Here is a 57,671-nt window from a genome sequence, read left to right on the forward strand (position 1 = left end):
TTGATGAAGCTGGCTGGAATTAAACCTCCCAGACATTTTTACTGGCGACTCGCTACCAATTGCATCCTGGCATTAATCTTATTGCCACTTGTTTTGGTAGCGAGTCGCTCCTTTATGTTGGATACATCCAACTTAAAGCATATTACGACCAATCTATTGCCGCTATATGTATGGAATACCTCCATACTTGTAATTGGCACTTCAGCAATTACATTGGTGCTTGGTGTGGCTACAGCCTGGTTTGTAACGGTTTATGACTTTCCATTTAGAAAACATTTTGAATGGGTTTTAATTCTTCCGCTGGCTATTCCTACATTCATTAATGCTATTGCTTATGTAGGTCTTACAGATTTCGCAGGTCCTATTCGTATTTTTTTTAGATGGTTAGGCACAGACATTTACTTAGATATCATGAATCATACAGGAGCTATTCTGATCATGAGCCTCGTGCTTTATCCGTATGTTTATGTTACCTCAAGATCCGCTTTTCTACTTCAATCTTCATCACTGATGGAAGTATCCAGATCACTCGGTCAGTCTATGCGCAGAACGTTTTTTAAAGTGGTACTTCCTCTTGCCTGGCCAGCCATCTTTGCCGGACTTATTCTGGTTATCATGGAAGTACTAAATGATTATGGAGTAGTTTCCTATTTTGGCATTCCAACCTTTACTGTGGGTATATTTAGATCCTGGCTTGCACTGGGTGACCTATCCACAGCGGTTTTCCTGTCCGTAATAGTCCTCACATTTGTTGTTATTCTACTTATAATAGAATTCAGGGCCAACCGTAAAAAGAGATTAACACCAGACAAAGCTGAGCCTTTCTTTTCAAGATTAAAGACAAAGAGAAAATGGTTACTTTTCTCTATCTGCCTTCTGCCGGTATTAGCTGGGTTTATTATCCCTGTCGGGCAGCTACTATGGTGGTTCTTTCTTGCATACACGCATGATGTTTGGACCAGCCTATTTACCCTAGTTGGAAATACTGCCATATTAGGAATCTCAACTACACTAATCGTTGCAATACTTTCAATTATACTGGTTTACACTTTTAGGCTGGTGAAGAAAAAAGGTGTAAAAAAAACAATTGCAAAGCTCCCTATGCTTGGATATGCAATGCCTGGAGCTGTCATTGCCGTAGGGATTGTTGCATTTATTCTTATCATAAATCCAGACCTTATTTACTCGAGTATTCTCGCGCTAATATTTGGCTATACCGTCCGGTTTTTTGCGGTAGGATACGGATCTATTGAGTCTGGCATGGAGAAAATTCCAAGCCAAATTGACGATGCGGCACAATCACTGGGTAGCAACACATTTAGAAATCTAATCCGTGTGCACCTTCCGGTCTTAAAGCCGGTTCTTCTAGGTGCCTTAATTATGGTTTTCGTGGATGTTGCAAAAGAATTGCCAATTACTTTAATCCTACGACCATTTAACTATGAGACACTGGCAACTAATGCATTTCAGTACGCAAAAGATGAAATGGCTCCACGATCTGCATCATCAAGCTTGCTGATTATTTTTGTGAGCGCAATACCGGTCTATTACTTAAACAGGATTTTGCATAGAAGGTGAAGCTAAGCGTAGAACATATCAGCAAAAGTTTTGAAAAGACTCAGGTCTTGAAAGACATTTCCCTTGAAGTAAAAAAAGGAGAGATTCTTTCGCTTACAGGTGAGAGTGGCTGTGGGAAAAGTACATTATTAAGAATCATTTCCGGATTAGAAGCACCTGACGATGGTTCTATCCTTTTAAACGGCCAGAATATTACTAGTTGGAAGCCGGAAAAACGAAAATTTGGATTCGTCTTTCAAAACCTATCGTTGTTTCCACACCTTTCGGTAAAGGGTAATATTTTTTACGCTATTAAAAAGAAAGATCAGACCGCAGAAAAGCTGAATCATCTAGTAGAGATGACCGGTCTTAAAGGCTTGGAAAACCGATATCCGCATGAGCTTTCCGGTGGTCAACAGCAACGTGTCGCCTTGGCAAGAGCATTAGCTATTAATCCAGAGCTACTTATTCTGGATGAGCCATTTAGCAGCTTAGATGAGCTTTTAAAAGCAAAGCTGCGGGAGGAGATTTTTGACTTACTACGATCATTGCATATCACAACCATCTTGGTAAGCCACCAGGCTTCAGATGCATTTTTGATCGCCGATAAATTGGTCGTGATGAAGGATGGAGCAATTCAGCAATCAGGCACTCCTTCAGAGGTGTACCAAAAGCCTATCTCACCGTACGTTTCGGACTTTTTTGGAGCGAGTGTTATTATAAATGCCAAAAACAAGGATGAGAATATTGTTGAAACATCGTTTGGATCATTAAAAATTGCGAATAACAGGGCGGATGATTTTCAACTTTTTGTCAGGCCTGAAAACATTCAGATTACCACCTCCCGCGATTTTAATTTATCGGGAAAAGTCCTAAAAAAAGAATTTAAGGGGCCGCATGATGTCCTCAAAATAGGAAACAATAGCACATCTGAATTTATAAGCTTAGAGACCGAGAGATGTCCACATGAAGTAGGTGAAACCATTTATTTGAAAGTGCCCGAGAAAGAAGTTCAGATTTTCAAATAGTGTTCGCTCCGCCAAAATGACTGTTCAATATAGTACAATTAAAATTTTGTCCTAATTTATAAAACACTCTAATCCAACAACTTACAATGTTTGGCATATCGTTTGATTAATAAATAGTCATAATGGCCAACCGAACCAACATACGCCTAAACAGAACACTACTTATACTCTTGGGTATATTGTTAGCATGTTTGCTCACACTCAATACTAAGTCCCTGTACTCAGCCGATTTATTGAGTGATCCGACCAATGAGCGTATACCGGTAATTGACAACCCAGCACCAAAAACCTTTTTTGACAAAATTGGAATGATCAGTTTTAAAAATTTCCTGAAAAAATCACATCTTTAAACAAACAAAAGAATGGAAATGACGAAACGACTTTTTAGATCAAATGACAGAATGCTCGGTGGTGTTTGTGCAGGTATTGCAGAATACCTTGGCTGGGATCCTACGCTGGTTAGAGTTGCCTATCTTATCTTATCAATTGTTAGCGCCGCTTTTCCCGGACTTTTGGTCTACATCATCTTGTGGATCATCATGCCGCCCAGATATTAAACTTTGTTATAAAAGTTCATCCACCTGTCCGGTATCTCCCCTTTCATTGCTAGCTCATAATCACTGTGATTGCAAGCGATCATCCGATTTCGGTTGAATAATCCTTCAGATTCAGGGTTGGGCACTTCCATCCACCAACGTTCTGATAGTTTACTTTTATAGAACCTGATGGTATCTGGTTCGCCTCCAAGATGTACCTCGTACATGAGATAGTCATTGGATTTAAAATTTTTATCTCCTTTACGGTGGTAATATCCTTCGATAAAATACCAGATCATCGTACTCAAAACAAAGGCAGTTTTTTGATCCTCTGAATCTTTGGAAGCATCATAATTGTATAAACCTACCGAACTCATTTTTTCATTTTGACCTGCATACCAACATAGCTGGCAGGCTTCCTCTCCCGTCAGTCCATATACTTTAGAGTTTATAGCACCAGGAGCATAAAAAGCTTGCAAAGCACATAAATCAAATGAAAGCATATCGGCATCCCGTACTATCGGCTCAATATCTTTTATATTTTCTTTAACAATACCCAATCGCACAGATTCAAATGAAAGCTTCTCTAATAATTCAATAGATTTTTGATGAGTCAGATAACTCTGATAGGCAAGGTGATAATAGCTAAAAAGGTAATTGGGGCTATGCTTAAATATGCTACCTATGTGGTTAAATGAAGCGTTTGTTTCGTCATCAAAATCCATTTGATTATCAATGTTAAGAACAGATACAAGCTTCTCTGAATTTTCGTAGGCATAATACTGCCCAAGATCCAAATCATGACTTCCACCAAAAAGAACGGGGATAATATTCGTTTCCATCAGATAGGCACAAACTTCTTTAAGTCTAAGGTAAGTGTCTTCTAATGTGGGTCCATTCCTGAAGTTGCCTAAATCAACTATTCCATAGTCACCATAGCCCTTTTTAAGTTTGTATAACTGATTCCTTACCTTATTCGCAGACTCTTGATCAGCCTTTTCATCTAGCCCCCTATATTCATTAAGCCCAATTAGGGCAATGTCCATACCCTCATGATCAGGCATTTTGTCCCGATTGATATAAATCGAAGACTGAAATGAAGCAGGTGATTTATCTACGTCGATTTCGACGGGATTGAAGAAAAGCTTTAGATCCATTCAGCTAAGATAGGTATTGACTAAAAAACCTATTCACAAAAGGGTGAACTAAGGTGAAGTTTGATTGAAAACTTTTTTAGCCTTTATTATTTCCATTGCGATGGGCACAAAAAAAGCCTTGCATTACTGCAAGGCTTGATCTCTTTGTAGGGTTGAATCACTTTATCGTAAACCCGAACGTTTCTTCATAATTCTTTCCCTGAACCAAAATGGTGTAAGTTCCTTCTGACAAGTTAATCAATGAAGATAGCTCAATCTGAGTTGATGAAACTGAAACATCTACATCGTCATTGATTGATATTCTAACTTCTTCAGAGTCAGGCTTATTTAATGTAGCAACCGTTTCTTTGGTAAAAACCGGCTGTCCACTTTCAAATTCAATAGCGGGATTTGAAAACTCAATACTTGGTATTGATGAAGTTGCGTCTTTCTTTTCATTTTTGACTGGACTGCCAATCAAAATAAAAGCGAGTAATAGTGTAAGCTTAAGCATGATGTGTGGCGTTTTATACTATACAAAATTCACATTTATTTGATAATTATAAATCCGTAGAATACTGAATTTACACTAAGTATAATGCTTATAAGGCAACAAAAAAGGCCTTACATTACTGTAAGGCCTTTTTTTGACATTTCTGTTCGTGTTACCCACCAAAATCATCAAATCGGATGTTTTCATCAGGAATTCCGAAATCTTCTCCCATTTTTTGCACCGCCTGGTTCATCAATGGAGGTCCACAGAAGTACAATTCAATTTCTTCCGGTTGATCGTGCTTGCTCAAGTAGTGATCAATCACTGCCTGGTGTACGAAACCTGTAAACCCATCTCCTTCATCTTCCATACTTTCTTTTGCATTCCAGTTGTCTTCTTCAAGTGGTTCAGAAAGCACAATGTGAAACTGGAAGTTCGGGAATTTCTTTTCCAGATCATAGAAGTGATCCAAATAGAAAAGCTCTCTTTTCGAACGTCCGCCATACCAATATGTCACCTTTCTTCCGGTCTGCAATGTCTTAAACAAGTGGTATAGGTGCGACCTCATTGGCGCCATACCAGCACCCCCTCCTACATAAAGCATCTCTGCTTCTGAAGGGTTGATGAAAAACTCTCCATAAGGGCCTGAAATTGTTACTTTATCTCCCTTTTTAAGACCAAAGATGTAAGAAGAAGCAATACCCGGATTCACATTCATCCAGCCATTCTTCGCTCGATCCCATGGTGGTGTAGCAATACGCACGTTGAGCATGATCTCTCGACCTTCTGCAGGGTAAGAAGCCATAGAGTAGGCTCTTTCTACAGTCTCATCATTCTTCATCTTCAAGTCCCATAGACCAAACTTATCCCACTCAAGCTGAAATTTATCAGGCTCTCCGGGATGCTCGTCAGGGTGAGCCGTAATGTCCATGTCTTTGAACTCTACCTCACATTTTGGCACTTCAATCTGGATATAACCTCCAGCTTCGTAATCCATTTCCTCTGGTATCTCCACCACAAATTCTTTAATGAAAGAGGCAACATTGTAGTTTCTCACCACAGTTGCTTCCCATTTCTTAATTCCGAAAATTTCCTCCGGAATTTCGATCTCCATGTCGTTCTTCACTTTTACCTGACATGCAAGCCTTACATTTTCTTTCTGCTCAGTTCTGGTTAGGTGACCTACCTCAGTCGGAAGTACATCGCCACCTCCTTCTACCACCTTACACTTACACATGGCACATGTACCACCGCCACCGCAAGCCGAAGGAAGGAAAACGCTCTTTTGAGAAAGCGTTGAAAGTAAGGTTGAACCGGCCTGAGTTACCATAGGGTTCTCAGTGTCACCATTTACAGTGATGTTTACTGGCCCTGACTGAACTAATTTTGATTGAGCCAATAGCAGGATTAAAACCAATAGAAGAATTAATACTGTGAAGGCAATGATTGAAGTTATGACAATTGAAGACATGTGTCTAAAACCTTTTTATTTAAAAAATCACGGCAAATATAGTTGATCTCTTCCTCCATATTAACCGATAAACTGAACCTTTTTTATTCCAATGTAGAAACACCACTCAATGGCTAATTGTTGGATCAATCCAACATCTTCAGCAACATAGTCAGTCGCGACTTTAATTGTCTGCGATCTACAATGAAATCAAGGAAACCATGCTCTAAAACAAACTCAGCACTTTGGAATCCTTTGGGTAAATCTTTCCCTATCGTTTCTCGTATCACTCTTGGTCCAGCAAAGCCTATAAGCGCCCCCGGCTCTGCAATATTGAAATCGCCAAGCATGGCATAAGATGCTGTGACCCCACCAGTGGTTGGATCTGTTAATAGCGAGATGTAGGGGATTTTAGCCTCGGAGAGCAATGCAAGCTTAGCAGACGTTTTAGCCATCTGCATTAATGAAAAACCAGCCTCCATCATTCTAGCACCTCCGGACTTAGAGATCATTAGAAAAGGAATCTTATTCTTTAAAGAATAATCTATTGCTCTGGCAATTTTTTCACCTACTACAGAGCCCATAGACCCACCAATAAATGAAAAATCCATACAAGCGACTACCAGGTCAATTCCATTCATTTTTCCAGTAGCGCTTCGCACCGCATCTTTCAACCCACTCTTTTTTTGAGTAGCATTGATCCTGTCCGGGTATTTTTTAGTGTCAGCAAATTTTAACGGATCGCCTGAAGATAAATCAGGGTCCAGCTCTGTGAACTTATTATTGTCAAATAGTATTTCGAAATACTCTTTCGAACCAATTCTTACATGATAATCATCATCCGGACATACGTATGAGTTGTTTTTCAACTCTCGCATGTGGATAATGCTGCCGCTTGGGGTCTTATACCAAAGTCCGTCCGGGACTTCTTTCTTATCTTCTGTCTTGGTGAGTATTCCTTTGTCTTGTCGCTTAAACCACGCCATTCGAATTCTTTCTCAGTGAATTAGCAAAGCTAAATGATAATTGGTAAAGGCGTCAATAAAACAATCTGTCATTTTTGCTAAATTGAATTACTGAAAATCAGAAAGAGATAACTCAACAAGAGGAAGTCAACCACCATGAAGTTTACTGTCAGCCTTAGTTTTTTCGTCTTATTAAAGATTGCAGTTTTTGCACAAAATAAAGTAGATAGCCTAAAACAAGTAATAGCAGCTTCAGATGATCCCAATACAAAAATTGAGACACTGACTGCCCTCGCAGATCAATTTCAAAACCCAAATGATAAGATTGTCTATGCCAGACAATCGTATCGCTTATCTGAAACTGCAACAAACAAGAGTAAAATAATGGCCGCAAATCAGATGGGTGTCTGCCATGGGATGCTGGGGCAAATAGATTCTTCAAAATACTATTTTAATAAATCGTTGGAAGCCAGTTTGGCAAGCGGAGATAGCGCCTATATCTCGAGTGCATATAACGGACTTGGAAATCTTTCGAGGATAACAGCAAACCTGGAACAGTCTTTGGAGAATTTTTTAAGTGCATTAGATTATGCTGATGCGGTTCCCAATAGGAAATGGTATGCAGATATTCTTACAAATATTTCCGGAGTTTACTTTGAACTTAAGAATTATGAAGCTGCACTTGTGAAAGTTTTGGAAGCCAGAGCCATCTATGAAGAACTAGACGATAACCAAAACATCTCATATTCTGCCAATCTTCTGGCAATAGTCTATCGGGCACTAGGTGAATTTGATAAAGCATATCAGTATAATCAGGAGGCATTAGAAATGCTGCTAATAAGTAATGACACCACTCAGATCATCTACAATTATGTTAATACAACTGAAATTTTAATAGAAAATGGGGAACTCAATAAAGCAGCAGAAAACGCTTTAAAGGCTATAGAATTGGCTGAAAAATTTGGTGACAGAGATCCACAAATTTCCAGTCTGATTACTTTATCAAGTATCTATTTTAGGCAAGGAAAAATCAATTTGGCGAAAAAATATGTAGATCGGGGGATTGAGGTTTCCATGAAATATAACTTCAAATCACAGTTGCCGAATGCATACATGATGCAATCCTTAATCGAGTCAGCGAAAGGAAATCACGGTAAGTCTTATGACTGGATAGAACTTCGGGAGGCTGTAAATGATTCCATCAGAAGCAAAGAAGTAAGCGATCGGATTTCGGAACTGAGCGTACAATATGAGACTGAAAAAAAAGAAAATGAGATCGAACGATTAAGTGCAGACCAGGAAATCAGAGAGCTCGAACTTGAACAAGCTCAGACTCGAAATTTACTTCTTGGAATTATTGCAGTTTTGTTTATTCTGATTGGATCAATCACCTATTACTTATATCGTCAGCGAATTCGGATAAATAATCAGCTAAGGGCTGTCAATAAAACCAAAGACAAACTCTTTTCCATGATTGCGCATGACATTAAAAATCCATTGAGCGCATTTAAAGCCATTGCTCATGCCCTCGAGGAAAATTACAAATCAATGCCGGAAGATGAGGTTGATCTTTTTATTTCTCAACTGGATACCACTTCTAATAAACTACTGGACCTACTCCAAAATCTACTTGAATGGTCTATTACTGAATCAGGAAATCTTCGATTTAACCCCGAGAAAATCAAGCTAAAGTCCATTGTTGATGAAACAACTGAGCTATTTCAGGGAGCAATCGATGCTAAAATGTTGAATGTTAAAAATGAGGTTCCCGCTGATGTCGAAGTGTACGCTGATTATAAAATGTTATTTTCTGTTATCAGAAATCTCATTTCTAACGCAATAAAGTTTACCAAGCCTAAAGGGAACATTTCAATTAAGACAAAACTCGTTGATCAACTTTTGGAGGTCTCAGTAATTGACAATGGAAAGGGGATGACAGGCAGCCAATTGGAAAACATATTTAAGAAAGACTCAATCACCGACAAAGACGGTACCGGACTTGGTCTGATTATTTGTAAAGAATTCGTAGAGAAAAACGGAGGAAGAATGTCAGTTGAGAGTAAAGATGGGAGCGGCACAACTTTTAAGTTTACTTTAAAACCTCCACAAGGTTAATCACTTCACCTCCTCGTAATCCACATACTCTCCCCCGTGATACCCTTTGTCATTTTTAGATCGGGTTTGCGGATTGGTGTCAATGTTCAGATTACTCCCTGGTGCTTTTCGCGAGTAACTTCTGTTGGTGGTATGCTCGCTTCCACCAAATTGCTGGTGCCTGGTAAAGCCACTGAACAAACCATTAAAAAGGAATGAGGTGACCTTGTAAAACACATACCCAATCAGGATCAGTATGATTATAATCTTCAACATATTTATATAAACCTATCGACTTAGATACAAGTTTCGTTCTGCATAGATTTCCATGAAATAATCATCCATCAGGTCGTCGATAAAGTAAATCGCCTCCCCTGTTGACTTCATTTCGGGACCTAGCTCCTTGTTTACATTCGGGAATTTATGGAACGAGAAGACCGGCTCTTTAATTGCATATCCTTTTTTATAAGGTTTAAAATCAAAGTCAGTCACTTTCTTTTCTCGAAGCATAACTTTCGTCGCATAGTTTACATACGGTTCTCGGTATGCTTTGCAAATGAACGGTACCGTACGAGACGCTCTTGGGTTCGCTTCAATGATATACACTTTATCATCTTTTATTGCAAACTGAATGTTTATCAACCCAACCGTCTCCAACGCAATCGCAATTTTCTTGGTGTAATCTTCAATCTGACGAATGACCAAATCCCCAAGGTTATATGGTGGTAATACCGCATATGAATCACCCGAGTGTATTCCTGCAGGCTCTATATGCTGCATGATGCCAATGATGTAGACATTTTCTCCGTCGCAAATGGCATCTGCCTCTGCTTCAATGGCACCTTCCAAAAAGTGATCCAATAAGATTTCACCATCAGGTTTGTCCTTAAGAATTTCTACCACATGTTGCTCAAGCTCCGTTTCATTGATTACAATTTTCATGCTCTGCCCCCCTAGTACATAACTTGGTCGTACGAGTAATGGAAAGCCTAATTTTTTAGAAAGCTCAACAGCCTCCTCTGCATTTTCAATAGTCCCATAGAGTGGATACGGAATGTCATTTTCCTTAAGCAAGTCCGAAAACCTTCCTCTTGCCTCCGCCAAATCAAGCGCTTCGAAGCTGGTACCTAAAATCTTGATTCCATATCGCTCCAGCTTTTCTGCTAGCTTCAAAGCTGTCTGGCCTCCTAGCTGCACGATTACTCCTTCAGGTTTTTCATGGAGTATAATGTCATATATGTGCTCCCAGAATACCGGCTCAAAATAAAGCTTATCTGCAACATCAAAATCGGTAGAAACGGTTTCCGGATTACAGTTGATCATGATGGTTTCATAGCCACATTCTTTCGCGGCAAGCACACCATGCACACAGGAGTAGTCAAATTCTATTCCCTGACCAATTCGATTGGGTCCAGACCCAAGGACAATGATCTTTTTCTTATCAGAAACAATCGACTCATTCTCCTCTTCAAAAGTTGAATAATAATAAGGAGTCTGTGCCTCAAACTCTGCTGCACACGTGTCTACCAACTTGTACACTCGTTTAATGCCCAGATCATTTCGCTTTTTATATACTTCACTTTCCAGACAACCAAGCAAATGAGCTACTTGCCTATCGGCATATCCTTTTTGCTTGGCTTCCATTACCAGCGGCTTGGGAATATCTTCAACAGAGTATTTTCCTATTTCCTTTTCCAGTGTGATCAGTTCTTCAATCTGATTTAAAAACCACGGATCAATTTTCGTGAGCTTGTGAATGGTTTTGAATGGTATACCGAGCTTAAATGCATCGTAAATGTGGAATAACCGATTCCAGCTTGGATTCTCAAGGCTATGAAGAATGGCCTCCTGATCTTTTAGCTCTCGTCCATCAGCACCCAATCCGTTTCGCTTGATCTCTAACGATTGACAGGCCTTTTGGAGAGCTTCCTGGAAGTTTCTGCCGATTCCCATCGCCTCTCCTACGGACTTCATTTGAAGGCCTAGCTTACGGTCTGACCCTTTGAACTTGTCAAAGTTCCATCTTGGCACTTTTACAATGGTGTAATCAATTGCAGGCTCAAAGAATGCTGAAGTTGTCTTCGTGATTTGATTTTTAAGCTCATCCAGGTTGTAACCGATGGCTAGCTTAGCCGCAATCTTCGCTATTGGGTAACCTGTTGCTTTTGATGCTAAGGCTGACGATCTGGAAACACGAGGATTGATCTCGATTCCGATTATGTCTTCAGAGTCAGGGTTAACAGAAAACTGAACATTGCACCCTCCGGCAAAATGCCCGATTCCATTCATCATTCTCTTAGCCAGATCACGCATTTTCTGATATACGGTATCCGAAAGTGTCATCGCTGGCGCTACCGTAATGGAGTCGCCCGTGTGCACACCCATTGGATCAAAGTTCTCAATCGAACAGATGATAATGATGTTGCCCTTGTTATCTCTTAATAACTCTAATTCATATTCTTTCCAACCCAAAATACTTTGCTCCACAAGTACCTCATGAATTGGTGAAGCTTGTAGTCCTGCATTCAATGCATAATCAAACTCTTCAGCAGTGTTTACAAAACCTCCACCATAACCACCCAAGGTATAGGAAGGCCTGATTACCAAGGGGAAGCCTATCTCTTGTGCTATTTCTTTTCCTTTCAGAAATGATGTGGCAGTTTCACCCCTACAAACACCAACACCCAATTCGATCATCTTATGGCGAAATTTCTCCCGGTCTTCGGTGGTTTCAATTGCATCGATATTTACACCGATCATTTCCACATTATACTTTTCCCAAATACCCGCTTTATCACAATCAATTGCCAAATTCAGAGCTGTCTGCCCTCCCATGGTCGGAAGAACAGCATCTATTTGCGGATGTGCTTCTAAAATCTCTCTTATTGACTGCTTGGTCAATGGCTTCAAATACACATTATCGGCTGTGACCGGGTCTGTCATAATAGTAGCCGGATTTGAATTGATCAACGTTACCTCAATTCCTTCTTCCCTTAGGGATTTAGACGCTTGAGATCCAGAGTAATCAAATTCACAGGCCTGACCTATGATGATGGGACCGCTTCCGATAATTAAGACTGACTTGATGTTTGGGTTTTTAGGCATGGATGAATGTATTTCCTGTGAGTTAATCAGGTTAAAACAAATTCCGGCAAAATTAAAGTATCAAAGATGGGTGGCAAAGGAATTTCTTAATTAGTAATCAGGTTAATTGGTAGGTAAGCCAGAAGGCTGAATATTTGCGAAACGAACATAACCCACAAGCAATGAAGGAAGCATACATTATAGACGGCATACGTACGCCGATTGGAAATTTTGGCGGAACACTGGGCGCTATACGCACGGATGATTTAGGAGCTCTGGTTCTAAAAGAATTAATGAACAGAAACTCAAATCTAGACCCTGCCACTATTGATGAGGTGATCATGGGGTGTGCCAATCAGGCGGGTGAAGACAATCGAAATGTTGCTCGTATGTCACTTTTGCTTGCGGGTTTGCCATTTTCAGTACCAGGCGAAACAGTGAATAGGTTATGCGCTTCCGGGATGTCTGCTATCATCCATGCCAACAGAGCCATAAAAACCGGAGATGGTGATTTGTTTATTTCAGGAGGCGTTGAAAATATGACAAGAGGGCCCTGGGTAATCTCCAAATCAGCTAAACCTTTTGGGACAGATGCCAAGATGTATGATTCAAGCTTTGGGTGGAGATTCATAAATCCTAAAATGGAAGAGCTCTATGGCACTGACGGGATGGGTAATACTGCTGAAAACCTTGTTGAGATTCACAAAATCAGTCGGGAAGATCAGGATGCGTTTGCTTACCGCTCGCAAATGAAAGCGACCGAAGCACAGAAAAACGGAAGACTTGGAGAAGAAATTGTTGCAGTCGAAATTCCACGGCGAAAAGCTGACCCAATCATTTTTGATAAAGATGAATTCGTTAAGCCAGCAACCTCGATGGAAATCTTAGGGAAGCTAAGAGCTGCTTTCAAAAAAGATGGATCAGTTACGGCCGGAAATTCTTCCGGACTTAATGACGGGGCTGCAGCAGTATTGGTTGCTTCTGAAGATGGGGTTAAGAATCATAATCTAAAGCCTCTTGCACGAATCGTATCTTCAGGTGTTGTTGGTGTAGAGCCAAGAATCATGGGGATAGGCCCTGTTGAAGCTTCCAAAAAAGCTTTAGCAAAGGCAGGACTTTCGCTTGATCAAATGGATATCATTGAATTGAATGAAGCCTTTGCTGCTCAGTCACTTGCTTGCACACGTTCTTTAGGTTTGGCTGATGATGATGAGCGAATCAATCCAAATGGTGGGGCAATTGCCATCGGTCACCCACTTGGAATGACAGGGGCACGAATTACTCATTCAGCAGCATTTCAGCTTCAAAAATCAGGAAAGAAATATGCGCTTTGCACCATGTGTATTGGAGTAGGCCAGGGGTATGCTGTAATTTTAGAAAGAGCATAATTAAAACTGGAGCTTAAGATATAAAAACATAGCACCTCCGTAGGGTCTATATACCGAAACTTCCATTCCTAAATTGACAACCCAGGCATAAATGCCGCAATTAAATGCGGCACCTATGGTTCCAAATGAAGGTGGGTCTGTGTCATCTATATCGTAGATTCGGTAGTATCCGAACCTTCCACCGATATAAGAAGCAAATGGTCGCTCTTTACTTCTTACTTGAAACGAGGGTGAAAATGAATTCACCTTATGCGGTTCATTTGAGTCTCCTAACTGGAAGTTTTTATGATTGAATTCAAAGCCAATGGAAATGTTGTTTGCAAATGTATACTGAGGTTCGATAGAATATGCACCTCCAAAACGCCCATCAGAAATAACACCTCCTACACCTCCTTCCAAATGAAATGCCTGTCGTGGGTGTGGCTGAAACCCACGTACATTTAATTGACCATATAATGAACAACTTAAAAAAAGAGAAAATAATAGCGTGAACGTGATGTTTTTCATAGTGGTGACTTTTGAGGTAAGTCTTTTTGAAACTTATTCACCCTCAATAATCTCCACTAAAAAAGCCTTTATAGAGATCTACAAAGGCTTTACGATTAAATATTTCATTCGCTCTTAATCAATAATCTTGACCCCCAAAATGAATTGTAGAAATGTAATATCACCAGCTGAGTGATAAGCTACACCCAAGTTGGTTCTTCCTATATTAACTCCAAAACTGGGGGCAATCCCAAATTCAGAAATATTCTCCTCGCTTCGCTCACTACCTCCTAGTGCTGATTCTGAAAATGTTGCCACTTTCGCAAAGTACATACCAGTTCCAAATCCTAGATAAGGGCTCACCCTGCTATCAAGAAAAGAATAGGTTCCTTTTGCTAAAACGGGAACAACAACTGTAGCATCTACTTTACCCGAAGTAGATCCTATATCACTGCCGGCAAAGCCATTGGCCCCTATCTGCAACCCAAGGTTCAGGTTATCATTGAGTGCATACCCGGGCTCGAGGTACGCCCCCGCTCCTATCTCATAAACATCTGAAAAACCTGATGTAGGGGAGTTAAAGCTAAAACCGAGCTCCAGATTAAACTGCGCAGATAATTGCGACACAAAAAAAATGATTGAACAAAAACTTAGTAGTATTCTTTTCATAATCGATGTTGGTTATTGACTTTTGTATATGCTTTCCAAAATGGAACAAAGAACTTACTTATTTGTTCCGAAAAGTAATAATTCAAAATCATGATTTACGAATTCAATTCCCTAAAACCGGTCATTCATCCAACTGCTTTTATACATCCCTTAGCAGCCGTAACCGGCGATGTGATCATAGGGAAGGATGTTTATGTGGGGCCAGGTGCAGCTATACGAGGTGACTGGGGCCGAATTGTGATCGAAGACGGCTGCAATGTGCAGGAAAACTGCACCATCCACATGTTTCCGGGAATCACCATCACATTAAAAGAAAGTGCCCATATTGGTCATGGGGCGATTGTGCATGGAGCGAACATTGGTAAAAATGTACTTGTGGGAATGAATGCAGTAATTATGGACAATTCCGAGATTGGTGATGAATCTATCGTCGGAGCTTTATCCTTCATAAAAGCTGATTCAGTTTTTGAGAAAAGGAGCCTGATTGTGGGCAACCCGGCTAAGAAAATAAAAGAGGTCAGTGATGAGATGATTGCCTGGAAAACGGAAGGAACCAAACTTTATCAACAATTACCCCAAGAGTGTTTTGAAACATTAAAAGAATGCGAACCTTTGCGGTCTGTCGAACCTAATAGGCCAATCGCATCTGCAGCCTACAAAACCTGGAACGAATCCAAAAAATAACCGACCAATTCTGTTCGAATGACTGATAAAAACATGCACATCGCCGTTTCGGGAAACATCGGCGCAGGAAAGACTACACTCACAGAAATGCTGGCCAAACACTATGGATGGCAGGCTGAATTTGAATCGGTAGAAGACAATCCGTACCTCGAAGATTTTTATGGCGATATGCACAAATGGGCATTCCACCTGCAAGTCTATTTCTTGAATAGTCGGTTCGAGCAGATCAACAAACTGCGAGGCGGGGATAAAACAATCATTCAGGATCGCACGATTTATGAGGATGCTTACATTTTTGCAGAAAGTCTGTATAAGCAAGGATTTTTCAAGGAGCGAGATTATAATAACTACCGTGCACTTTTCGATTCCATGATCGAGTTTGTGAAACCACCCGATTTGCTCATTTACCTTAAATCTGACATAAGCAAGCTGGTAAAAAATATTGAGACACGCGGCAGGGATTATGAAAATCTGATTCGGATTGAGTACCTGAAAGGACTAAATGAACACTATGAAAACTGGATCGCTAATTATGATGCAGGCAAACTGCTGATTATCAATGTCACTGACCTTGATTTTGTGAAAAACCCGGAAGATTTTTCGGATATCGTTTTCAAAATAGATACCGAACTACACGGACTATTTAGTTAAATACCTTTATTACAATTTTATATGGTCGTCTTGCGCACTCACGCTCATGCGCAAACGATCTCTTTTCCTCGTTATAGGTTCCATTATTTGATCATAGCGTGGATCTGCTCTCACTTCTTCCAGAATGACATCTGCCTTCATTAGTTCGTGGGTCCAAAGACTACCCGAATCTGCCATTTTCTGAACCCATCCTAAGGCTTCATCTTTATCTTCCCTTAATGCTGCTATTTGCGCATACGGTATCAGCACATCACCATCTTCATGATCCAGTCCCCATTTAGTTGAAAACACCTCATAAAAACGATCTAAAACTCGATTCATGGAATCTAATTTATTCTCTTTTTTCAGGGCATAAGCCAGTGCCATTGTCCCTCGATAATTGTCCAGGTAACTATATTTTGGATGATCAACCAATTTATTAAGGACCATCTTGACTTTCCCTAATGGTAATTTGGCATTTAAAGAAAATTCACATGCCATATCAAGTGCCTTGAGACTTCCTTCTGTCAACAATTGATCTATATACTTTTCCGTTTGATCGTACTGATTTGTCACTAGCGAAATATGAGCCAGCCGGTCAATGTTAATGAGGTCATTAGGTGATAATTCTATTGTCGAATTAAAGTAGGTATTTGCCATGTCATACATACCTAATAGTTCATAACAGGTCCCAAGATTATAATTGAACACTTGCAAGCGCAATGGGTTTAGCTCTTTCACTTTTTTAAACAAAGGAATGGCCTGATCAATTTTTCCCTGATTTCTGAGCAACAGTCCTAAAGTATTAATGGATTTGGAATCATTGGGATTTAGTCGAATGGCTTTTTCGCTTAGATCAATCGCTTTTTTATAATCTCCTTTAATCAGGTAGTTATACGATAAAACACTTAAAGCTTCCGGTGATTCGGGATCATCATTCACCAGTCGTTCTGCAGCCAATAGCAATGAATCATATAGGGTGTATGATCTCAGGCCATACTGTGAAATCGACTTTGAATAGGCGCCTAAAAGGTACACCCTGGCGCTCGTGAAACCCGGATCTATTGCCAATGCTTGTTTGAATAGTTTGATTGCTAATTCATTTTCTTCCGGCTTTTCCTGCTGAAAGCGACTTAGTCCTCTCAAATAAAGATTGTATGCCTCGAGACTTTCTGTTGGCTTCCTGCTCAATTGCTTTTCCTCTTCTTTCGTGAGCTGTGCTCTCAGGTATTTTGCGACCTCAGTGGCTACTTCGTTTTGAATGGCAAAGACATCTTCCATTCGCTTGTCAAAGTTCTCCGCCCAGGTCTGCTCCTCCGGATTTACCTGAACGAGCTGGCAGGAGATACGCAGGTTCTCTCCAGCTTTTCGGATACTACCCGTAAGTAAATAGCCCACGCCCAGTTCCTTTCCAATCTCTTCTACAGATTTTCCTTTTGTGTCATAGTCCTTAAGTGTAAACCTTGAAAGCACTCGCAAATCGCCAATTTTGGAAATATGTGTCAGGATATCTTCCGTGACACCTGATGCAAAGTAGGCATCTTCATCTCCACTCATGTTTTCAAATGGCAGAACCGCTATAGACTTATCCGGGTCAGGAATGTCTGAAATACCGGTAAAGTTGAAAATACGATCTGAGATGAGTAGCAAAACCACTACTACCAACCCCCCGATGATCATTCCGTTTAATCGCTTTCCCGTTTGTTTATGAACCGAAACTTCAGGCGCCACCTCTTTGGTTTTCTTAAAACCCGTTGGTGTCCACTCATAGAGGTAAGCGAAAATGACCCATACAGGGAATCCAATAGCCAGGGCAATGAAAAAATAGCGCATTACACCTGTGCCAATATTAAACATGGGGAACACAATCGAAATCACCTGCAAGATTAGCCATGCTACTACCAGATAGGTGATGGCCGCCTTAATGACATTCCGGCGATTGAGTTCTTTGAAAAGTTTCATACCAGGTGAAGTGGTGATTGGTATTGGAAATATACTGAGAAATGAGCAATGAAGCCATTTTAACATTTGCTTATGTGAAGGGCCGCAAGGCGAAATTCAGAACAAGTAGTGCGTATATTTTGAATATTAAAGAAAAGTTTCAGGCGAATAACTGTTAGTTGATAGATTTGCCTAAGGCGTAAAAGAGAAAAACAGATCATGGCAATACCTAAAATAAAACACTATATCGCAGGGCAATGGATGGAAGGAGCTGGCGATGGTGAAGTCCTTCATCATGCAATCACCGGTGATCCCGTGGCATCACATACCATCGAGGGCATTGATTTCAAGGATGCCTACGATCATGCGAGAAATGTAGGGAATCCGGCATTGCGAAAAATGACCTTTCAGGAGCGTGGATTGATGCTCAAGGCATTGGCCTTCCACCTGATGGATGAAAAAGAAAAGTTTTATGAGGTTAGTAAAGCAACAGGCGCTACTCGCCTGGATAGCTGGATTGATATCGAAGGTGGGATTGGCAATGTGTTTTCTAACGCCAGTCTGAGAAGGCAATTCCCAGACCTTCCGTATCACGTGGATGGACAGACAGTTCCACTTTCGAAGGAGGGAAGTTTTGTAGGCCATCACATCATGGTACCAAAAGAAGGTGTTGCCGTCCATATCAATGCATTCAACTTCCCAATCTGGGGAATGTTGGAAAAGGCTGCCGTCAACTGGCTGGCAGGGATGCCATGCATCATCAAACCTGCTGAACAAACCTGCTACCTGACTGAAGTGATGGTAAAGAACATCATTGACTCAGGCATTTTACCTGAAGGTGCATTACAGTTGGTTGCAGGATATGGAAATGGAATCCTGGATCATGTGGACATGAACGATGTGGTGACATTCACCGGATCTTTTGAGACAGGCAAGAAACTTAAAACCCTTCCTCAAATTGTAGAAAACTCCGTTCCTTTCAATTTGGAAGCAGACTCACTGAACTGTGCTGTACTTGGAGAAGATGCAGTTCCGGGCACTCCTGAATTCGACTTATTTATCAAGGAAGTTAGAAAAGAGATCACGGTAAAATGTGGACAGAAATGTACGGCAGTAAGAAGGATCATTGTTCCTGAAAAACTGGTAGAAGATGTGCAGATTGCTTTGGGTAAAGCATTTGAAAAAACAACCATTGGCGACCCAAGTGTGGAAGGTGTGCGAATGGGGGCGCTTGCAGGAAGGGAGCAATTAGATGAAGTAACGAAGCGAGTAGCCGAACTTGCCAAAACGTCTGATCTGGTTTATGGCTCACTAGACAATAAAGGAGAGGCTATGGGTGCCGACTGGAACAAAGGAGCCTTCATTTCACCGATGCTTTTTGTGAATCAGAACCCATTGAATACTGAAGAAGTCCACAACATTGAAGCTTTCGGTCCGATCAGTACGATTCTTCCATATAAAAACATGGATGAGGCGATAGCCATTTCGAAGAAAGGAAAAGGATCGCTTTGTTCGTCCATTACAACAGCAAATGATAAAATCGCCCGAGAATATGTAGTTGGAGCAGCTACACATCATGGCCGAATTTTAGTATTGAATGAAGCGTGCGCCAAAGAGTCTACCGGTCATGGATCACCCATGCCACAACTGGTACATGGAGGACCCGGAAGAGCCGGAGGAGGTGAAGAGATGGGCGGCAAGCGAGGGGTGATGCACTACCTGCAACGCACAGCTATCCAGGGATCACCTACTACCTTAACTGAAATCACACAACAGTATCAGTACGGTGGTGAATACAAAGACACAGAAAAGCATCCATTCTCCAAGCACTTCGAAGATCTCGAGATTGGTGATACGGTCATTACTGCTAAGCGCACCATTACCGAGGGTGACATTGTCACATTTGCCAATGTAAGCTGGGATCACTTCTATGCTCATACAGATGTGACTTCACTGGAGGGAACAACTTTCGAAGGACGTGTGGCACATGGATATTTTATCTTATCCGCTGCAGCAGGTCTTTTCGTTCAGGCCAAGAAAGGTCCGGTTCTTTTGAATTACGGATTGGAAGAATGTCGGTTCACTAAACCGGTTTATCCGGGCATGACCATTGGCGTGCGCTGTACTGTTAAGGAGAAAGTAGATCAGGAAAAGAAAGACGATATCGCAAAAGGCATTGTGAAGTTTTTGGTTGACGTGTATGACGAGACCGGAGAGACTGTGGCGATTGCAACTATTTTAACGATGATTAAGAAGCGGGATCAGGGGTAATTGGTTGATTTGAAGATTTTGTCGCTTTGAAAGATTCACTCTGCTAGAACGTCATGCCGGACTTGATCCGGCATCTTCGTTTTTAAGATTATCTGGACTCGCATCATTTTTTTTGATGAAAAACTAAAAGTACCTCTCCACATCCCTTGAATGGTGAAGAATACGAAGTATGAATACGTACCCATCTCTAATTCTATAGAAAATTGCGTGTTTTTCTGAAATTGTTTGACGAAGGCCCTTTCTTATGTCATCCCTGGTAATCCCAGAATTTGGATACTTACCCAATCTCTTAAAAGTAGAGATCAATTTTTCCTGATAGTCAACTGCTGGCTTATCACCATACTGTAGGGAATAGAAGAATATATCATCAAGATCATTTTCTGCAGGTTCGGATAAAATATATCCCTCATTTAATCCCATACTTTGCCTTGTTGTCAGCTAAGATTTGCTCAGCAGATCTGCTACTAGGAGGTGCGTCCCACGCTTTGTTGATCTCTTTTCTCAGGTCATCAAGCATCTTTTCACGTAAGGTTTCATGAAGCCTTAGTGCGTCCCTCACCACTTCGCTGGCATTCTGAAAGTGTCCGGATGCAATTTGCTCCCTGATGTATTTTTCCTGTCTTTCTGTAAAGCTTACATTCATAATTAATAACTATATCCATATATGTCAAATATAGCCATCAAATTCGATATCTCTGGGCTGATAATTAACTTAGAAGTAAACCATGCCTGATGATCCATCCAGTTTATTTCATTTTCTTATTTCTTCTTTTCGCCTGTGGACAGGATGATTCCGGAAAATCAGGTCTTTCAAACTTTGAAAGCACTGCCAGCTTTCACCTTGTTGGCGATGGATATGATGAAGTCACCAGCTTCAACTCAAATGACAATCTGATTTTCAGTCAGCTTTTTGAGAATAATGAAATGTGGATTCGACTGGCTGCTAGTCAAAATGCGAATGGCGAACATGGATCACATATCGACATTGATATTTGTGACTATTCCGGCTCAGCCAAGTATGCCCCAATTGATCCTCAAAAAAGACCTTGCTCCAAAAGTGGTTGGGATATCTGGTGGCATGATGATTCTAAGGTCTATTTCAATCAAGAAACTTCAAATCCATGCATATTGATTTTAACACAAAATGGTGATATGCTTTCAGGAGTTTTTGAATGTGATGATGTGATTAAAATGGGAGGTACATCAACGATACAAATTAAAGATGGCTCCTTTAAAACCATGATTGAACGAAAGTAGATTTAGCCAACCTCAATCAGGTTGTTTTTCAACGCATACAATACCAAACCAGCTACATTTCTGGAATGTGTTTTTTGTAAAAGGTTGTTACGATGACCATCTACTGTCTTCATACTTATAAAGAGTTTTTCCGCAATCTCACCTGTTGTCATTTGCTGACATACCAACTGAAGCACCTCCACTTCTCTTTTTGTTAAAGGAATCTCACCCCCCTTATGAAAGGAAGGCTTTTTCCCTCGATGATTCATACGCTTCTGAATGGCTAGCAAGGCTCTTTGATTTATATAAGAACCTTTTGAATAAACGGACAAAATGGCCTCACGCACCTCATCCGGATCAGAATCCTTGACTAAGTAGCCATGCGCTCCTCTTTCAATAAGTTCCGCTATGAATCCATCATCATTATGCACTGAAAGGATCAATATTTTGATGTCCGGATAGATCTCTAGTACAGCATCAGTAACGGCTATTCCATCAAAGTCTTCCCCATCTTTTTGAGGTAACGATAAGTCAAGCAATAAAACATCCGGTTTTGGCGAACTCTTATCTAGTTTATCCATCACGGAAAAACCATCCTCAGATTCCATGACCACTTCAAAATCTTCCCATGAAGAAAGTAAAGATTTAAGTCCTTCCCTGAAAAGATGCTGATCTTCAACCAGCCCAATATGTATTTTTTTTTGCATTAGTTTTCTTCTTCAAGTGGAATAGAAATAAACGCATTAAATCCCTTTCCTTTAGGAAAAGTTAATGTTCCTCCAACAGCATTTATACGAGCCTCTACACTTTTCAAACCCAGCCCGGGAGTTATGTCATTATTCAGTCCTACCCCATTATCTGTATATGATAATGTGATCTGATTCCGATCCGACTGCTTCAAATGTATATCGGCATTTTTTGCATTTGCATGTTTAATTGTATTATGAAGCAATTCCATACACACCCGATAAAGACCAACTTCTATATCCGCTGGCATTCTTGTAATTTCTTCTGAAATGTTTAGCCTTACTTCTACTTGTCCTGCATCGCTGGTTCGACTTGCCAACTCTTCAAGTGCCTTTGAAAGACCAAAGGATTCCAGTTGCGGAGGCATTAACCGATGGCTTATTTCTCTCACGGAGGTCAGTGCCGACTCTGTGATGGATCGAATATTTTTAATCGATGACATCAATTCCTGTATTCCTTTGTCATCTGTTTTTTCTAACCGAACCAAATTCATCCTGGCAATAGCGAGCGTTCCCCCAAGCTCATCATGCAGGTTTCTGGCAATGCGCCTGCGTTCAGTTTCCTGTACATCAATGCTTGACTTCAGCAACTCTTTCTGGTGTTGATTTTTCAACTCCTCCTGTTGAAGTCGTTGACGGATAAGATTTCTTTGAAAATGTTGATTTAATAAGAAAACACTGATAGTAATGATGAAAACCACTAAAACCAGTGGCCATAGAATATTTAAGAAGTCAATTTCCTGGGTCGTTTCCATAGGCCGATAAAGAAGCAGATATACATAACGGTTGAAAATAAAGTGTGAAAAGCCCAAGTATATTGATTAATCGTTGCAGAGAAATTCTTTGTAAGAAAATCTCCAAAATAAAAAATCAAAAGACTAGACGTATAGTAGATAAACAGTCCGGAATTAATCCAGTTTAAACTCGAAATCAATTCCAAGCGCTGCTTTCTTACAATATCATTCAACAGCAAAATATAAGTAGATAAAGATAGGATGATTACCAAAACTGCTTGTACGACCAAAGCATGTGAATTGAAAGAATAGACTGTTTGAATAAACACAGAGTTTATAATAGAATAAATCGTAAAAGAGACTCCAATGCTGATAAATACCTTACGACTTATAAATCCTCGTAGAATGGCCTTATAGAAAAGTAAAAGAATTAAAAATCCCGCCAATACATATAAATGTAGTAGCGGGAAATTATTGATCTTAGCATACCAAAGTAGCGTCGAACTCAATTCGATAGCTCCTGATAATAGAATAAACCAAGCAATTATTCTTAGCTCTTTACTTAACCTTTTATATACCCATCCTGCATATATCGCACATCCAAGCACTGGGATCGAGGCAAATTCAAGAATAAGATTAACCACTTTCTCCATCCTCAGTCCTATTCTTCAGGGCAAGTAGTTGGACAAGGCTTAGTGAAATCCATCATATACTGGCCGTCACTTTCTGAAACTTCCCCATTACTATTTGGAATGCCTTCATACGGTCCGTCCAGGATAACATCTTTCCCTGCAATACCAGCACTAAGCTTGGCACCTTTCACCGGGGTTAAGTACATCTTAAATTGGTTCGTTGCGCTATCTAATCCAAGATAGATTCTGACGTGCTTGTATTTAGTCTTTGCATCATCACTAATCGGTAGACCTATTGCTTCGATTAAGTCAACAGAACGAACGGTAAAAGCCTTGATTGGATCTGTTTTAAGGTATTTTCTAGTTATACTATCATAATAATTGATATTGTTTTCAGCGACCTGATAGGAGACTGCATACATCGAAGGTTGTGTGTCCTGAATTTCGTAACTACTTTCTTCAGGCTGATCAGAGGTTTGCTGCTGGCATGAAAACATTAGTACCGCAAGCATTGTAATTGAGAAATTTTTCATAATAGTTAGGTTTTTAAACAAGTCTAATACGATCCGACCATATATCATATACACTTACTTGTGAAATAGATATTTGTATCCGGGAAAAAAATTAAAAACGGGTATTTCTACCTGTTTTCGAAAACAGAAAATAATCCTCTGGTAGCATTGGAATGAAATAAACAATTTTACATCATCGATTCAGGTTTTAATCGATGGCGGTATCCGAAAAGCCTCATGAGTAGGAAACAGAAAACGATAAGGTTATGTCAGAAATTAAGGTTGAATTTGCTGTATACGGCGCTTTAAAGCATGGTATATCTAATAGCGGAAAAGCAATGGATGTAAAAACTACGCTCCAGAATCTGATAATTCAGAATAAAGGAGTCGTCACCATTACAAACACTTACATGGGTGGCGATCCATGTCTTGGAAATACCAAGCAGTTTGGAGCGCAAATACAAAGGGACGGAGCAACTTACTATTTCGCTTGTCTTGAAGGGCAAACGATCGACTTTGAGCATGGGGGAAACCTGATTTAGGCAATTCTTTTTATACTCTTTCATAATGGTTTAATTATGGTAATCTCGACTCTTCGGATATCCGAAGTGATGCTGGTTGGGAAAAGCTCTCCATTCTTGGGGGGCTTTCTTTTTTATACCCCATTGATTTCTAAATCTTAAAATCAGGTAGAAATACCCATTCTTTTCAAACCAATACTTTACCTCTTTTTTACTTATAACGCTTTTATAAATTTTACATCACTGATATCAGAGTGGTGTTGCCGGTGATCACCTAAATAACACGGGGGCGGATTCCGAAAAGCCTCAAGAGTAGGAGAAAAAAATTAAATACTATTAAAATGAGCACTTTAGCAAATACAAAATGGTCAGCTACCGTTCAGGAAGGCGGAACTCAGACCTGGGAATTTAAATCAGACGGAACACTGACTATTCTTTTCCCAAATAATCAAAGTGATACGGCGTACTATGCAGAACTTTCCGATGGCACATTTGTCTTCCAGATGCCCAAATCCAGCGCGAATCCAAATATTAATAATGTCTATTTTGGAAGACATAGAAATGGACAAGGAATTGGAGATTGGGTGCACTATGAAGGAAATGGTAATGAGTCTGTATTACTTCCTTTTAGCATGACCAAGTCCAGTTAAGATTGGAAAAGAATTTTTAACAGTAATTATACCTGTTTTACCAAACAGGTATTTCACCTCTTAAAACTGACAGCTTTAGTTGTCACCTTTACATCTGACCAATAGCTGGTGAACTATTTCGAAAAAGGCTCTTCATTTTATGGAGGGCTTTTTTTATAATCTCGGATACCTATTTTTGCTCCATGAGCAACTACGTGAAACTTGATATAAACAACGGAATCGGTACCGTTGAATTCTTTACCGAACAGAGCAACTCTCTACCGGGAGACATCCTGAAAAAGCTGGCGGACACTATCACCGAAGCTGGGAATGATCCTGAAATCAAAGTGATCATCCTGAAAAGCGGTGGCAACCGTACCTTCTGCGCTGGGGCCAGCTTTGATGAACTAATGGCTGTTGACAGTCCGGAAAATGGGAAGAAGTTTTTCATGGGCTTTGCCAATGTGATTAACGCAATGCGTAAATGCCCAAAATTTATCATTGGGCGTCTTCAAGGAAAAGCCGTTGGAGGAGGAATTGGTCTGGCTGCATCTGTAGATTACTGCTTTGCATCCAAGCATTCAGCAATCAAGTTGAGCGAGCTTGCGCTCGGAATCGGGCCATTTGTTGTAGGGCCTGCGATTGAACGAAAAGTAGGACTTTCGGCCATGTCCCAAATGGCCATGAATCCGGATGAGTTTTATGATCCAAAATGGGCACATCAAAAAGGGCTTTTTGGTAAACTATATGATGACGCTGCAGCCCTGGATAAAGCTGTGAATCAGCTGGCAGAAAAGCTGGCTGCATACAATCCGGAAGCCATGGCTGAACTAAAGAAGGTCTTCTGGGAAGGAACTGAGCACTGGGATGAACTTTTAGCTCAACGAGCTGAAATGAGTGGGAAGCTGGTGCTTTCAGAGTTCACCCGAAATTTCATTCAGAAGTTTAAAGACAAATAATGCTCCAAATTCGCCTTTTAACCCTGAATCCCTAAAGGGGCATGCGAAAATCAATTTACACCCTTTAGGGCTGGGGTTGAATAAATTGATTTTCAATTTAAATATCAACTCACTGACTGTATAAAAAACCTGACTTTCTCGGCAAGAGCGGTCAGGTTTGTTTGTTCAATAGGGTGCTTACTCTCTGGGATAATATGTAATCGGCTATTCATGAGTAACGCATTTACCTCTTCGCTCTCTTCCTTAGATACCATTTGATCCTGATCCGAAAGACACAACTGAACAGGGATATTGATTTGACTCATTCGCTTTTTTGTAATCGGTGCTTCATCACCAAGGGTTTTCATAAAAGCAGCGGTGCGATTCAATACATTCTCCCAGTGAACTCCATGCTTCTTCTCCAATGCCCGCGCGAATGCAGGCACCTTCTCTTTGATTTTCTCAGGGTTTAGCTGCTTAACCTCTTGCTCGGCAATTTCCGGGCTCCATTTCATTTTAGTCCCCAAGGTGGTGATGGATTGAATGTTTTGATTTCCTGATGCGGCTGAAAGCAGCGTGATGAATCCACCCATGCTGTACCCGAAAATGTGTGCATTTCCCACAGTATCGATGCAATCATCCAATTGGCTTACAAAATCATCGATAGCGAATGCTTTCTCATTTGACGAACTGGCACCATGCCCCTCTAACTCCAGCAGATGCACATTAAAATCCTTCTCTAGCATTTCTTTCAAAGGCGACATCTGGTCTGAGTTGCCTAAAGCACCATGGATTAAAATCAGATTATTCATAGGAATTTAATAGTCACCCACCCGATCCATCGATTTACACTTTTTTATGGCAAAGTAAATCGCCTGCCCCAAAGCTATGAGTTGTTCCCTATCATCGGAAAGCATAATAATGAAATTACGCCTTCCGGAATCAGTCTCAGATACATACTTAATCTTCCATTCTTCTGATATTGTATTCAGGATCAAACCCCACTCACCATTGGGCTGCTCGAGAACCTTCATTTTAGTTTCGTCAATATCTACAAACCAGAAAGCAAACAAATCCCATTTCGTGCTATCTCCCTGAGGAGCTTGTTCAATCTCAAGGTTACAATTATCATAGTTCAGGCGGTAGGCTTTATAAGCATAATCACTGTTGGTTAGGGTTTGAATTTCCTGAGTTACAAAATCAATGGTGTCCATCAATTGTTTCTCCGTCTTTTGTCCCAAGGCTCCATAAAAAGCCAATAACAAGGCGAAAGTCACGATCCATTTCATAGTACTTTAAAGTTAAAGCGTAATTCCTATGAATATGGGAATACCAATCTTTTGAGTAAACATCAAAATTTAATTTTTTTAAGGTTTACTTGGTTTTAGGCCTCAATTGCATGGGAATTGATCATATAATCGGTTTCACCACAACCCTCTCCTTTACTAACTTAGCGCCCCCAACGATAAACTATGTCAAAAACAGCAACAGCACCCAAGAAGAAGAAAGAAACGGCGATAGACTGGAAAGAGATCGCGTTGAAAATGCTCATCTCCCGAGCGATGGACGATCTGGAGGAAAACAAGCTCGTTCCTGAGAAAAAAGTACTTTATCAGTTCTCCGCAAGAGGACACGAATTGGGACAATTAATATTGGCTCACCTTCTCGACAAACCGAAAGATTCAGCAAGTGCATATTATCGTTCTCGTCCACTTATGATCGGACTTGGGTTGTCGGTGGAAGATGCGCTTTCTGCACCGTTAACAAGATCCGGTGGCTACAGTGATGGACGAGATATTGGAGTAGTGTGCAACATGCCAAAATCTGACAGAGGATGTGTGGTTTTGCCCATGGCCGGTGATGTGGGTGCGCAATACACACCTGCGGTAGGTTGGGCACAGAGTATCGAGTACCATGCGAAGACACTAAAAAACAAAGAATACAAAGATTCCATTGCTGCCATTCTAGGTGGCGATGCATCAGTGGCTACCAATGGATTCTGGTCTGCGCTGACCATTGCCACAACACAAAAACTTCCTGTGCTCTTCTACATCGAGGATAATGGATATGGCATCTCGGTAACCAGCGAATACCAAACCCCGGGTAAAAACATTGCTGAGAACCTGGCTTCATTCAAAAACCTGGACATCTGGGACGGTAGCGGTACCGATCCTGAGGAAGCATTTAAACTGCTAAAAGCAGGAACGGATCATGTGCGATCCAGAAAAGGACCTGCATTGGTGCGGCTGACCGTACCAAGGTTGAATGGTCACTCCTACCAGGACAACCAGGCATACAAGGATGAAAAGCTTGTGAAAAAAGAACAGGCAAATGATCCTTTGAAAGCGATGAAAAAGATGTTCTCCGACAAAGAATGGAAAGCACTGGAAAAAGAGGCACAGAAAATTGTAGACAAATCAGCAGAGGCAGCTCTTAATCGTCCACTACCTGATGCTTCTAAAATCAAAAAATACGTCTTCTCCGAGCCGGATGAGGTGCAGGAAATTGGCGGCATCCGTCCATCCAATCCAGAGTTCCCCGCCAGTAGCGAAGAACCGAATCCTGACAAACGAAGGATCAATATTGGTGAGGCAATCAATCTGGCGTTGGACTATGAGCTGAAAACCAATCCGAAAGTATTAGTCTTTGGAGAAGATGTGGGAATGAAAGGTGGTGTGCATGCCGTGACTATGGGCTTACAAACGAAATACGGACAAGACCGTGTGTTTGACACCTCGCTTTCAGAAGAAGGAATCATTGGTCGGGCAGTAGGCATGGCCTATGCAGGGTTGATGCCGGTAGCAGAGATCCAGTTTAGAAAATATGCTGACCCGGCCATGGAGCAGCTCAACAACTGTGGAACCACACGCTGGAGAACCGCCAATCGATTTGCAGCTCCGATTGTGGTACGGATGCCCGGAGGGTTTGCCAAAGTAGGTGACCCATGGCACTCAGTGACTAACGAGGTGATGTTTGCGCATGCCATCGGCTGGCAGGTGGCCTTCCCGAGCAACGCACAAGATGCTGTGGGATTGATCCGTTCCGCTATGCGCTCGGACAATCCAACCATGTTCTTCGAGCATCGAAACCTGAACGACAACCGCTACGCCCGAAGACCATACCCGGGAGATGAATTTGTGGTGCCATTCGGAAAAGCGAACCTCCTCAGAGAAGGATCAGACATCACCCTCGTGACCTGGGGTGCGATGTGCGAAGCTTGCGAAGGCGCAGTAGATGAAACACGTATATCAGCTGATGTGATTGACCTGCGAACCATTATGCCATGGGATAAAGAAGCGGTGCTCAACTCCATTAAGAAAACGAATAAATGCCTAATCGTGCATGAAGATGCAATGACCGCAGGGTTTGGAGCGGAGATTGCTGCAGTGCTGGCTTCAGAAGGATTTAGCCATCTTGATGCTCCTGTTGAGCGAATTGCCATGCCGGATATCCCACTTCCACACAATGTGCCTTTGATGGAATCGGTAGTTCCGAATGCGGAAAGGATTGCTGAGAAAATGAAGGAGATTTTGGCGTTTTAGGTGATGAAAGGTTATTTCTGGATTTTTCTCAAAGTTTTATCTATCCTCTTAGTGGCTGTTTTTATATTTCGTTTCATTAGAAAACCAAATAGCGAAATTGAGTTTAGAAAGGCCCATATTGCAAATGAAATCGGCTATGATAATTTTTTAGAAAATCTGTCGCTTATCCTTCCTGAAGAACTGTCTGACTACAATGAAAACTTGATATATAAATCTGAAAGCCTTTTGTTGTTTCAAGCTGAATTTAGCGATCGAATAAGAATTATCCTTCATAATAAGCCTGAAAAAGAAGTTCAAACAATTTTCCCCTTTTTATCAGAGAATGTAAACTTACATTTTCAAAAGTTAATGAATGGTGGTGATGGTTCTATTGATCAGACTGAACTAACTTTTGTAAATATTGAAGGGTTTAACAAACTGTTGAACGAAAAGGAAGTTTGTAATAGTAAGTCAATAATTGAGGAGTTTTTCGAATTGAGAAGTTTAGGTGGTACACCACATGAAGTGCTAACAGATTTCGAATCGCTAAACAAAACTCAGCATAAAAGATTGGCATCACAGTATTACAATGAAAATTCTAATTTAGGAGATACAATAGTTATGATTAGATTCAAAAGTGAGGTCGACAACAAATCCAGAATTTGCCAGTATGGATTCCTTTTTGATTCATGCGAAGTAGATAAAATTCAATTTACCTGTCTAGAAGAATAGACTCCCTCAAAAGTCAGATTTGGACATCTACATTAGTTAACCGCGGTGGTTCGTGTCCTCACGAACCACCCTTATTCAAAACTCCTCACCAGCATGTTTTAAGAAGTTAAACCTATCATCCCCATGCTCATAAAAAGAGGCAGATGAATACATATACTCACTTGGCTCACTAACCAAAATCCAATCCTTGGCTATTGGGTTTTCATGGATGTAATTCAGCTTTTGATACGCTACTTCAGGGCTGTAAAGTTCAATCGCCATTGAGTCTCTTTGCCAAAACTCATATCTCTTATTCCTTGCGTCGACTTTAAACTTTTGCAGTTCGTTCTCTTTAAGCATTTTCTTAAACTCATGAGCCGTGTACTTCAAGAAAGATCCGAAAGGTGTCTCTTTTCCACTTAGAGAATTCATTCTCTCACCGCCGTGGTTCGTGTCCTCACGAACCACCCTTATTCAAAACTCCTCACCAGCATGTTTTAAGAAGTTAAACCTATCATCCCCATGCTCATAAAAAGAGGCAGATGAATACATATACTCACTTGGCTCACTAACCAAACTCCAATCCTTGGCTATTGGGTTTTCATGGATGTAATTCAGCTTTTGATACGCTACTTCAGGGCTGTAAAGTTCAATCGCCATTGAGTCTCTTTGCCAAAACTCATATCTCTTATTGCTTGCGTCGACTTTAAACTTTTGCAGTTCGTTCTCTTTAAGCATCTTCTTAAACTCATGAGCCGTGTACTTCAAGAAAGATCCGAAAGGTGTCTCTTTTCCACTTAGAGAATTCATTCTCCAAATCAAGTGGATATGATTAGGCATAATAACAAAACCGAAAACGTCTATTAATGTCTTTTTAGAGAGGTATGACAAAGAGTCTGTAATTATTTCTTTGAACTTGTCACCACTCAAAAGATGTAGCCAATTGTGAATCGTTGCAGTCCAGAAATAAATTTTTCCTATTTCAGTATAGGAGGCTCTTGGTTGTTGGAAGTAATTCACTAAATAAATTTAAGAAAGAAGGTTCGTGAAGACACGAACCTTGGCGAGAGATTTGATATATCATAGAAAGTCACCCTGAACTTGTTTCAAGTGCAACCGGCAGCTGAGTAGTTTTTGATACTAAAATTGGCTAACTTCATTTAGAGTTCAATCATAAATCACCCATCATGAAAACGCTACTCACTCCAATCCTTCTCGGGCTTACGCTATCTGTTAGTGCCCAAACGATCCGCATTGTTGATAATAATTCCAATGCTCCAACGGGGGATAATGTATACGCCACATTGCAAGCAGCTGCTGATGCAGCCTCGGCAGGAGATTCCATTTATATCCAGCCAAGCCCAACTACTTACGGAAGTATTGTTGTGGAAAAAGAATTACACTTAATTGGCATTGGATTCAATCTCACTAAAGATTTACCCCATTCTTCGAGGATTACAAACATTACTCTAAGATCAAATTCAGACAATACTGAAAATGCTTCTAATAGCACAATTACAGGGCTTCATTTATCTAATATTTATCTTACCAGGAACACCAACGGAGGACCTGTTTTTACGCTTGATGCTGTGTCCATTCATAATAATCTCATCACTTCGATTACCTGGCAAACATCGGGATCTAATACAATCCCTGTTACAAACATGGTCATTTTCGATAATCAAATTACGAGTGGGATCACTTTCCAGCGAGAAGTAGATGGGGTGATTATTCGAAATAATTTATTGCAAGGCCTAACCACATTTGAATCTTCAAATCCCAACAATGCTTTTATACAAAATAATATTATTCTATCGGGGATTAGAAAATACTCAGAGGGTGACGTGCTAATCATTCAAAACAATAATTTCATTGGTCAAAATGGATCAAACAATGCATTTTCTACGATAATGCTTGACGCACTGGTCTCAAATAATATTTTTTATGGTAGAACACCAAGTCTCGCTTCCGGTGGTGGAAGCACATCTACTAATTTTCAGCGTAATGTGTTCGATAACAACCTATCATTTGAAACGGGAAATAACGAATTACCCCCTTCTGGTGGTGGAGTGAGTAATTCAGGAAATGCCAATAACCTTGAAGGCATTTCACCTGATTTTAATGGGACAATACCTGTATTAAACACCTGGTCCTCATCATACGACTTTAGTCTCGATCCCACATCAGCAGCAGTAGATGCAGGTAGTGACGGCTCAGATATTGGCATTACTGGTGGACCTTACCCTATGACTCCAAACTTTTCTTTGAAGACTTCAAGCCTTCCTACCATTGAATCGTTCAATGTTTCCACGGTGATCAATCCCGATGACGATCTGGACGTAAGTGTGCAGGCTAAGTCCAACTAGGAGGAGCTATGAAAAGAATAGTTTACTCGATACTATTCCTGCTTTCCTTTAGCTGGGGATTTGCACAAGCAGATATTGTAGCCGCCGAATACTTCATTGATGAAGACCCTGGACTTGGTATGGGTACACCTTTTCCGGTATCAATCACTCAAGGCCAGTCTATTGATCTAAACTTCACCATAGCCACTTCATCTATGGGCTTGACCAATGGTGTACATGTCCTCGGGATTAGAATACAAGATGAAAATGGTGATTGGAGTTTGCATGAAAGAAGATTGTTTTACATTCAACCCAATTCGAGTGTAAGTAATCCACCACCTGCCGATATAAACACAGTGGAATATTTTATTGATGAAGACCCTGGAGTTGGTAACGGTATAACGCTATCTGGAAGCGGGCCTACTATAGACGTAAATGATATTGTGGATATAGCCGCCCTTTCTGATGGTTTTCATATCATTGGTGTTAGAGCCAGAAATACGGATTTTCTGTGGGGTTTTGCTGAAGTCAGGGCTTTTTATATCCAGGATCTGGATGCACTAACTCCTGCTGATCCTGCTGAAATATCAGCTGTTGAATATTTTATTGATGAGGATCCTGGACAAGGAAATGGTACAGACATTCCTGTCACTCAAAGCTTGAGTATTGACATTACTGAAGCATTGTCAATTGCTGCCATCGAAAATGGATTTCATACAGTTTCCGTGAGAGCCAAGAATACAGATGAGCAATGGGGAATGGCGGAGACCAGAGTTTTTTTCATTCAGGAAATTAATAATACTACTAATGAGATTTCTCCAATTGCTGCAATGGAATATTTCATCGATGAAGATCCCGGGACAGGCAATGGCATTCCTATTGATATTACTTCAGGGACACTCATAGATATCACCAGTATTCAGCTTGAATTGGTGGACAGCTACCCAATTGGTACGCACACAATGACAATCCGAGCACAAGATGCGAATGGTAGATGGGGATTTGGAGAAACACGTGAATTCATGATTGACGGAGATTGTCCGATAGCCAATTTTGATATCCTGGCTGCTTGCGTAGGTGAAACAATTAGTCTGACAGATCAGAGTACAGGAATTCTAGGTGATGCTTCTTACAAATGGTATGCTGACGGAGTAGAAATAAGCACCTTTGAAGGTGACATCAGTCATATTTTTGATAGCCCCGGATTACACACATTTTCTTTGGCCATACAAAATGGTGCAGTTTGCACTGACAGCACGGGGCAGGAAATAACCGTCAAACCTGAACCATTTGTTACCTTCAGTGCAGAACCGGTGATCGTCGGATCAGAGACCATCTTTGAAGTGGAACAGTTCAACGTAGATACGGCTGCCACATGGTCGTGGGACTTTGAAACCGATGGAGTTATTGACGCAACAACTAAAGAGAATACAACATTTACTTTTCCAGCAATTGGTGACTATACCACCACTCTAACTGTATCAGATGGAGCAGGATGCGAGACCACATTCTCCAAAGTAATCAAAGTCATTTCAGATGGCAGTGACCCGACCGCAAATTTTAGTACAGATGCGTCATGTGTTGGCATTGTTGCCACATTTCAAAACACGTCAATCAACATGCCAATTGGATCTACTTTTGAGTGGGATTTTGATGAGGATGGAGTAGCAGATGCTACCACAGAAGATGCTACCTATACATTTGCTTCCATCGACACATTTGAGGTCAGCCTTACAGTAACTACTCCTGATACTGAAGTATTTACTGAATCCAAAGAGATAATTATCAGCTCTGCTCCTACTGCTGATTTTAACGCAATTCTTGCATGTGCTGGAGAGACAATTAACCTGGTCGATCAAAGTAGTGGTCTTACGAATGATTCTTCCTACGTATGGTATGCTGATGGTGAGGAAATAAGTACTACCATCGGTGATGTTACCCATGCTTTTAATACCTCGGGCCTACATACTATCTCCTTGGTAGTACAAAATGGGACTTGCGCAGATAGTGTCGGTCTTGAAGTGGATATCAAGCCTCAACCATTTGTAGCTTTTAGTGCAGAACCGGTAATCGTCGGATCAACAACAGTTTACGAGGTAGAATTATTAAACGTAGAATCAGATGCATCATGGTCGTGGGATTTTGAAACAGATGGAGTGATTGATGCAACGACTGAAGAGAATACAACATTTACGTTTCCTGCAATCGGTGAATATAATACCACGCTAACCATCTCCAATGGAGAAGGATGTGAAACCACATTTTCAAAATTGATAAAAGTTCTATCAGATGGAAATGATCCTGAAGTAGATTTCACTACAGATGCTTCTTGCCTCGGCATAGAGGCTTCCTTTCAAAATCTATCAACCAATATCCCTGGTGGATCTACTTATGAGTGGGATTTTGATGGAGATGGAACGGTCGATGCTACTTCCGAAGATGCACTTTATACATACTCAACAGAAGGCACCTATCAAGTCAGCCTTACCATTACCACTCCTGATACAGAAGTCCTAACTGAAACGAAGGAGGTCGATATAGATGCAGCTCCTACTGCTGATTTTGATGTCCTCCTTGCCTGTGTCGGAGAGGAAATAAACCTGATCGATCTAAGCAGCGGGCTTGCGTCAGATGCGTCTTATAAATGGTATGCGGATGGTAATAAGATTAGCACGGATGCAGGAGATATTACTCACGTTTTCAATAGCTCGGGTCTTCACACGTTTGCGTTGGTTGTTCAAAACGGAGCTTGCGCTGACAGCACTGGAGTTGAAGTAGAGATTAAGCCTGAACCATTTGTGGTATTTAGCGCTGAATCAGTTGTTGTTGGGTCACCTACTATCTTTGATGTCGAACTATTCAACGTAGATTCCACAGCATCCTGGTCCTGGGATTTTGAATCAGATGGTGTTATAGATGCCACAACCAAAGAAGAAACGACATTTACATTTCCTACTGCCGGAGAATACACAACCACACTTACTATTTCAGATAATCAAGGTTGTGAAACCACATTCTCTAAAATTGTAGAAGTACTTGAAAGTGGAAGCGGCCCTTCGGTGGACTTTACCACTGATGCCTCATGCGTAGGAATCGAGGCTAATTTTCAAAACACCTCCTTGAACATTCCAGATGCATCAACTCACGAATGGGATTTTGATGGAGATGATGTCACAGATGCCACCACTGAGAATGCTTTATTCACCTATTCCACCAGTGGTACTTATCAGGTAAGTCTTACAATAACCACTCCTGACGCAGAAGTTTTACAAGAATCAAAGGAGGTTCAAGTAGATTCTTCCCCGATTGTTGATTTTGATTTCACGTATGAAACAGATTTATTCGAAAGCGCAAATGTTAGTTTTATCAACCTATCAGAGGGATCAGGAGTAGATTTTTTGTGGGATTTTGCAAGTGAAGGAACCTCTACAGCAATCAGCCCTGATTTTTCTTTTGAAGATTATGAAGGCAAAACATATACTATTTGCTTAACCGCTACTAATCAATGTCCTGAGGTTATGGTTTGTAAAGATGTAGTTTTCACCATTACTGGACTGGAGCTTCTGAAATCATTCGGCATTAGTCTATATCCAAATCCAAGTAATGGTCATGTCAATTTAGATTTTGGAATGGCAAATGATGATAACTATCAAGTGGAAATTATGGACCTAACTGGTAAGATTTTCTATGATCGATCCTTAAATAATACCTCTGAAAAATTATTCGAATTGCCTCGATTACAGAGTGGGACCTATTTGGTAATTGTACGTTCAGAATCCTTCACTGCGCAGGAAAAATTAATTATTCGGTAGTTTGACTTAATTTGATCATCTCAGAAAAGTTCGCCCCAAAAGTTCTTATTTTATAATCTAAAGAAAATGCATCTTTACTGGCATGCTGATCAACCATAAATACTTTCATTGGTTTTATTATCATAAACGGAAGCAGCACCTTTTCAACTTCTCAACTGGCCTCTTTATATGGCTGTTTCTTGGAGTCACTCGCCCTTTTGGAATTAGCAACAATAATTTTGAAGCCTACATTTACCTTCTTCTGAACTTGCTACTTTTTGGATCAGTTTGGATCATCATCAGTTATTTGTTTGATTTTATTTTTAGAAAGCAAGTCAAAAAAAATCATGCCTTTGATCTGAGAGTCTTAGGCTTCAAAGTACTTTTCATGATCCATACATATTTAATTATAAGAGGTATTTCATGCGATTGGGAATGCATGGATTTTATCGAATACCTTGAGCTATGGCTTGCTTGTGGATTAATGATTGGTTTCTGCTACCTGACTTTTTCGCTTTATGCCAGGTATTTGTACTTCCATTCCATGATCGGGCAAAAGGAGTTAGCTTCAGGAAGCATCGAATTGATTGGTGAAGGAAAAGATTCTTTGATTTTACCAATGAGTGAGATTATAAGCCTAAAGGCTGATGATAACTATGTAGATATTCAAATGATCAAAGAAAAGAAAACACTTCGATCAAGCCTCTCCGCAATCGAAAATCAGCTAGAGCCATTTAGTCAATTCATTCGTGTTCATCGATCATATATGATCAATTTCCATTATGTGGAAGATTACCCAAGGAAGGATACTATTCTATTAAGGCAAAGAGACGAAAGGATCGAGTTACCTGTTTCCAAAAAATATCAAGAACAGGTTAATGAACTGTTCACTCACCCCAAATAGCGCCCAATTCACCCCAAAATAGACTGAATGGCCAACCTCATTTGAGGTCTGTACGATTATTACGTCAGCTTAAAATTTTGAATTATGAATTGGTTATTCATTGGATTAGCATTGGCTTTCTGCCATCTAATTTGGTTCGGTTGGTTGATCAGCCAAAAGAATTACAATCGGCAACTACTTATTGTTGCTATTGCACACTTTCCATATCTACTAGCAAACCTTGTTGCTCCATTTCGAGGTTTTTTTGATTCAGAATATGCAGGTTATCAGTTTGGACTAATCAAAATACCTGCTGGAATATGGGTCACTATCATAACTGGATTCATTGTAGTTGGAAGTTTTCTTATTGCTTCAAAAGCACTGAAAAATCAAATGGAAAGGTTATGGATTTTCACTTTTCTTTTTGATCTAGGCCTGCTAATTACAATGGCTGGCCCAATGTTTTTTGGAATACTTTTTAATCCAACAGCATCAAATATTCAATTAGGTGAATACATGACTATTTCAGGAATCTGGGTAGCTCTAATCACCTTTTTTCTCTTTGCCGGACCAACGCTTTACTCAATCACCACATCTGCGAAGAAGATTAGACAAACCATTTAACTAAACTCAAATAAACAACTATGAAATCATTATTATCAATTACGATTGTCTGTGCCTGTATGATGGCTGAAGCACAACCAGCGTACCCAACTACCCCTGCTGAGGCACAGGTTATATATTCAGATCTGGATAATTTCCTTACAGCATTTAATTTGCTTGAGGCGGATTCAGATTCGATTGCTGTGCTAAATGAAAATTACTTTTCTAAAGCCTCTCCGGGCTTAATCGAGTACATAGGAAGACATGGGTTGACACCAGAAAAACTCGCTAAAGCCCTGGGTCGAAATCCTGATCAGTATGCACTTCTCCCCGATTTTCGTAAGAAGATCAAAAGCTTTATTAAGAGGTATTCAAAAAATCTATTAACCTTTCATGATGTGGTTCCAAATGCAATGTATCCGCCAACATATCTAATAGTTGGTTCTAATCGAGGAATAGCTCAAGCATCTCCTAAAGGACAATTAGTTACGATAGAACGAGCAATCGACAGTCCTGAAGAATTACTACACCTTATGCTACATGAACTAACGCACTTTCAGCAGGCGTTAACTCTCGGTTTCCAGAATTATATCAAAACATATAGTCAGACAAACAACATGCTTGATCTGGTTTTGAGAGAGGGAGGTGCAGAGTTTGTATCCTATTATCTTGTGGAGAAAGGTAAAAGGCCTTACAGAAATAAAAAATATTTTGAGGCGAATGAAGCTGATCTAAAAGCTCGATTTATCACTGATCTTGAAAATCAGGAACAGAGTTACTGGATGTGGGAATCATTATCAGAAAGTAATAAGCATACTTTGCTTGGCTACACAATTGGCTATAAAATCTGTGAGGCATATTACTTAAATGCCGAGGATAAAAATCAGGCCCTATTTGATATTCTCGGGATATCTAACGCTCAAAGTTTTCTGCAAGAAAGCGGCTATTTCACCAAAAATTAAGTTTCTAATCTTGGTCAATACGAATGTATTGGCCAAGGTAATTTACACCAAAAACTCCTCTACTACCTCCACAAACTTTCGCATGTGTTCCGGCTTGCTGATGCTCACCCGAATGTGATCGGTCATATCCGGCCATTTGGTAATGAGGATGCCTTTGTTTCGCATCTTAGCCACCAGATCATTTTCAAATCGCTCCTGACGAGCATAGATGAAGTTGGTTGAAGAGGGATTGTACTTCACACCCCATTTATCATACGCATCATACACAATCTGCTTGCCTTCTGCATTCTTCGTCACACACTTGTTAATGAACTCCGGATCATCCAGCGACGCATTGGCGGCAACCAATGGCGGCCAGCCTGTAGAAATCTCTGCTCCCAAATGTCGGTCCCTCAAGGCCTGAATATTTCGAACATTGGATACTGCGTATCCCATGCGCAATCCGGCCAGACCATAGGCCTTAGAAAATGTGCGGCAGATCACGAGATTGGGCAGTTCATTCACAAGGCTGATCATGCTCCCTTTCAGGCCCGCATTAGAATACTCCACATAAGCTTCATCCACACATATCAGTACATTTTCCGGTACTTTTCTGCAGAAGGTTTTTAAGTCATCAGTGGGCAATTCAGTACCAGTTGGATTGTTAGGATTACAGATAAAAACCAGTGTGGTTTTGTCTGAAATTGCGTCGAGCGTTTGATCCAGATCAATCCGATCATTGGCATCCAGCTTAACTTTTTTGATTGATGCTCCTGCCCGTTCACCAAATCGCAAAGCGGTGGGAAATGTAGGATAAGGAGTAAGTATCTCACCTTTTTGTAATCCGACATGTTGCCCAAGTAAACTAAGCACTTCCGTAGACCCTGCTGTCAAGAGAAAATTAGCCGGTTTAAGACCATTCTTTGCAGCCAGCTTTTCTTTCAATTCATTGATCTGCTCGTCAGGATATCGATTGGCATATTTCATGGCATCATTAACCGCCTGAATTGCAGTATCTGATGGGCCATACGGATTTTCATTCCAATTCAGCAGAATGAAGTCGTCCTTTCCCTGCAATTTCGGTGGTCGTTCACTGGCACAGCCTTGTGCGATATGTGGTCCGGCTACCAGCATCGTTGCAGATGCCAGTAAACTTTGTCTGATCCAATCGCGACGGTTGATGCTCATAATGGTTGTGATTGATTATCAGCAATTTAATTACTTATTCACTAAACATCTGTAATTACATCAAAGCCCTTAAAACTACCTACAATCGCCAGACCCGTTACCTTATTCGCAACTTGCTTGTTATTGATTTTCTTAGCTATTTGATTCATTGTTGCTCCAGATCCCATCGCGTCATCTAGCAATAGCACATGATTAAATCTTCTTTGTTCAGTCACTGCAAACGTGTTTTCCGCATTTCTGATCCGCTCATTAATCTTTGATAATGATTTTTGTGGTACAGGTATCAACCCACTTGTTTTATGTAGGCTAATTGTTGGTAAGGAGATTTGGAGTTGTTCCCGAAGAAATTTCATAATCTGCACTTCCCTTCGAATTGTAGGCAGAACGAATCCAACAGCATCAATTCCATAATTATCAATAAAAGAGTGGACTCGTTCCTTTATCTCATCAACAATAATTTTCATAAGGAATTTGTTCTGGCCCTGCTTAGCATAATGTAGCAGCACCCCTAATCGGGTTTTTCCAAATCGCTCAATAGCATAGAAATCTAAATAATAAACATTTTGCAGCCATATCTTTTCAAAACCCTCAGTATTTAAAAGCTTATCCGTTCCATCAATAACCTCTTTAGAACTAAAATATTTTAAGTATTTCTTCCGGGTGAAAATATACTCATCCATGGTTTTAAGAACCGGCAGATTTCGTTGACTGCACCAATATGAAAAGCCTTCCAGTCCCGCTTTCATCTCTCCAATCTCCGTAATCAACAGAAAATGATTCTTCAGGAATTTAGCATCTGTTTCTGATATGGTTACTTTATCAGGCTTTTTAAGATGTGTGGTTTTAAGCTTATATATCGTTTTAGGCGGTCGACCAAATTTCTCAACCTTACCTTCTTCGAGAAGCTGCTTAATCGCATGGTGGACCATCTGGCGAGAAGCATCTACCTTATTTGTGATTTCTTTGACACTTAGTTCACCATGCTGTTCAAATAGCTCAAGAATTTGATTTTTATAAATCATTTTACAGTTTACAGTAAATTGTCAAATATACAATATTTACATAAACACTGCTTTCATACCCTTGCAATAATTATTTAATGGTGCTGGCAGTATTTGGATTACTCAATAACTCCTTGAAAACCTCCCAGCGTTTCTCTGGTTGATTCGCCGTGCCGCCTTGCGATTCTATGTAATTAGCCACCAGGTCCTTGCCCAGATTATAATTGATCACATAGCTGCGGTATTGGTCAAAGAATCGGGTTCGCTGGAGGGCTCGTTCAGGTTCGTTCAGTTGGTACTTCTCCATCCACTTACCTGCCTCCTCCCTGCTGATCTCTCCATTGAGATACATTCGGGCGGCTTCATTTCCGGCATAACTAAGTTTGCCAATGAGACCCTGCACCTCATAAAACTTATCGGCCATGGAAGCATCCAGTCCGGCAAGCGGAAACAGCACTTCTTTTTCATATTGCATGCGCTCCTCACCGGGGAATGCCACATCGATACCGTAGTTGGCGCTACCTTCTGCTACGAGGGATTGTGGGCTGAAAAGCGGATACACCGAGTATTCCTTCCACCCCTTATTGTTTACCAGGTTTTGCTCCAGCAACGCATTGAATACATGATGCCCGGGGTAGCCTTCGTGACAGGCCAGATCAATCGCGCGACTGATTTTGATTGGTAAATCAGTATTGATCTGGATCAGACTTTGGCTGTTACCCTGATAGTAATTGTAGCCTGACCAGCTTTTATCTGTGACATATTCCAGTACAAAGTTTTCGTTTTCCGGTAGATCATACCGTGCCATGGTTCTGGTTCTGGCTTCCTCTATGGCCGTTTGAAAAACCGTATCCAGTTTCTCTCTTGGGATGTTGAATTGATTTATAAACTCATTGTATCGATCGGCAGGTTCACCTTCTCCGGGAACAGCGTTTTCCAGATCCATCAATAAACTATCGAAGTATGACTCGGAATAGGTTGGTGGCTTAGCATCATATAAGAGCTTGGCTTCTTCATCGAAGGAATACATCTTTCCATTCATCATTTCCACTTTGGTTCTGGCTGCAATCAATTGCTTTACAAGCATAAACTTTCTGTCTTTATCACCTTCAACAGCCTGTATCTGACTTATGAGCTCATTGGCTCGTGTGATAAAATCATCAGAAGGTAAGGAATCCGATTTTGATTCAGGTCTCCACTCTTCAGGTCCGTAATAGGCATCTACAAAATCAGAATCATGTTGTCCTATTTCCAACATGAGCCTGACATATTGCTCTGCAATTCCATCCATGGTCGGTGGCTCTTCAGGTGGTGTGCAAGCGATAAATATGACTAAAGATAGAATCCAAATACTGGTTTTTTTCATGGTTAATTCAAATTAGGTTGTCTTGTAATTTACTGAATTGGAAGATTAATTAGCTTTGGCTGAATCAATTAATCACCTTGGAAACACGAACTTGTAAATCTTGTGAAAGGCAATTCACCGGCAACTACTGCAATCATTGTGGGGAGAAGATCATAAATCAAAATGATCGAACGCTGAAACACTTTTTTGGTGAGCTGATAAACGCCTTCACATTTGCAGATAACAAACTTTGGCGAACACTTAAGGTAATTATCCAAAAACCGGGATTCCTTTCAAAAGAATTTGCGGAGGGAAGGCGTAAGCCTTACATGAAACCAGTTTCCATTTTCTTTTTAGCTAACCTCATTTATTTTCTATTTCCGCTAATCAATACATTCACAACGCCACTTAGCATTCAAAGAAATTCATTTTACTACAGCCCACTGGTTGTAGCGTGGGTGGATGAAGTGATTGATCAAAGAAATATTTCTTTTGAAGAATATAAAGCAGTCTACGATACAAAAACAACAGAACTCTCGAAGCTGCTCCTGGTTGTTTTTGCATACATGCTAGCGATTCTTTTTTGGCCCATTCATCTCGGTAGCAAGCGTAAATATTTTGCAGATCACCTGACGATAAGTCTTGAAGCAATGACTTTCACTCTGCTCATTGTTATTCAGCTATTTGGCTTTTTCGCTGTTGTTTTGAGACAATTTGACATCATAAACCTGGGGACAAACTTTTACTCAACAAGCTTTGCCTGTTTAGCACTTGCCTATTTCTTTTATTTCATGGAACGCAAATTCTATAGCTTCAAACCACGGAGGGCTTTAATAAATACAATCCTTTGTATAGGTGCGGTCTTGGTTTGTTTAATTAGCTACAGAGCGCTTCTGTTTTTCATCACATTTTGGTCTATTTGAGGCATGAAGAAAGTTTACTATTTATCCACCTGCACTACGTGCAAACGTATCATGGACGAGCTTGGTGATTTAATTGCTGATTTTGAAAATCAGGATATCAAAACGGATCAAATGACCTTTGATCAGATCGATGAAATGAAAAAGAGAGCAGGATCCTATGAATCGCTATTCTCCAGAAAAGCCATGAAGTATCGATCGATGGGATTGAGTGACAAGAATCTATCAGAGGATGACTATCGTCAATTAATTCAGGAAGAATACACGTTTCTAAAACGACCGGTTTTTATTGTTAATGATCAGATATTTGTCGGCAATAGTAAAAAAGTGATTGAATCTTTAAAAAATCATTTGAGTTAAACCCGGTCATCAACAGGGCGTATAACCCTCATGCCCAAATACCTTATCCTACTTTTACTGGTTTCCTGTGGAAATGATCGTATCATTAATTCCGCTTCATCTTCTGAGACAAGCGTATTAAAAAGCTATAAAGCACTTGCTGCAAAGCATAAGTTACAGATTGTCAACCCAGACGAACCTGGAGAAAAACTAACCTTGTGCTTGACATTTGTAGAAAAGGTATCAGGCGACCCGCACCCAAATCAAAAAGTGCATTTTTATCATACAGACACAAACGGGGAGTATATGCCCACAATCTCAAGTGACGAATCCACAGCTCGGCTAAATGGAACTGCCTTTACCGATGAGAGCGGCAGAATATTGGTCCAAACCATCCTTCCAGGGGACTATGGAAGCTCTTCTGACAATCGGCACATTCACACGACTGTTTTCGGGGCGAAACCGGAAGCATATGATATTCATTTTAAACAATACACAGGTTTCATGGGAACCAGGTTTGCAGAGGGGAGCGATCAGCATTTTTTGGCAGACTTAAAAAGGAACTCAGACGGATCCTTGATTGCCTTTTTAACAATTGCAACCAAGAACCCCTTTAAATAGCTGCTTCGATTAAAGTAACACTTTAAGCGACAAGACTTATTTATCAATAAGAAGATTACTTATACAAAAATCCGTAATTCCAAGAGGTAAAAGTGGTCAAATACCGCTCTATGTTTGTATCGTACCAAAAAGTAACGGTATGACACTTGACACACTACTTTTGATCACTACTTTATTGACGAGTCCATATTCGTCGGAAACTAAGGCAACTGATCCATCGGAAATAGCGATGGTTGAGGGGGAATCATTAATGAAAAACGTTTTCGATCGGTTTCATATAAATTATGAAATGAGTCGGCTTCATAAGGTTGGTTATTATAAGGAAGCCGTATCAGACAAATTAGCAACCTATTATCTGGCAGAGGGCATAGTAGACATTTACATCCCATGTAATCTGAATCAGGAAGCAGGTGCTGCGGTGAAGCCAATCAAAACACGAAAAAAAGTATTCGAAAACCTTGATCAGGAAAAGCTATTACTTGGCAATGCCAGTGATATGGCCAGATCTTCCATCTGGAGACCAAATTCATTCCTCAATAATAAAAACAGAGACAACTACTTTTTTGAGTATGCCGGGGAGGTAGAACTCAACGGTAATAACGTTTCCCTAATTGAATTCAGTCCGTCTAATTCACATGGAAACGTCAGTGGAAAAATTTATGTTGATAAAACCTACTACGCCATTGTCAAAATTGAATATACCCCAATGGTAACAGGCTCAGGGGTATGGAAATCTGTAGACTGGACTGAGAATTTTGAATTCAAAAATGGTGCATATCAACTTGTGAGCGTTCAATTTCAGGGCGTAAGCTTCGAGGATGAATTGTACTATAATGCATCTCTTATTATGGATCAAATTGAGGTCATTAGACGCATTCCAGAAAACGAACTATTTATTGATTTTGATGCTCCGTTGTTTGAAAAGGCAAGCGAGGATTTCAATGAAAATTTTTGGGATGGATATGATTTTCTAAAAAAAGAAATCAAGGCAGATGCCAATCTAATTGCCAGCGAAAGTTTATAACCAATTGAGATAAATCACGTGAGAGAATGTGATTAATTTTCTCTCATGAATCGCATCGATCGCCTCAACGCACTTCTCATTCACCTTCAAAGTAAACCCAGAGTTACCCTCTCAGAGCTTGAAGATCGCTTTGAAATTGGTCGGAGGACGGTTTTTAGAGACATCCGATCCCTCATAGATGCCGGAGTACCTATCGGTGGAGAAGCCGGCGAAGGATATTTCATTGTTGAGGGCTATCACTTACCCCCTGTCGTTTTCAATAAAGAAGAAGCTGCTGCCATACTGATGGGAGCAAAATTTGTCGAACAAAATGCTGATGTGCATACCATTCAGGAATACGAGAAAGCCATGTATAAAATCAAGGCGGTTCTGAAATATTCCGATAAAGAGTTTTTAGACAACCTGAACGAACGGGTAGCTATCCGGCCTAGCCCGACCCCTCGCCAGCCTGTCGATTCGCATATTGCAGAAATCCAGCAGGCCATCGCAACAAATCGGCTGGTATCCATGACTTATTATTCACAATACAATGATTCTACCACTTCCAGGGAAGTCGAACCTTTGGGAATGGTTTTCTACTCTGGCCGTTGGCATCTGATTGCCTTTTGTCGCTTGCGACGAGACCTGAGAGACTTTCGTACAGATCGAATTCAAAAAGTAAATGTATTGCCGGAAATCATAGACCCTGCAAAACATCCAAACTATCTGGATTTTCTCAATGAAGCATTAATAGGAACTGATGCCAAGGAAGCAACCATTAAATGCACAGCAAAAGCAGCCAGGTTTATGGGAGAACAGAAATATTTTCAGGGATTTGTTGAAGAAACAAAGCTGCAAGACGGTCATTATCAAATGAAATTTGTGACCCCCTATTACGATTATTTTGCTCGTTGGCTAATGATGTATGGAAATGAGATTGAAATCCTTTCCCCTTCCGAATTACAGGGAATTGCAGCCACCATAGCAAAGAATTTACTTGAGCATCACAGTGCACCATTTTTAGTCAAAACATAATTCGTATGAAAACACTAATCGCTGCGTCATTACTTTTCATCACCTCATCCTTATATGCGCAAAGTGCGCAAGATGAGATTGATCAACAAATCTGGACTCCTTTCACCAAAGCATGGGAAGCCAATGATGGTGAAGCATTCAATGCCATTCATTCCGACGATGTATGGCGCATCAATCCAGGCCGATTGCTTGTTGGAAATGAGTATAAATCCAGAAATGCTGAAAACATGCAGGGGCAGATTAGAGCACGTATCATTGAATTTACGTTCGAAACCCGCACCAGCAATGGAAATAATGCATATGAAGTCGGCTATTATCGGATCACAGACAGCTCGCAAGAAGAACCCAGATACTTTGTGGGTAGATTCCATGTGGCAATGAAAAAAATCGATGGTATTTGGAAGATCATCCAGGATTGGGATACTGGTGAGATTAATGGCGAAAAAATAACCCCAGAAAGTCTTGTAAAAAGAGAATTTATTCACTTTGAATAACATTTTTCTTCATCTCAAAAAATGAGTGACATAGGGCTGTCACTATGGCTCATTTCTTTGTTTTCATAATCAATTAAACTCACACAATTATGGAAGCAACAATTGAAAAACTTGATCTTCAAAAAGCTGATTCTAACTACTACAAAGCATCAGCTACTCCTGAGATAAGAGATCTTGACCCTTATTATTATCTTTCTGTTCAGGGCAAAGGACATCCTGAATCTGAAGCAGTATGGAAAGCTGTAGAGCAACTATCAGCAGTAGCTTTCACCATTAAGTTCAGATGCAAAGCCGAAGATATGGACTTTAAAGTCCCTAAAATGGAAGCACTCTGGTGGATTGATGGCGGGTTAGATGTTCAAGACAAAATGCCGGAAACACCGAAGGAAGAATGGAACTGGAAGTTTCTCATCAGAATGCCAGATTTTGTGGAAGGAGATCATTTCTACAGAGCTATTGAGCACATAAAAAGAAAGAATTCCGATCTTCTTGCTGATGACCCAGTGAAATTTGAACTCATCAATGAAGGAAGGTGTGTGCAAATGCTACACATTGGTAGCTATGATGCAGAAGAGCCCACAATTTTGAAAATGATAGGGCATCTTGAAGAACAGGGATTAAAAATCAATGGATACCACCATGAAATATACCTGAGTGATCCAAGAAAAACACCTGAAGACAGGTTAAATACGATAATCAGATATGCAGTAAAATGAAAATATTAGGATTAAGAACAACTATCTACCATGTTCCCAACCTCGATGAAGCCAAAGCGTGGTATAGTGAGGCCTTTGAAACCAAGCCCTATTTTGATGAGCCTTTTTATGTAGGCTTTAATGTAGCAGGGTATGAGTTGGGTTTGGTGCCAGATGAAAGACCGGCACAAGAAAAGAGCGATAACGTAGAATCTTTTTGGGGAGTAGAAAATGTGGAAGAGGCACATAACAATCTGATCAAGCAAGGAGCTACAGAGCATGTTGCTCCTACAAATGTTGGTGGTGAGATTGTTGTCTCAAACCTTAAAGACCCGTGGGGTAATGTGATCGGATTGATCTACAACCCGGATTTCAAAGCTGAATGAGCACTATTCAACATTTTATATTAGGACTCGATGGTCAACAAAAGGCCATCGTTTCCTACTTGCATCATATGATGCTAGAATATGATTTGATTGGAAAAATAAGATTTAAAATACCAATGTACTTTCAAAAGTCATGGGTCTGCTACCTCAATCCAATTAAGAATGACGGAATAGAACTGGCATTTCTAAATGGATATCAACTTTCTAATGAACAAGGCATTCTTCAAGCTAAGAATAGAAAAATGGTAGCTGGCATAGATATCTTTCATGTAAATGAAATTCCTGAAACAGCAGTAAGAGAGATTATTAATGAAGCACTCATTTTAGATCAAATTGCCAAAACGAAAAATTAAATTTTAAGTATTTTACCTATGCTTTTTATAGGGGTTCTCACCTAATTCTCAATTCCGTTGCTGCAAGATTCATAAAATCATATTCCAAAAACATTGCACTCGGTTATCTTACAATATTAAGCTATCATCTTTATTACTTTTGGAAGCCTCACCGACAACATTATTTTCCAAGGTCCAGACACTGCTTGAAAAAGCATATAAGTGTAGAATGAACGACCTGAAAACCAGTATTAAACTGGCTGAAGAAGCACTTAGTATCAGTAAGGAAAATGGGGATAAACGAAGCATAGGACAATCACTTTCTCATCTCTCCTTATTTCACATGATCATTGGCGACTTTGACCTATCAGTCAATATTGCGAATGAAGCGATTGAAAATTTCACTGAGATTGGAGATAAAAAAGGTATAGCAGATGCTAAATACACCATAGCGGGTGTACTTTATAAAACAGACGACTATAACCTTGGGTTAACCTATCTGCTAGACTGCCTAAAGACCTACAAAAAGCTCAATGACTACCATAATCAGGCAAGGGTAGAAAAATCAATGGGCACTATTTATGAGTACTTTGGAGATACATCCAGTGCAATTAAAATCTATAATTCAGCTATAGAGTCTGGCGTAAAAGCAGATGATTTAAATCTCCAGTCCAACGCGTTCAATCCACTTTCGGGGATATACCTCAACCAAGGAAAAGTTCAAGAAGCTAAGGAGCTCATTGAGAAATCGATTGCCTTCAAGAATGAAACAGGAGACACCAGAGGGCTTGCATTTGCACTTTATGGAAGAGGTAAAATTTATACAGTTACCGGTGAGTTTGATAAAGCTGAAAGTGATTTTTTAGAAGCTGAAAAAATCCATCAGGAAATGGGTGAAAAACTGGGGCTCGCAATGTGCTACCATAAGCGAGGTTTTTTGTACATCAAGATGAATCGATTGGATGAGGCGAGAGACATCTTAGTGAAAGCTTTGGCATACAGCAATAAGTACCGCATTATTCTAATCAAGTTCAAGGCGAATTTGCTGTTACATGAAATTGCCAAAAAAGAGGGGAATCTGGAGTTAGCACTGAAGTACCTACAGCAATATATAGATGAAAAAGAAAGTGTGATCAATGATCGTACTGCCAAGGTTATCAAAAGCTATGACGACATCAATAAAATGCAGCAACTGGAGCGGGAGGCAGAAATTCAAAAGGAAAAAGCTGACATCATTGAGAAGAAAAAAATTGAGCTCGACTCCTTCTTTTATAGAATCTCACATGACCTGAAAGGCCCTATTACTTCCATGATGAGCCTGAATTACCTTGCTAAGTATGAGGTAAAGGATCCAACAGGACTAAAATTTATTGGTGAATATGAGAAGCAGGCTACTCGGCTGAATAACATTCTTGACGGACTATTGAACCTGACTAAGATGTCTTTCAACGAAGACACCAAACAGGAAATCGATTTTGAGAAAGTCATTTACGACTGCATTGCCTCCTATAAGTTTTTAGCAAACTACGAACTGGTCGAATTTAAAATCCATGTTGACCAACATATCAAGTATGAGGCGGAGTGGACACTCATTAATACCATCATTCAAAACCTCATCGAAAACGGGGTGAAGTATGCCAGAACGGAAAAAAATAAGCCATTTATAGATATCTCTGTAAGAGATGAATCAGACAAAATCGTAATTGAATGTGCCGATAATGGTATTGGAATGGATCAAGATACGGTAGAAAAGATTTTCACAATGTTTTTCCGCGTCAATCGTAAAATTGAAGGAACGGGTCTTGGTCTTCACATCTTAAAACGTGCGATCGAACGTCTGGATGGAGATGTTCAAGTAAAAAGTAAATTAGGGGAAGGCACCACTTTTCGTATTACCCTCCCATTGTAATCATCACATATGTATCGGTCGGTTCTCAGTGGCTGCAAGCGCTGCTTCCTTAAACGCCTCCATGTAGGTAGGATGTGCATGTGACATACGAGCCACGTCCTCTGCTGAAGCCCTATATTCCATAGCAGTTACTCCAGCAGCAATCATATCAGCAGCTCTTGCTCCTATAATATGTACTCCTAAGATTTCATCCGTTTCTTTATCAGCAAGGATTTTCACCAACCCATCCGTATCCATACTTGCTCGAGCCCTTCCAAGGGCTTTATATGGAAACTTACCTGTTTTATACTTTCTTCCCTGCTCCTTTAGCTGCTCTTCTGTATAACCAACAGATGCTACCTCCGGCCAGGTATAAACAACTCCAGGAATCAGGTTATAATTGATATGTGGCTTTTGTCCCATGATCGATTCAGCAACAAAAACGCCCTCTTCTTCTGCCTTGTGAGCAAGCATGGCTCCCTTCACTACATCGCCAATCGCGTAAATATTTTCTACATTCGTTCTCAGGTGATCATCCACTTCAACCCGGCCTTTGTCATCCATTTTCACGCCGGCTTTATCTAAGCCAAGCTTGTCAGTGTATGGTCTTCGTCCAATGGAAACCAGGCAATAATCGCCTTTCAGCTCCACAGTTTCTCCCTTTTTATTTTCCGCTTTAACCGTCACATTATTTCCTTTTCTTTCAACGGCTGTGACTTTATGGCCAAGATAATGTTCAAAACCAATGCCTTTTAGTGACTTCTGAAGTTCCTTACCCATGGTTCCATCCATACTTGGAATCAAGTTTTCCAGGAATTCAACCACAGATACTTTTGCTCCCAAACGAGCATAAACTGAACCGAGCTCAACGCCAATTACGCCTCCGCCGATCACAATCATGTGTTTCGGTATTTCTTTGAGTTCTAATGCTTCCGTACTGGTGATTACACGCTCTTTATCCAGTTCAATGAATGGAAGGCTGGCAGGTTTTGATCCTGTCGCAATAATCACTTTCTCGGCTGTAATCTTCTGCTTTTTCTTACCATCAATCTGAATGGTGTTTTTATCCACAAAGCTCCCCATCCCGTGAAAAACATCGATTTTGTTTTTCTTCATCAGGTAGTCAATCCCTTCCACATTCTGCTTCACTACATCGGCCTTCCGCCCGATCATCTGCTTTAGGTTCACCTTCGGCTTATTGATGTCAATACCATGAGTCTTGAAGGTATGTTCTGCAGCATGGAAGTGCTCCGAAGAATCCAGTAATGCTTTAGAAGGAATGCACCCTACATTCAAGCATGTACCTCCTAATGTGTCATACTTTTCAATGATGGCTGTTTTGAGTCCCAACTGTGCACAGCGGATGGCCGCTACATACCCACCTGGACCAGAACCGATTACTACTACTTGATAATCCATATGTATAGATTTTAGATTGGGAGATTTTAGATTTTAGAATTAGACACCTAGCATTAATCGTGTAGGATCTTCGAGAAGCTGTTTTACTCTCACCAGAAAACTCACAGATTCACGTCCGTCAATGATTCGGTGATCATAGGAAAGAGCGACGTACATCATCGGCCTCACAACCACTTCACCGTTTTCTACAACCGCACGCTCTACAATGTTGTGCATACCAAGTATAGCTGACTGAGGGGCGTTAATTATTGGCGTTGACATCATAGAGCCAAACACTCCACCATTGGTGATCGTGAATGTTCCACCTTCCATCTCTTCAATACTCAACTTATTGTCTCTTGCTTTGGTGGCAAGCCTGATAACTTCCTTTTCAATCTGCACAAAGTTCATGGATTCGGCATTTCGAATAACCGGCACCACGAGTCCTTTCGGTGCTGATACCGCAATTGAGATATCACAGTAATCACTGAATACCAGTTCATTTCCATCGATTTGACCATTCACTGCTGGCCATTCCTGAAGTGCAACGCAGACAGCTTTTGTGAAGAAAGACATGAAACCAAGCCCGACTTCATGCTTTTCCTTGAATTCCTCTTTGTATTTCTTTCTCAGATCCATGATTGGTTTCATGTTCACCTCATTAAATGTGGTGAGCATTGCGGTTTCATTCTTAACCGAAACCAATCGGCGAGATACTGTCTTCCTTAACGAAGACATTTTTTCTCTGCGCTGCTCTCTGCTCACCCCTCCACCAAAAGTTGGTGCTTCAAATTGCGGTTTGGCTGGTTTGTCGTCAGTAGCAGACTTAGACTCCTGCTTGGACTTCTCAGCTTTCATCGCATCTTCCTTAGTGATTCGGCCGTCTTTTCCAGAGCCCTTCACATCCGAGGCAGATATCCCCTTTTCATCTAAAATTTTAGCTGCGGCAGGAGAAGCGTGTCCGGTCGCATATGTTTCTTTGTCAGAAGAAGAGCTCGAGCTATCAGAAGAGCTACTTGCATCCTGACTTGCAGAAGATGAAGTTGAAGGCGAGCCTTCCATCACTTCAATTTTGCAAATCAATGCGCCAATCTCAAGCGTATCACCTTCCTGAGCAACAATTTGAAGTTTTCCTTGAGCCTCTGCTGTTAAATCGAAGGTTGCCTTATCTGATTCGATTTCTGCAATCACCTCATCCAGCTCCACAAAATCGCCATCACCTTTGGCCCAGTTTGATATTGTCACCTCTGTAATTGACTCACCAACCGCAGGTACTTTCATTTCGAGAACCTCACCTGTTGCTTTTGGCTCTGAGGAAGAGTCACCACCTGACTCAGGTTTTTCATCAGAGGACGTATCATCAGAGGAACTTGAAGGATTTCCACCACTTGCACTTTCATCTATTTCACATAATACAGCTCCAATTTCAAGCGTATCTCCTTCTTCGGCTTTGATGCTTAGCTTACCAGCAGCCTCAGCGGTAACTTCAAACGTGGCTTTGTCTGATTCCAGCTCACAAATCACTTCATCCATTTCCACCATATCCCCATCGCTTTTTGTCCACGATGCTACGGTCACTTCTGTGATGGACTCACCAACCGCAGGTACTTTCATTTCAAGACTCATTTTCTTCTTGTTTAATGTTTTATATTCTTTTCAGATTATGTCGTGTTCTTAGATTTCGAAGGCTTTTTTGACCAATCCGGCCTGCTCTTCTTTGTGGATTTTTGAAAATCCGGTAGCAGGTGATGCACTGATCTTTCGGGCAACCACTTCAAAATCCATTTCTATTCGCATATTGATAAAACTCCATGCCCCCATGTTCTTAGGTTCTTCCTGTACCCAAACCAACTTAGGATTATTGTACTTTTTCAAAATCGCATCAATCTGTTTCTGCGGCCATGGATAAATCTGCTCTACTCTTACGATAGCTACATCCTTTCTTTTCTTTTTCTTTTGTTCTTCCAGCAGATCAAAATATACTTTCCCAGAGCAGAATAGCACTTTCTTTACGTTCTTATTCGTCACATAGTCATCGCCAATTACTTCCTGAAACCTACCCGAAGTAAAGTCCTTTATAGGTGAAACAACCCCGGGATGTCTAAGCAATGATTTTGGTGAAAAGACCACTGCCGGCTTTCTAAATTCCCAAGCTACCTGCCTTCTCATAAAGTGGAAAATATTAGCTGAGGTAGTCAGATTCGCTATAATAATGTTTTCATTCGCACACATTTGAAGGAATCGCTCCATTCGTGCACTTGAATGTTCCGGTCCCTGTCCTTCATATCCATGAGGCAATAACATAACCAGACCATTCATTCTTTGCCATTTACTTTCAGCACTAATGATGAATTGGTCAATCATGATCTGTGCGCCATTAGCGAAATCGCCAAATTGTGCTTCCCAGATAACCAATGCATTTGGTGTTGCCATGGCATAACCATACTCAAACCCTAGCACCCCATATTCTGAAAGCAATGAATTGTAAATCCTTAATGGTTGCTGATCATCTTGAATATGATTCAGTCCACAGTATGGTTCATTCGTATTAGAATCGAAGAAATAGGCATGTCTATGAGAGAATGTTCCTCTCTTCACATCCTGACCGGACATACGAACGATTGTTCCATCTGCTAGCAATGATCCATAAGCCAATAATTCTGCATCAGCCCATCCAAGCTCTTTTTTTTCAAAGAAATTAGCTTTCCGATCTTTCAATAGCTTTTCAATCTGCCTAAGAGGTTTGAATCCTTTCGGAACTTCACTGATTGCTTTTGCTACCTTTTCAATCTGCTTTTCTGAAATGCTCGTATCAGGTGATTTGTCAAAATCTTTCTCTTCTGACCTTCTTAAGTGATCCCATTCCTCCTCTATTTTTTGAGGCTTATAAGGAAGCGGATGCTCCTTGATTTCATTGAGCCTGTTTTGAAGTTGGCTCTTAAAGTCTTTGTCCAGTTTTTTCACCGCAGCATCATCCAGATCGCCTCGCTCTGTGAGGTATTTCACATAGACTTCTCTTGGGTTTGGATGCTTTCCAATCGCGTTGTAAAGCTTTGGTTGCGTGAACTTAGGCTCATCGCTTTCATTGTGTCCATGCCTCCTGTAGCACAGCATATCAATGAAAATATCTTTATTAAATTTCTGACGGTACTCTACTGCCAAATTTGCAGCGAAAGCCACTGCTTCAGCATCATCACCATTTACATGGAGAATAGGAGCATCAACAATTTTTGCTAAATCAGTACAATAGATACTTGATCTCGCATCTGCAAAATCTGTTGTAAATCCAACCTGATTGTTGATGACAAAGTGAATCGTACCGCCGGTTTTATACCCCTCAAGCAGTGACATTTGCACACACTCATAGACAATTCCCTGTCCGGCAACAGCCGCATCACCGTGGATCAATACAGGAATAGCTTTTCCCATATCACCCTTATACTCGTCATCTATCTGTGCACGGGAATAACCTAACACAACCGGATCCACAGCCTCTAAATGCGAAGGGTTTGGAGCCAGCTTAACGTACATCTTCTTCCCGGACTTGGTTTCCATGTGAGAGGAGTACCCCAGATGATACTTTACATCGCCATCTCCCATCGTCAGGTCCACTTCCTGGTTACCTTCAAACTCACTGAAGATTTCTTCATAGGTTTTACCCATGATATTAGCTAGCACATTTAGCCGACCTCTGTGAGCCATGCCAATCATCACCTCCGCAGCATCCAGCTCGGCAGCTTTATTAATGACTTTGTCAAGGGCAGGAATCATATTTTCCCCGCCCTCAAGCGAGAATCTTTTCTGACCTAAAAACTTCGTATGAAGAAAGTTTTCAAAAACCACAGCTTCATTCAGCTTGGATAGAATGCGATGTTTTTCTTCTCTCGAAGGATTTATGTCTGCGCCCTCTGTTTCACATTTAGTTCTAAACCACTCATGAATGTCTGAGTCGCGGACGTGGTTATACTCAAAGCCAATGTGGCCTGAATAGACCTTCTTTAGTTTTTCTAGAATTTTCCTTAAGGAAGCTTTTCCTAATCCTATCTCACTACCAACTTCAAATTCAGTGTCAAGATCATTTTTTGAAAGACCAAAATCTTCCAATTCTAAACGAGTTGAATGCTTTCGCCTTTCTCGCACCGGATTTGTGTCCGCCACAAGGTGAGCGTACGATCGGTGATTGTATATCAGGTTTCTAACTGCTGTCTCTTTGGGGGTAGCCAACTGTTGGCCGTCACCAGGTTCTCCGTATTGCTCCTGACCAAATTCGAATCCTTCGAAAAATTTCTTCCAGGACTCGTCAATACTTTCCGGATCTTCTTTGTAGGCTTTGAAAAGCTCATCCAGATAATTGCCATGAGCGTTGGCGATGTAGGAATATTTATCCATATTCATATTGTGTTCTGAAACAAAGGTATATTCAATATAGTTTCTTTGAAAATCGTAAAATCGGTTTTACAAATACACATAGTGATTAATACTGATTATTAAGTAGTTATAAATCAAAGAATAGGGATTTCAGGTTCATCAGGACGTATTACTTTAATTTAATTGATATTGCTTTTATTAAACTACAAACCAGGAGGACTGTTTTCTTTTCTCTTTACCCTTCTCACTAAGAGAAAAATAAGCTACATTTGCGCTCCATTTTTAAACTTTTGATGGACGAGTTCCATAAACAAAAAGAATTATGTCAGTAAAAATTAGACTAGCGCGTCGAGGACGCAAAAAACAAGCCATGTACGATGTAGTAGTGGCAGATGCTAGAGCACCACGAGATGGTCGCTTTATCGAAAAACTTGGTACTTATAATCCAAACACCGACCCTGCTTCCATTAATTTGGATAATGACAAGGCGTTTGATTGGGTAATGAAAGGTGCTCAACCTACAGATACTGTACGAGCTATGCTTTCATACCGAGGCATCATGATGAAAAAACACCTTCAAATTGGTGTAAACAAAGGAGCTATCACTCAGGAAGAAGCTGACAAAAAGCTGGAAGCCTGGATGAAAGACAAAGAATCTAAGATTCAGGGTAAAGTGGAAACACTTGCTAAAGCGAAAGCTGACAAGAAGAAAGCTGCTCTTGAAGCTGAGAAGAAAGTGAGTGATGCTAGAGCTGAAGAGCTTAAGAAACGCGCTCAGGAAGCTGAAGCTGCACTTGTAGAGGAGATCAAAGAAGGTGGCGCTGAAGAAAACGAGGATGTAGCAGATGACGTAGCTGAAGTAGAGGAAGCACAAGCAACTGAAACGAAAGCGGAAGAGCCTAAAGCAGAAGCGAAGGAAGAACCTAAAGCTGAAGAAGCTAAGGAAGAGCCTAAAGCTGAGGCAAAGGAAGAAGTTAAGGCTGAAGAAGCAAAAGAAGAGCCTAAGGCTGAAGCGAAAGAAGAAGCTCCGGCTGAAGAAGCGAAAGAAGACAAAAAAGAGGGTTAATCTGCTATGCGGCAGGATGATTGCTACCAACTAGGGGAAGTGATCAAGACCCACGGTCTTCAGGGAGAAGTGAGCATCTCTTTAGATGTAGACTTTCCCAACGAATATCAAAATTTGGAATCAGTATTCCTGGAGCAATCCGGAAAGCTGGTTCCTTTTTTTATTGATACCATCCAAGTCAACAGAAACAAAGCGCTTGTTCGCTTTGAAGACATTAAAACACTAGATGCTGCAAAAGAACTGGTAAAAGCCAAGCTTTACCTACCGCTCTCTTTCTTACCGGAACTGGAAGACGGTCAATACTATTTCCATGATTTGGCAGGGTGTGAAGTGTTCGAAGAAAATCAACTTATCGGTATTGCGAAGGAGGTAATTGATCTAAATGGTAATCAGCTGCTATCAGTTGATGTGAATGATAAAGAGGTATTAATTCCATT

The 57,671-nt window shown here is 40.6% G+C and carries 56 protein-coding genes (3 of these 56 only partly in view); 32 read left to right on the forward strand and 24 right to left on the reverse strand.

Annotated features, from left to right (window positions below; translation table 11 throughout):
- On the forward strand, positions 1-23 hold the 3' end of the coding sequence (locus tag CHB71_RS13280; protein WP_089357403.1) for an extracellular solute-binding protein. Its footprint begins 1,003 nt before the window's first position; only the last 23 of its 1,026 coding nucleotides appear in the window; its start codon lies off the left edge, out of view; its stop codon occupies positions 21-23.
- Positions 1-1,578 carry the 3' portion of an ABC transporter permease gene (locus tag CHB71_RS13285; protein WP_089357404.1) on the forward strand. Its footprint begins 18 nt before the window's first position, so only the last 1,578 of its 1,596 coding nucleotides appear in the window; the start codon falls outside the window, past its left edge; its stop codon occupies positions 1,576-1,578. Before CHB71_RS13280 ends, CHB71_RS13285 begins: the two co-directional genes overlap by 41 nt.
- Entirely contained in the window at positions 1,575-2,585 is a 1,011-nt protein-coding gene (locus tag CHB71_RS13290; RefSeq protein WP_089357405.1) for an ABC transporter ATP-binding protein, read from the forward strand. The genes CHB71_RS13285 and CHB71_RS13290 overlap by 4 nt, the downstream gene beginning before the upstream one ends.
- Before the next feature lie 368 nt (positions 2,586-2,953).
- On the forward strand, positions 2,954-3,142 hold the full coding sequence (locus CHB71_RS13300; RefSeq protein ID WP_221406729.1) for a PspC domain-containing protein: 189 nt from the start codon (positions 2,954-2,956) through the stop codon (positions 3,140-3,142).
- On the opposite strand, the gene CHB71_RS13305 is transcribed toward CHB71_RS13300, so the two are convergent.
- The 4 genes from CHB71_RS13305 to accD all read right to left on the reverse strand — a co-directional run bounded on the left by CHB71_RS13305 (position 3,139) and on the right by accD (position 7,186).
- Positions 3,139-4,278 carry a formimidoylglutamase gene (locus tag CHB71_RS13305; RefSeq protein ID WP_089357408.1) on the reverse strand — a complete coding sequence of 380 codons (1,140 nt, stop codon included), beginning with the start codon at positions 4,276-4,278 and terminating at the stop codon, positions 3,139-3,141. The two genes, CHB71_RS13300 and CHB71_RS13305, sit on opposite strands and share 4 nt — an antisense overlap.
- A 157-nt stretch (positions 4,279-4,435) precedes the next feature.
- The gene (locus tag CHB71_RS13310) at positions 4,436-4,771 is read right to left on the reverse strand and encodes a hypothetical protein (protein WP_089357409.1); all 336 of its coding nucleotides are present in this window, start codon (positions 4,769-4,771) and stop codon (positions 4,436-4,438) included.
- 151 nt (positions 4,772-4,922) lie between these two features.
- Positions 4,923-6,221: an NADH:ubiquinone reductase (Na(+)-transporting) subunit F gene (nqrF, locus tag CHB71_RS13315; protein ID WP_089357410.1), complete on the reverse strand. Its 1,299-nt coding sequence runs from the start codon at positions 6,219-6,221 to the stop codon at positions 4,923-4,925.
- 125 nt (positions 6,222-6,346) lie between these two features.
- Complete coding sequence (gene accD / locus CHB71_RS13320; protein ID WP_089357411.1) at positions 6,347-7,186, reverse strand: acetyl-CoA carboxylase, carboxyltransferase subunit beta; 840 nt, start codon at positions 7,184-7,186, stop codon at positions 6,347-6,349.
- A 135-nt stretch (positions 7,187-7,321) separates the two neighbouring features.
- Here accD and CHB71_RS13325 point away from each other — a divergent pair, with 135 nt between their 5' ends.
- Positions 7,322-9,280, forward strand: a complete 1,959-nt coding sequence (locus tag CHB71_RS13325; protein WP_089357412.1) for an ATP-binding protein — start codon at positions 7,322-7,324, stop codon at positions 9,278-9,280.
- Here the strand turns inward: CHB71_RS13325 and CHB71_RS13330 are convergent, their stop codons facing one another.
- Positions 9,281-9,535, reverse strand: a complete 255-nt coding sequence (locus CHB71_RS13330; protein ID WP_089357413.1) for a DUF4834 family protein — start codon at positions 9,533-9,535, stop codon at positions 9,281-9,283.
- A gap of 12 nt (positions 9,536-9,547) precedes the next feature.
- Positions 9,548-12,364: a carbamoyl-phosphate synthase large subunit gene (gene carB / locus CHB71_RS13335; protein WP_089357414.1), complete on the reverse strand. Its 2,817-nt coding sequence runs from the start codon at positions 12,362-12,364 to the stop codon at positions 9,548-9,550.
- A 161-nt stretch (positions 12,365-12,525) separates the two neighbouring features.
- Here carB and pcaF point away from each other — a divergent pair, with 161 nt between their 5' ends.
- Entirely contained in the window at positions 12,526-13,731 is a 1,206-nt protein-coding gene (gene pcaF, locus CHB71_RS13340; protein WP_089357415.1) for a 3-oxoadipyl-CoA thiolase, read from the forward strand.
- Here pcaF and CHB71_RS13345 read toward each other — a convergent pair whose 3' ends face one another.
- On the reverse strand, positions 13,732-14,238 hold the full coding sequence (locus CHB71_RS13345) for a hypothetical protein (RefSeq protein ID WP_089357416.1): 507 nt from the start codon (positions 14,236-14,238) through the stop codon (positions 13,732-13,734).
- A 114-nt stretch (positions 14,239-14,352) separates the two neighbouring features.
- Entirely contained in the window at positions 14,353-14,886 is a 534-nt protein-coding gene (locus tag CHB71_RS13350) for an outer membrane beta-barrel protein (RefSeq protein WP_089357417.1), read from the reverse strand.
- Positions 14,887-14,976: 90 nt separating this feature from the next.
- Here CHB71_RS13350 and CHB71_RS13355 point away from each other — a divergent pair, with 90 nt between their 5' ends.
- Positions 14,977-15,570, forward strand: a complete 594-nt coding sequence (locus CHB71_RS13355; protein WP_089357418.1) for an acyltransferase — start codon at positions 14,977-14,979, stop codon at positions 15,568-15,570.
- A 33-nt stretch (positions 15,571-15,603) separates the two neighbouring features.
- Positions 15,604-16,221: a deoxynucleoside kinase gene (locus tag CHB71_RS13360; protein ID WP_089357567.1), complete on the forward strand. Its 618-nt coding sequence runs from the start codon at positions 15,604-15,606 to the stop codon at positions 16,219-16,221.
- Between the two features lie 9 nt (positions 16,222-16,230).
- On the opposite strand, the gene CHB71_RS13365 is transcribed toward CHB71_RS13360, so the two are convergent.
- Entirely contained in the window at positions 16,231-18,162 is a 1,932-nt protein-coding gene (locus CHB71_RS13365; RefSeq protein ID WP_179213420.1) for a tetratricopeptide repeat protein, read from the reverse strand.
- 198 nt (positions 18,163-18,360) lie between these two features.
- On the opposite strand from CHB71_RS13365, the gene paaZ reads away from it, so the two are divergent.
- Positions 18,361-20,412, forward strand: a complete 2,052-nt coding sequence (gene paaZ, locus CHB71_RS13370) for a phenylacetic acid degradation bifunctional protein PaaZ (RefSeq protein WP_089357420.1) — start codon at positions 18,361-18,363, stop codon at positions 20,410-20,412.
- Between the two features lie 123 nt (positions 20,413-20,535).
- Here the strand turns inward: paaZ and CHB71_RS13375 are convergent, their stop codons facing one another.
- Positions 20,536-20,832 carry a type II toxin-antitoxin system RelE/ParE family toxin gene (locus tag CHB71_RS13375; RefSeq protein ID WP_089357421.1) on the reverse strand — a complete coding sequence of 99 codons (297 nt, stop codon included), beginning with the start codon at positions 20,830-20,832 and terminating at the stop codon, positions 20,536-20,538.
- Positions 20,819-21,055 carry a type II toxin-antitoxin system ParD family antitoxin gene (locus CHB71_RS13380; RefSeq protein WP_089357422.1) on the reverse strand — a complete coding sequence of 79 codons (237 nt, stop codon included), beginning with the start codon at positions 21,053-21,055 and terminating at the stop codon, positions 20,819-20,821. The genes CHB71_RS13375 and CHB71_RS13380 overlap by 14 nt, the downstream gene beginning before the upstream one ends.
- A gap of 89 nt (positions 21,056-21,144) precedes the next feature.
- Between CHB71_RS13380 and CHB71_RS13385 the strand changes: the two genes are divergently transcribed.
- Positions 21,145-21,669 carry a hypothetical protein gene (locus CHB71_RS13385; RefSeq protein ID WP_089357423.1) on the forward strand — a complete coding sequence of 175 codons (525 nt, stop codon included), beginning with the start codon at positions 21,145-21,147 and terminating at the stop codon, positions 21,667-21,669.
- A 2-nt stretch (positions 21,670-21,671) separates the two neighbouring features.
- Here the strand turns inward: CHB71_RS13385 and CHB71_RS13390 are convergent, their stop codons facing one another.
- The 3 genes from CHB71_RS13390 to CHB71_RS13405 form a co-directional block, all read right to left on the reverse strand.
- Positions 21,672-22,355, reverse strand: a complete 684-nt coding sequence (locus CHB71_RS13390) for a response regulator transcription factor (RefSeq protein ID WP_089357424.1) — start codon at positions 22,353-22,355, stop codon at positions 21,672-21,674.
- Positions 22,355-23,149 (reverse strand): sensor histidine kinase, encoded by a 795-nt coding sequence (locus CHB71_RS13395; RefSeq protein WP_089357425.1) that lies wholly within the window; start codon positions 23,147-23,149, stop codon positions 22,355-22,357. The genes CHB71_RS13390 and CHB71_RS13395 overlap by 1 nt, the downstream gene beginning before the upstream one ends.
- A gap of 640 nt (positions 23,150-23,789) precedes the next feature.
- Positions 23,790-24,293: a hypothetical protein gene (locus CHB71_RS13405; protein WP_144017424.1), complete on the reverse strand. Its 504-nt coding sequence runs from the start codon at positions 24,291-24,293 to the stop codon at positions 23,790-23,792.
- 245 nt (positions 24,294-24,538) lie between these two features.
- On the opposite strand from CHB71_RS13405, the gene CHB71_RS13410 reads away from it, so the two are divergent.
- From CHB71_RS13410 to CHB71_RS13420, 3 genes are all read left to right on the forward strand, one after another.
- On the forward strand, positions 24,539-24,814 hold the full coding sequence (locus CHB71_RS13410) for a hypothetical protein (protein WP_089357428.1): 276 nt from the start codon (positions 24,539-24,541) through the stop codon (positions 24,812-24,814).
- Positions 24,815-25,134: 320 nt separating this feature from the next.
- Positions 25,135-25,443 (forward strand): hypothetical protein, encoded by a 309-nt coding sequence (locus CHB71_RS13415; RefSeq protein WP_089357429.1) that lies wholly within the window; start codon positions 25,135-25,137, stop codon positions 25,441-25,443.
- Positions 25,444-25,625: 182 nt separating this feature from the next.
- Entirely contained in the window at positions 25,626-26,381 is a 756-nt protein-coding gene (locus CHB71_RS13420) for an enoyl-CoA hydratase/isomerase family protein (protein WP_089357430.1), read from the forward strand.
- A 104-nt stretch (positions 26,382-26,485) separates the two neighbouring features.
- Here the strand turns inward: CHB71_RS13420 and CHB71_RS13425 are convergent, their stop codons facing one another.
- Both CHB71_RS13425 and CHB71_RS13430 read right to left on the reverse strand, forming a co-directional pair.
- A complete protein-coding gene (locus tag CHB71_RS13425) occupies positions 26,486-27,172 on the reverse strand; it encodes an alpha/beta fold hydrolase (protein WP_089357431.1) in 687 nt (228 codons plus the stop codon).
- A 6-nt stretch (positions 27,173-27,178) separates the two neighbouring features.
- Positions 27,179-27,649: a hypothetical protein gene (locus CHB71_RS13430; protein ID WP_089357432.1), complete on the reverse strand. Its 471-nt coding sequence runs from the start codon at positions 27,647-27,649 to the stop codon at positions 27,179-27,181.
- A 183-nt stretch (positions 27,650-27,832) separates the two neighbouring features.
- On the opposite strand from CHB71_RS13430, the gene CHB71_RS13435 reads away from it, so the two are divergent.
- Both CHB71_RS13435 and CHB71_RS13440 read left to right on the forward strand, forming a co-directional pair.
- Positions 27,833-29,902, forward strand: a complete 2,070-nt coding sequence (locus CHB71_RS13435; RefSeq protein WP_089357433.1) for an alpha-ketoacid dehydrogenase subunit alpha/beta — start codon at positions 27,833-27,835, stop codon at positions 29,900-29,902.
- A gap of 3 nt (positions 29,903-29,905) precedes the next feature.
- Positions 29,906-30,613, forward strand: coding sequence for a hypothetical protein (locus CHB71_RS13440; protein WP_089357434.1), 708 nt, complete (start codon positions 29,906-29,908; stop codon positions 30,611-30,613).
- Positions 30,614-30,688: 75 nt separating this feature from the next.
- On the opposite strand, the gene CHB71_RS13445 is transcribed toward CHB71_RS13440, so the two are convergent.
- Positions 30,689-31,024, reverse strand: coding sequence for a transposase (locus CHB71_RS13445; RefSeq protein WP_144017425.1), 336 nt, complete (start codon positions 31,022-31,024; stop codon positions 30,689-30,691).
- Positions 31,025-31,066: 42 nt separating this feature from the next.
- Entirely contained in the window at positions 31,067-31,612 is a 546-nt protein-coding gene (locus CHB71_RS13450) for a transposase (RefSeq protein ID WP_245811280.1), read from the reverse strand.
- Positions 31,613-31,779: 167 nt separating this feature from the next.
- Here CHB71_RS13450 and CHB71_RS13455 point away from each other — a divergent pair, with 167 nt between their 5' ends.
- The 5 genes from CHB71_RS13455 to CHB71_RS13475 all read left to right on the forward strand — a co-directional run bounded on the left by CHB71_RS13455 (position 31,780) and on the right by CHB71_RS13475 (position 39,176).
- Complete coding sequence (locus CHB71_RS13455; protein ID WP_089357436.1) at positions 31,780-32,958, forward strand: hypothetical protein; 1,179 nt, start codon at positions 31,780-31,782, stop codon at positions 32,956-32,958.
- A gap of 8 nt (positions 32,959-32,966) precedes the next feature.
- Positions 32,967-36,749, forward strand: coding sequence for a PKD domain-containing protein (locus CHB71_RS13460; protein ID WP_089357437.1), 3,783 nt, complete (start codon positions 32,967-32,969; stop codon positions 36,747-36,749).
- 367 nt (positions 36,750-37,116) lie between these two features.
- On the forward strand, positions 37,117-37,632 hold the full coding sequence (locus CHB71_RS18845; RefSeq protein WP_179213421.1) for a LytR/AlgR family response regulator transcription factor: 516 nt from the start codon (positions 37,117-37,119) through the stop codon (positions 37,630-37,632).
- Between the two features lie 84 nt (positions 37,633-37,716).
- Positions 37,717-38,235, forward strand: coding sequence for a hypothetical protein (locus CHB71_RS13470; protein WP_089357439.1), 519 nt, complete (start codon positions 37,717-37,719; stop codon positions 38,233-38,235).
- Between the two features lie 20 nt (positions 38,236-38,255).
- Entirely contained in the window at positions 38,256-39,176 is a 921-nt protein-coding gene (locus tag CHB71_RS13475) for a DUF2268 domain-containing putative Zn-dependent protease (RefSeq protein WP_144017426.1), read from the forward strand.
- Between the two features lie 42 nt (positions 39,177-39,218).
- Here CHB71_RS13475 and CHB71_RS13480 read toward each other — a convergent pair whose 3' ends face one another.
- The 3 genes from CHB71_RS13480 to CHB71_RS13490 form a co-directional block, all read right to left on the reverse strand.
- Positions 39,219-40,343: a pyridoxal phosphate-dependent aminotransferase gene (locus CHB71_RS13480; protein WP_089357441.1), complete on the reverse strand. Its 1,125-nt coding sequence runs from the start codon at positions 40,341-40,343 to the stop codon at positions 39,219-39,221.
- Positions 40,344-40,384: 41 nt separating this feature from the next.
- A complete protein-coding gene (locus CHB71_RS13485) occupies positions 40,385-41,365 on the reverse strand; it encodes a winged helix-turn-helix transcriptional regulator (RefSeq protein ID WP_089357442.1) in 981 nt (326 codons plus the stop codon).
- A gap of 70 nt (positions 41,366-41,435) precedes the next feature.
- Positions 41,436-42,710 carry a hypothetical protein gene (locus tag CHB71_RS13490; RefSeq protein WP_089357443.1) on the reverse strand — a complete coding sequence of 425 codons (1,275 nt, stop codon included), beginning with the start codon at positions 42,708-42,710 and terminating at the stop codon, positions 41,436-41,438.
- Positions 42,711-42,787: 77 nt separating this feature from the next.
- On the opposite strand from CHB71_RS13490, the gene CHB71_RS13495 reads away from it, so the two are divergent.
- The 10 genes from CHB71_RS13495 (at position 42,788) to CHB71_RS13540 (ending at position 50,423) form a co-directional block, all read left to right on the forward strand.
- On the forward strand, positions 42,788-43,612 hold the full coding sequence (locus CHB71_RS13495) for a DUF3667 domain-containing protein (RefSeq protein WP_179213422.1): 825 nt from the start codon (positions 42,788-42,790) through the stop codon (positions 43,610-43,612).
- A 3-nt stretch (positions 43,613-43,615) separates the two neighbouring features.
- Positions 43,616-43,969, forward strand: coding sequence for an arsenate reductase family protein (locus CHB71_RS13500; protein WP_089357445.1), 354 nt, complete (start codon positions 43,616-43,618; stop codon positions 43,967-43,969).
- 30 nt (positions 43,970-43,999) lie between these two features.
- Positions 44,000-44,569 carry a dioxygenase family protein gene (locus CHB71_RS13505; protein WP_089357446.1) on the forward strand — a complete coding sequence of 190 codons (570 nt, stop codon included), beginning with the start codon at positions 44,000-44,002 and terminating at the stop codon, positions 44,567-44,569.
- 139 nt (positions 44,570-44,708) lie between these two features.
- Positions 44,709-45,593, forward strand: coding sequence for a hypothetical protein (locus CHB71_RS13510; protein ID WP_089357447.1), 885 nt, complete (start codon positions 44,709-44,711; stop codon positions 45,591-45,593).
- Positions 45,594-45,638: 45 nt separating this feature from the next.
- Positions 45,639-46,607 (forward strand): helix-turn-helix transcriptional regulator, encoded by a 969-nt coding sequence (locus CHB71_RS13515; RefSeq protein WP_089357448.1) that lies wholly within the window; start codon positions 45,639-45,641, stop codon positions 46,605-46,607.
- Between the two features lie 5 nt (positions 46,608-46,612).
- Positions 46,613-47,101 carry a YybH family protein gene (locus CHB71_RS13520; RefSeq protein ID WP_089357449.1) on the forward strand — a complete coding sequence of 163 codons (489 nt, stop codon included), beginning with the start codon at positions 46,613-46,615 and terminating at the stop codon, positions 47,099-47,101.
- Positions 47,102-47,190: 89 nt separating this feature from the next.
- A complete protein-coding gene (locus tag CHB71_RS13525) occupies positions 47,191-47,817 on the forward strand; it encodes a GyrI-like domain-containing protein (RefSeq protein ID WP_089357450.1) in 627 nt (208 codons plus the stop codon).
- Entirely contained in the window at positions 47,814-48,182 is a 369-nt protein-coding gene (locus CHB71_RS13530; RefSeq protein WP_089357451.1) for a VOC family protein, read from the forward strand. The genes CHB71_RS13525 and CHB71_RS13530 overlap by 4 nt, the downstream gene beginning before the upstream one ends.
- Complete coding sequence (locus CHB71_RS13535) at positions 48,179-48,535, forward strand: DUF1801 domain-containing protein (protein WP_089357452.1); 357 nt, start codon at positions 48,179-48,181, stop codon at positions 48,533-48,535. The genes CHB71_RS13530 and CHB71_RS13535 overlap by 4 nt, the downstream gene beginning before the upstream one ends.
- A gap of 208 nt (positions 48,536-48,743) precedes the next feature.
- Positions 48,744-50,423 carry a tetratricopeptide repeat-containing sensor histidine kinase gene (locus CHB71_RS13540; RefSeq protein WP_089357453.1) on the forward strand — a complete coding sequence of 560 codons (1,680 nt, stop codon included), beginning with the start codon at positions 48,744-48,746 and terminating at the stop codon, positions 50,421-50,423.
- 3 nt (positions 50,424-50,426) lie between these two features.
- Here the strand turns inward: CHB71_RS13540 and lpdA are convergent, their stop codons facing one another.
- From lpdA to CHB71_RS13555, 3 genes are read right to left on the reverse strand one after another with little or no spacing between them, the layout of a single operon-like run.
- A complete protein-coding gene (gene lpdA / locus CHB71_RS13545) occupies positions 50,427-51,821 on the reverse strand; it encodes a dihydrolipoyl dehydrogenase (protein WP_089357454.1) in 1,395 nt (464 codons plus the stop codon).
- A gap of 39 nt (positions 51,822-51,860) precedes the next feature.
- Positions 51,861-53,426, reverse strand: a complete 1,566-nt coding sequence (gene odhB, locus CHB71_RS13550) for a 2-oxoglutarate dehydrogenase complex dihydrolipoyllysine-residue succinyltransferase (RefSeq protein WP_089357455.1) — start codon at positions 53,424-53,426, stop codon at positions 51,861-51,863.
- A gap of 48 nt (positions 53,427-53,474) precedes the next feature.
- Positions 53,475-56,189: a 2-oxoglutarate dehydrogenase E1 component gene (locus CHB71_RS13555; protein ID WP_089357569.1), complete on the reverse strand. Its 2,715-nt coding sequence runs from the start codon at positions 56,187-56,189 to the stop codon at positions 53,475-53,477.
- Positions 56,190-56,490: 301 nt separating this feature from the next.
- On the opposite strand from CHB71_RS13555, the gene CHB71_RS13560 reads away from it, so the two are divergent.
- Together CHB71_RS13560 and rimM are read left to right on the forward strand one after the other, a co-directional pair.
- Positions 56,491-57,234, forward strand: a complete 744-nt coding sequence (locus tag CHB71_RS13560) for a 30S ribosomal protein S16 (protein ID WP_089357456.1) — start codon at positions 56,491-56,493, stop codon at positions 57,232-57,234.
- 6 nt (positions 57,235-57,240) lie between these two features.
- Positions 57,241-57,671, forward strand: partial view of a ribosome maturation factor RimM gene (gene rimM / locus CHB71_RS13565; protein WP_089357457.1) — the 5' portion only. It continues 115 nt past the right edge of the window; only the first 431 of its 546 coding nucleotides appear in the window; it begins with the start codon at positions 57,241-57,243; its stop codon lies off the right edge, out of view.

The organism is Ekhidna lutea, from assembly GCF_900188325.1.
GTDB classification, from domain to species: domain Bacteria; phylum Bacteroidota; class Bacteroidia; order Cytophagales; family Cyclobacteriaceae; genus Ekhidna; species Ekhidna lutea.

What these genes read in the sequence shown, in the direction of transcription:
- CHB71_RS13365 (WP_179213420.1), bottom strand. Translation starts at nt 18,162, where the DNA reads ATGAAACTTTTCAAAGAACTCAATCGCCGGAATGTCATTAAGGCGGCC.
- CHB71_RS13305 (WP_089357408.1), bottom strand. Translation starts at nt 4,278, where the DNA reads ATGGATCTAAAGCTTTTCTTCAATCCCGTCGAAATCGACGTAGATAAA.
- CHB71_RS13505 (WP_089357446.1), top strand. Translation starts at nt 44,000, where the DNA reads ATGCCCAAATACCTTATCCTACTTTTACTGGTTTCCTGTGGAAATGAT.
- CHB71_RS13350 (WP_089357417.1), bottom strand. Translation starts at nt 14,886, where the DNA reads ATGAAAAGAATACTACTAAGTTTTTGTTCAATCATTTTTTTTGTGTCG.
- CHB71_RS13435 (WP_089357433.1), top strand. Translation starts at nt 27,833, where the DNA reads ATGTCAAAAACAGCAACAGCACCCAAGAAGAAGAAAGAAACGGCGATA.
- CHB71_RS18845 (WP_179213421.1), top strand. Translation starts at nt 37,117, where the DNA reads ATGATCCATACATATTTAATTATAAGAGGTATTTCATGCGATTGGGAA.
- CHB71_RS13390 (WP_089357424.1), bottom strand. Translation starts at nt 22,355, where the DNA reads ATGCAAAAAAAAATACATATTGGGCTGGTTGAAGATCAGCATCTTTTC.
- CHB71_RS13355 (WP_089357418.1), top strand. Translation starts at nt 14,977, where the DNA reads ATGATTTACGAATTCAATTCCCTAAAACCGGTCATTCATCCAACTGCT.
- carB (WP_089357414.1), bottom strand. Translation starts at nt 12,364, where the DNA reads ATGCCTAAAAACCCAAACATCAAGTCAGTCTTAATTATCGGAAGCGGT.
- CHB71_RS13420 (WP_089357430.1), top strand. Translation starts at nt 25,626, where the DNA reads ATGAGCAACTACGTGAAACTTGATATAAACAACGGAATCGGTACCGTT.
- CHB71_RS13405 (WP_144017424.1), bottom strand. Translation starts at nt 24,293, where the DNA reads ATGAAAAATTTCTCAATTACAATGCTTGCGGTACTAATGTTTTCATGC.
- CHB71_RS13360 (WP_089357567.1), top strand. Translation starts at nt 15,604, where the DNA reads ATGCACATCGCCGTTTCGGGAAACATCGGCGCAGGAAAGACTACACTC.
- CHB71_RS13460 (WP_089357437.1), top strand. Translation starts at nt 32,967, where the DNA reads ATGAAAAGAATAGTTTACTCGATACTATTCCTGCTTTCCTTTAGCTGG.
- CHB71_RS13510 (WP_089357447.1), top strand. Translation starts at nt 44,709, where the DNA reads ATGACACTTGACACACTACTTTTGATCACTACTTTATTGACGAGTCCA.
- CHB71_RS13300 (WP_221406729.1), top strand. Translation starts at nt 2,954, where the DNA reads ATGACGAAACGACTTTTTAGATCAAATGACAGAATGCTCGGTGGTGTT.
- CHB71_RS13480 (WP_089357441.1), bottom strand. Translation starts at nt 40,343, where the DNA reads ATGAGCATCAACCGTCGCGATTGGATCAGACAAAGTTTACTGGCATCT.
- CHB71_RS13530 (WP_089357451.1), top strand. Translation starts at nt 47,814, where the DNA reads ATGAAAATATTAGGATTAAGAACAACTATCTACCATGTTCCCAACCTC.
- CHB71_RS13560 (WP_089357456.1), top strand. Translation starts at nt 56,491, where the DNA reads ATGTCAGTAAAAATTAGACTAGCGCGTCGAGGACGCAAAAAACAAGCC.
- nqrF (WP_089357410.1), bottom strand. Translation starts at nt 6,221, where the DNA reads ATGTCTTCAATTGTCATAACTTCAATCATTGCCTTCACAGTATTAATT.
- CHB71_RS13470 (WP_089357439.1), top strand. Translation starts at nt 37,717, where the DNA reads ATGAATTGGTTATTCATTGGATTAGCATTGGCTTTCTGCCATCTAATT.
- CHB71_RS13430 (WP_089357432.1), bottom strand. Translation starts at nt 27,649, where the DNA reads ATGAAATGGATCGTGACTTTCGCCTTGTTATTGGCTTTTTATGGAGCC.
- CHB71_RS13310 (WP_089357409.1), bottom strand. Translation starts at nt 4,771, where the DNA reads ATGCTTAAGCTTACACTATTACTCGCTTTTATTTTGATTGGCAGTCCA.
- CHB71_RS13380 (WP_089357422.1), bottom strand. Translation starts at nt 21,055, where the DNA reads ATGAATGTAAGCTTTACAGAAAGACAGGAAAAATACATCAGGGAGCAA.
- lpdA (WP_089357454.1), bottom strand. Translation starts at nt 51,821, where the DNA reads ATGGATTATCAAGTAGTAGTAATCGGTTCTGGTCCAGGTGGGTATGTA.
- CHB71_RS13395 (WP_089357425.1), bottom strand. Translation starts at nt 23,149, where the DNA reads ATGGAAACGACCCAGGAAATTGACTTCTTAAATATTCTATGGCCACTG.
- paaZ (WP_089357420.1), top strand. Translation starts at nt 18,361, where the DNA reads ATGGCAATACCTAAAATAAAACACTATATCGCAGGGCAATGGATGGAA.
- CHB71_RS13330 (WP_089357413.1), bottom strand. Translation starts at nt 9,535, where the DNA reads ATGTTGAAGATTATAATCATACTGATCCTGATTGGGTATGTGTTTTAC.
- CHB71_RS13555 (WP_089357569.1), bottom strand. Translation starts at nt 56,189, where the DNA reads ATGGATAAATATTCCTACATCGCCAACGCTCATGGCAATTATCTGGAT.
- CHB71_RS13540 (WP_089357453.1), top strand. Translation starts at nt 48,744, where the DNA reads ATGAACGACCTGAAAACCAGTATTAAACTGGCTGAAGAAGCACTTAGT.
- CHB71_RS13415 (WP_089357429.1), top strand. Translation starts at nt 25,135, where the DNA reads ATGAGCACTTTAGCAAATACAAAATGGTCAGCTACCGTTCAGGAAGGC.
- pcaF (WP_089357415.1), top strand. Translation starts at nt 12,526, where the DNA reads ATGAAGGAAGCATACATTATAGACGGCATACGTACGCCGATTGGAAAT.
- CHB71_RS13490 (WP_089357443.1), bottom strand. Translation starts at nt 42,710, where the DNA reads ATGAAAAAAACCAGTATTTGGATTCTATCTTTAGTCATATTTATCGCT.
- CHB71_RS13500 (WP_089357445.1), top strand. Translation starts at nt 43,616, where the DNA reads ATGAAGAAAGTTTACTATTTATCCACCTGCACTACGTGCAAACGTATC.
- CHB71_RS13385 (WP_089357423.1), top strand. Translation starts at nt 21,145, where the DNA reads ATGATCCATCCAGTTTATTTCATTTTCTTATTTCTTCTTTTCGCCTGT.
- CHB71_RS13445 (WP_144017425.1), bottom strand. Translation starts at nt 31,024, where the DNA reads ATGAATTCTCTAAGTGGAAAAGAGACACCTTTCGGATCTTTCTTGAAG.
- CHB71_RS13375 (WP_089357421.1), bottom strand. Translation starts at nt 20,832, where the DNA reads ATGGGATTAAATGAGGGATATATTTTATCCGAACCTGCAGAAAATGAT.
- CHB71_RS13485 (WP_089357442.1), bottom strand. Translation starts at nt 41,365, where the DNA reads ATGATTTATAAAAATCAAATTCTTGAGCTATTTGAACAGCATGGTGAA.
- CHB71_RS13475 (WP_144017426.1), top strand. Translation starts at nt 38,256, where the DNA reads ATGAAATCATTATTATCAATTACGATTGTCTGTGCCTGTATGATGGCT.
- accD (WP_089357411.1), bottom strand. Translation starts at nt 7,186, where the DNA reads ATGGCGTGGTTTAAGCGACAAGACAAAGGAATACTCACCAAGACAGAA.
- CHB71_RS13520 (WP_089357449.1), top strand. Translation starts at nt 46,613, where the DNA reads ATGAAAACACTAATCGCTGCGTCATTACTTTTCATCACCTCATCCTTA.
- odhB (WP_089357455.1), bottom strand. Translation starts at nt 53,426, where the DNA reads ATGAGTCTTGAAATGAAAGTACCTGCGGTTGGTGAGTCCATCACAGAA.
- CHB71_RS13425 (WP_089357431.1), bottom strand. Translation starts at nt 27,172, where the DNA reads ATGAATAATCTGATTTTAATCCATGGTGCTTTAGGCAACTCAGACCAG.
- CHB71_RS13515 (WP_089357448.1), top strand. Translation starts at nt 45,639, where the DNA reads ATGAATCGCATCGATCGCCTCAACGCACTTCTCATTCACCTTCAAAGT.
- CHB71_RS13455 (WP_089357436.1), top strand. Translation starts at nt 31,780, where the DNA reads ATGAAAACGCTACTCACTCCAATCCTTCTCGGGCTTACGCTATCTGTT.
- CHB71_RS13325 (WP_089357412.1), top strand. Translation starts at nt 7,322, where the DNA reads ATGAAGTTTACTGTCAGCCTTAGTTTTTTCGTCTTATTAAAGATTGCA.
- CHB71_RS13440 (WP_089357434.1), top strand. Translation starts at nt 29,906, where the DNA reads ATGAAAGGTTATTTCTGGATTTTTCTCAAAGTTTTATCTATCCTCTTA.
- CHB71_RS13345 (WP_089357416.1), bottom strand. Translation starts at nt 14,238, where the DNA reads ATGAAAAACATCACGTTCACGCTATTATTTTCTCTTTTTTTAAGTTGT.
- CHB71_RS13535 (WP_089357452.1), top strand. Translation starts at nt 48,179, where the DNA reads ATGAGCACTATTCAACATTTTATATTAGGACTCGATGGTCAACAAAAG.
- CHB71_RS13410 (WP_089357428.1), top strand. Translation starts at nt 24,539, where the DNA reads ATGTCAGAAATTAAGGTTGAATTTGCTGTATACGGCGCTTTAAAGCAT.
- CHB71_RS13525 (WP_089357450.1), top strand. Translation starts at nt 47,191, where the DNA reads ATGGAAGCAACAATTGAAAAACTTGATCTTCAAAAAGCTGATTCTAAC.